Annotated in this window: 49 protein-coding genes and 4 tRNA genes (2 of these 53 running past the window's edge); 26 read left to right on the top strand and 27 right to left on the bottom strand. The window is 72.9% G+C overall.

Features of this window, described 5'->3' with window-relative positions:
• Both ACWCPN_RS06660 and ACWCPN_RS06655 read left to right on the top strand, forming a co-directional pair.
• A protein-coding gene (locus ACWCPN_RS06660) for an MFS transporter (protein WP_451202888.1) crosses the window boundary here: on the top strand, positions 1–2,039 show its 3' portion. It extends 481 nt beyond the left edge of the window; the window shows 2,039 of its 2,520 coding nt (coding positions 482–2,520); its start codon lies off the left edge, out of view; its stop codon occupies positions 2,037–2,039.
• Between the two features lie 103 nt (positions 2,040–2,142).
• Positions 2,143–2,964 (top strand): YceI family protein, encoded by an 822-nt coding sequence (locus tag ACWCPN_RS06655; RefSeq protein ID WP_365122108.1) that lies wholly within the window; start codon positions 2,143–2,145, stop codon positions 2,962–2,964.
• A gap of 79 nt (positions 2,965–3,043) precedes the next feature.
• On the opposite strand, the gene ACWCPN_RS06650 is transcribed toward ACWCPN_RS06655, so the two are convergent.
• Entirely contained in the window at positions 3,044–3,703 is a 660-nt protein-coding gene (locus tag ACWCPN_RS06650; RefSeq protein WP_451202885.1) for an ANTAR domain-containing protein, read from the bottom strand.
• A gap of 205 nt (positions 3,704–3,908) precedes the next feature.
• Between ACWCPN_RS06650 and ACWCPN_RS06645 the strand changes: the two genes are divergently transcribed.
• Positions 3,909–4,379 carry a PPOX class F420-dependent oxidoreductase gene (locus ACWCPN_RS06645; protein ID WP_451202883.1) on the top strand — a complete coding sequence of 157 codons (471 nt, stop codon included), beginning with the start codon at positions 3,909–3,911 and terminating at the stop codon, positions 4,377–4,379.
• 67 nt (positions 4,380–4,446) lie between these two features.
• On the opposite strand, the gene ACWCPN_RS06640 is transcribed toward ACWCPN_RS06645, so the two are convergent.
• The 7 genes from ACWCPN_RS06640 to ACWCPN_RS06610 all read right to left on the bottom strand — a co-directional run bounded on the left by ACWCPN_RS06640 (position 4,447) and on the right by ACWCPN_RS06610 (position 13,017).
• Entirely contained in the window at positions 4,447–5,205 is a 759-nt protein-coding gene (locus tag ACWCPN_RS06640) for a TetR/AcrR family transcriptional regulator (RefSeq protein WP_451202880.1), read from the bottom strand.
• Positions 5,206–5,456: 251 nt separating this feature from the next.
• Positions 5,457–7,661 (bottom strand): ArnT family glycosyltransferase, encoded by a 2,205-nt coding sequence (locus ACWCPN_RS06635; protein ID WP_451202878.1) that lies wholly within the window; start codon positions 7,659–7,661, stop codon positions 5,457–5,459.
• Entirely contained in the window at positions 7,658–9,196 is a 1,539-nt protein-coding gene (locus tag ACWCPN_RS06630; RefSeq protein WP_451202876.1) for a glycosyltransferase, read from the bottom strand. Before ACWCPN_RS06630 ends, ACWCPN_RS06635 begins: the two co-directional genes overlap by 4 nt.
• Before the next feature lie 14 nt (positions 9,197–9,210).
• The gene (locus ACWCPN_RS06625; protein WP_451202873.1) at positions 9,211–10,830 is read right to left on the bottom strand and encodes a sensor histidine kinase; all 1,620 of its coding nucleotides are present in this window, start codon (positions 10,828–10,830) and stop codon (positions 9,211–9,213) included.
• On the bottom strand, positions 10,827–11,567 hold the full coding sequence (locus ACWCPN_RS06620; protein ID WP_451202871.1) for a response regulator transcription factor: 741 nt from the start codon (positions 11,565–11,567) through the stop codon (positions 10,827–10,829). The genes ACWCPN_RS06625 and ACWCPN_RS06620 overlap by 4 nt, the downstream gene beginning before the upstream one ends.
• Before the next feature lie 118 nt (positions 11,568–11,685).
• Positions 11,686–12,567, bottom strand: a complete 882-nt coding sequence (locus ACWCPN_RS06615) for a DUF2797 domain-containing protein (RefSeq protein WP_451202868.1) — start codon at positions 12,565–12,567, stop codon at positions 11,686–11,688.
• A gap of 84 nt (positions 12,568–12,651) precedes the next feature.
• The gene (locus ACWCPN_RS06610; protein WP_451202865.1) at positions 12,652–13,017 is read right to left on the bottom strand and encodes an HGxxPAAW family protein; all 366 of its coding nucleotides are present in this window, start codon (positions 13,015–13,017) and stop codon (positions 12,652–12,654) included.
• A gap of 90 nt (positions 13,018–13,107) precedes the next feature.
• Between ACWCPN_RS06610 and ACWCPN_RS06605 the strand changes: the two genes are divergently transcribed.
• Complete coding sequence (locus ACWCPN_RS06605; protein WP_365122087.1) at positions 13,108–13,599, top strand: MarR family winged helix-turn-helix transcriptional regulator; 492 nt, start codon at positions 13,108–13,110, stop codon at positions 13,597–13,599.
• Between the two features lie 311 nt (positions 13,600–13,910).
• Here ACWCPN_RS06605 and ACWCPN_RS06600 read toward each other — a convergent pair whose 3' ends face one another.
• From ACWCPN_RS06600 to ACWCPN_RS06590, 3 genes are all read right to left on the bottom strand, one after another.
• A complete protein-coding gene (locus ACWCPN_RS06600) occupies positions 13,911–15,359 on the bottom strand; it encodes a serine/threonine-protein kinase (protein WP_451202863.1) in 1,449 nt (482 codons plus the stop codon).
• A 480-nt stretch (positions 15,360–15,839) separates the two neighbouring features.
• A tRNA-Arg gene (locus tag ACWCPN_RS06595) sits at positions 15,840–15,912 on the bottom strand.
• Positions 15,913–16,107: 195 nt separating this feature from the next.
• Positions 16,108–16,198, bottom strand: a tRNA-Ser gene (locus ACWCPN_RS06590).
• A 182-nt stretch (positions 16,199–16,380) separates the two neighbouring features.
• Between ACWCPN_RS06590 and ACWCPN_RS06585 the strand changes: the two genes are divergently transcribed.
• Positions 16,381–16,938 (top strand): SSI family serine proteinase inhibitor, encoded by a 558-nt coding sequence (locus ACWCPN_RS06585; RefSeq protein WP_451202860.1) that lies wholly within the window; start codon positions 16,381–16,383, stop codon positions 16,936–16,938.
• Positions 16,939–17,209: 271 nt separating this feature from the next.
• Complete coding sequence (locus ACWCPN_RS06580; RefSeq protein WP_451202858.1) at positions 17,210–21,721, top strand: PAS domain-containing protein; 4,512 nt, start codon at positions 17,210–17,212, stop codon at positions 21,719–21,721.
• Between the two features lie 83 nt (positions 21,722–21,804).
• Here the strand turns inward: ACWCPN_RS06580 and ACWCPN_RS06575 are convergent, their stop codons facing one another.
• The 3 genes from ACWCPN_RS06575 to ACWCPN_RS06565 all read right to left on the bottom strand — a co-directional run bounded on the left by ACWCPN_RS06575 (position 21,805) and on the right by ACWCPN_RS06565 (position 24,668).
• Positions 21,805–23,463: a long-chain fatty acid--CoA ligase gene (locus ACWCPN_RS06575; protein ID WP_451202856.1), complete on the bottom strand. Its 1,659-nt coding sequence runs from the start codon at positions 23,461–23,463 to the stop codon at positions 21,805–21,807.
• 123 nt (positions 23,464–23,586) lie between these two features.
• Complete coding sequence (locus tag ACWCPN_RS06570; RefSeq protein ID WP_199211158.1) at positions 23,587–24,144, bottom strand: SigE family RNA polymerase sigma factor; 558 nt, start codon at positions 24,142–24,144, stop codon at positions 23,587–23,589.
• Between the two features lie 266 nt (positions 24,145–24,410).
• Positions 24,411–24,668 (bottom strand): hypothetical protein, encoded by a 258-nt coding sequence (locus ACWCPN_RS06565; RefSeq protein ID WP_199211159.1) that lies wholly within the window; start codon positions 24,666–24,668, stop codon positions 24,411–24,413.
• A gap of 370 nt (positions 24,669–25,038) precedes the next feature.
• On the opposite strand from ACWCPN_RS06565, the gene ACWCPN_RS06560 reads away from it, so the two are divergent.
• Positions 25,039–25,905 (top strand): bifunctional DNA primase/polymerase, encoded by an 867-nt coding sequence (locus ACWCPN_RS06560; RefSeq protein ID WP_451202852.1) that lies wholly within the window; start codon positions 25,039–25,041, stop codon positions 25,903–25,905.
• Positions 25,906–25,944: 39 nt separating this feature from the next.
• Here the strand turns inward: ACWCPN_RS06560 and ACWCPN_RS06555 are convergent, their stop codons facing one another.
• Positions 25,945–27,162: an MFS transporter gene (locus tag ACWCPN_RS06555; RefSeq protein WP_451202850.1), complete on the bottom strand. Its 1,218-nt coding sequence runs from the start codon at positions 27,160–27,162 to the stop codon at positions 25,945–25,947.
• A gap of 68 nt (positions 27,163–27,230) precedes the next feature.
• Between ACWCPN_RS06555 and ACWCPN_RS06550 the strand changes: the two genes are divergently transcribed.
• The 3 genes from ACWCPN_RS06550 to ACWCPN_RS06540 all read left to right on the top strand — a co-directional run bounded on the left by ACWCPN_RS06550 (position 27,231) and on the right by ACWCPN_RS06540 (position 29,308).
• Positions 27,231–28,256, top strand: coding sequence for a helix-turn-helix domain-containing protein (locus ACWCPN_RS06550; protein WP_451202847.1), 1,026 nt, complete (start codon positions 27,231–27,233; stop codon positions 28,254–28,256).
• Between the two features lie 56 nt (positions 28,257–28,312).
• A complete protein-coding gene (locus ACWCPN_RS06545) occupies positions 28,313–28,813 on the top strand; it encodes an N-acetyltransferase family protein (protein WP_451202845.1) in 501 nt (166 codons plus the stop codon).
• A gap of 87 nt (positions 28,814–28,900) precedes the next feature.
• Positions 28,901–29,308: a VOC family protein gene (locus ACWCPN_RS06540; RefSeq protein WP_451202842.1), complete on the top strand. Its 408-nt coding sequence runs from the start codon at positions 28,901–28,903 to the stop codon at positions 29,306–29,308.
• Positions 29,309–29,389: 81 nt separating this feature from the next.
• Here ACWCPN_RS06540 and ACWCPN_RS06535 read toward each other — a convergent pair.
• A tRNA-Ser gene (locus ACWCPN_RS06535) sits at positions 29,390–29,476 on the bottom strand.
• Between the two features lie 108 nt (positions 29,477–29,584).
• Positions 29,585–31,081, bottom strand: a complete 1,497-nt coding sequence (locus tag ACWCPN_RS06530) for a S1C family serine protease (RefSeq protein ID WP_451202840.1) — start codon at positions 31,079–31,081, stop codon at positions 29,585–29,587.
• A gap of 329 nt (positions 31,082–31,410) precedes the next feature.
• Here ACWCPN_RS06530 and ACWCPN_RS06525 point away from each other — a divergent pair, with 329 nt between their 5' ends.
• The 3 genes from ACWCPN_RS06525 (at position 31,411) to ACWCPN_RS06515 (ending at position 34,185) form a co-directional block, all read left to right on the top strand.
• Positions 31,411–32,238 (top strand): glycerophosphodiester phosphodiesterase, encoded by an 828-nt coding sequence (locus tag ACWCPN_RS06525; protein ID WP_199211171.1) that lies wholly within the window; start codon positions 31,411–31,413, stop codon positions 32,236–32,238.
• Between the two features lie 201 nt (positions 32,239–32,439).
• Positions 32,440–33,078 (top strand): ATP-binding protein, encoded by a 639-nt coding sequence (locus ACWCPN_RS06520; protein ID WP_451202838.1) that lies wholly within the window; start codon positions 32,440–32,442, stop codon positions 33,076–33,078.
• 141 nt (positions 33,079–33,219) lie between these two features.
• Complete coding sequence (locus ACWCPN_RS06515; RefSeq protein ID WP_451202835.1) at positions 33,220–34,185, top strand: DUF5926 family protein; 966 nt, start codon at positions 33,220–33,222, stop codon at positions 34,183–34,185.
• A 244-nt stretch (positions 34,186–34,429) separates the two neighbouring features.
• Here the strand turns inward: ACWCPN_RS06515 and ACWCPN_RS06510 are convergent, their stop codons facing one another.
• A complete protein-coding gene (locus ACWCPN_RS06510; RefSeq protein ID WP_451202833.1) occupies positions 34,430–35,032 on the bottom strand; it encodes a hypothetical protein in 603 nt (200 codons plus the stop codon).
• 55 nt (positions 35,033–35,087) lie between these two features.
• Positions 35,088–35,753: a bifunctional DNA primase/polymerase gene (locus ACWCPN_RS06505; RefSeq protein WP_451202830.1), complete on the bottom strand. Its 666-nt coding sequence runs from the start codon at positions 35,751–35,753 to the stop codon at positions 35,088–35,090.
• 604 nt (positions 35,754–36,357) lie between these two features.
• Between ACWCPN_RS06505 and ACWCPN_RS06500 the strand changes: the two genes are divergently transcribed.
• Together ACWCPN_RS06500 and ACWCPN_RS06495 are read left to right on the top strand one after the other, a co-directional pair.
• The gene (locus ACWCPN_RS06500; protein ID WP_451202828.1) at positions 36,358–37,791 is read left to right on the top strand and encodes a PP2C family protein-serine/threonine phosphatase; all 1,434 of its coding nucleotides are present in this window, start codon (positions 36,358–36,360) and stop codon (positions 37,789–37,791) included.
• A gap of 193 nt (positions 37,792–37,984) precedes the next feature.
• The gene (locus ACWCPN_RS06495) at positions 37,985–39,472 is read left to right on the top strand and encodes an aminopeptidase P family protein (RefSeq protein WP_451202825.1); all 1,488 of its coding nucleotides are present in this window, start codon (positions 37,985–37,987) and stop codon (positions 39,470–39,472) included.
• An 81-nt stretch (positions 39,473–39,553) separates the two neighbouring features.
• On the opposite strand, the gene ACWCPN_RS06490 is transcribed toward ACWCPN_RS06495, so the two are convergent.
• Complete coding sequence (locus ACWCPN_RS06490; RefSeq protein ID WP_451202822.1) at positions 39,554–40,126, bottom strand: GNAT family N-acetyltransferase; 573 nt, start codon at positions 40,124–40,126, stop codon at positions 39,554–39,556.
• Between the two features lie 52 nt (positions 40,127–40,178).
• A complete protein-coding gene (locus ACWCPN_RS06485) occupies positions 40,179–40,625 on the bottom strand; it encodes an ATP-binding protein (protein WP_451202819.1) in 447 nt (148 codons plus the stop codon).
• A gap of 241 nt (positions 40,626–40,866) precedes the next feature.
• Here ACWCPN_RS06485 and ACWCPN_RS06480 point away from each other — a divergent pair, with 241 nt between their 5' ends.
• The 9 genes from ACWCPN_RS06480 to ACWCPN_RS06440 all read left to right on the top strand — a co-directional run bounded on the left by ACWCPN_RS06480 (position 40,867) and on the right by ACWCPN_RS06440 (position 50,713).
• The gene (locus ACWCPN_RS06480) at positions 40,867–41,697 is read left to right on the top strand and encodes a hypothetical protein (protein ID WP_451202817.1); all 831 of its coding nucleotides are present in this window, start codon (positions 40,867–40,869) and stop codon (positions 41,695–41,697) included.
• Between the two features lie 177 nt (positions 41,698–41,874).
• Complete coding sequence (locus ACWCPN_RS06475) at positions 41,875–42,612, top strand: YcnI family copper-binding membrane protein (protein WP_451202814.1); 738 nt, start codon at positions 41,875–41,877, stop codon at positions 42,610–42,612.
• 90 nt (positions 42,613–42,702) lie between these two features.
• Positions 42,703–43,356 (top strand): SCO family protein, encoded by a 654-nt coding sequence (locus ACWCPN_RS06470; protein ID WP_451202812.1) that lies wholly within the window; start codon positions 42,703–42,705, stop codon positions 43,354–43,356.
• Positions 43,353–43,826 (top strand): copper chaperone PCu(A)C, encoded by a 474-nt coding sequence (locus tag ACWCPN_RS06465; RefSeq protein ID WP_451202810.1) that lies wholly within the window; start codon positions 43,353–43,355, stop codon positions 43,824–43,826. Before ACWCPN_RS06470 ends, ACWCPN_RS06465 begins: the two co-directional genes overlap by 4 nt.
• A gap of 13 nt (positions 43,827–43,839) precedes the next feature.
• Positions 43,840–45,741 carry a copper resistance CopC/CopD family protein gene (locus ACWCPN_RS06460; RefSeq protein ID WP_451202807.1) on the top strand — a complete coding sequence of 634 codons (1,902 nt, stop codon included), beginning with the start codon at positions 43,840–43,842 and terminating at the stop codon, positions 45,739–45,741.
• 8 nt (positions 45,742–45,749) lie between these two features.
• Positions 45,750–47,048 carry an iron uptake transporter deferrochelatase/peroxidase subunit gene (gene efeB / locus ACWCPN_RS06455; RefSeq protein WP_451202804.1) on the top strand — a complete coding sequence of 433 codons (1,299 nt, stop codon included), beginning with the start codon at positions 45,750–45,752 and terminating at the stop codon, positions 47,046–47,048.
• Positions 47,049–47,150: 102 nt separating this feature from the next.
• Positions 47,151–48,083, top strand: coding sequence for a prephenate dehydratase (pheA, locus tag ACWCPN_RS06450; RefSeq protein ID WP_365121951.1), 933 nt, complete (start codon positions 47,151–47,153; stop codon positions 48,081–48,083).
• Between the two features lie 552 nt (positions 48,084–48,635).
• Positions 48,636–49,913: a serine--tRNA ligase gene (gene serS, locus ACWCPN_RS06445; RefSeq protein ID WP_392293062.1), complete on the top strand. Its 1,278-nt coding sequence runs from the start codon at positions 48,636–48,638 to the stop codon at positions 49,911–49,913.
• The gene (locus ACWCPN_RS06440) at positions 49,910–50,713 is read left to right on the top strand and encodes an HAD family hydrolase (protein ID WP_199211182.1); all 804 of its coding nucleotides are present in this window, start codon (positions 49,910–49,912) and stop codon (positions 50,711–50,713) included. Before serS ends, ACWCPN_RS06440 begins: the two co-directional genes overlap by 4 nt.
• Positions 50,714–50,983: 270 nt before the next feature.
• On the opposite strand, the gene ACWCPN_RS06435 is transcribed toward ACWCPN_RS06440, so the two are convergent.
• The 6 genes from ACWCPN_RS06435 to ACWCPN_RS06410 all read right to left on the bottom strand — a co-directional run bounded on the left by ACWCPN_RS06435 (position 50,984) and on the right by ACWCPN_RS06410 (position 55,173).
• Positions 50,984–51,070: transfer RNA gene (locus ACWCPN_RS06435), tRNA-Ser, on the bottom strand.
• A 262-nt stretch (positions 51,071–51,332) separates the two neighbouring features.
• On the bottom strand, positions 51,333–51,575 hold the full coding sequence (locus tag ACWCPN_RS06430) for an SGM_3592 family protein (RefSeq protein ID WP_199211183.1): 243 nt from the start codon (positions 51,573–51,575) through the stop codon (positions 51,333–51,335).
• 88 nt (positions 51,576–51,663) lie between these two features.
• Positions 51,664–52,383 (bottom strand): ABC transporter permease subunit, encoded by a 720-nt coding sequence (locus ACWCPN_RS06425; RefSeq protein ID WP_199211184.1) that lies wholly within the window; start codon positions 52,381–52,383, stop codon positions 51,664–51,666.
• 9 nt (positions 52,384–52,392) lie between these two features.
• Positions 52,393–53,304, bottom strand: a complete 912-nt coding sequence (locus ACWCPN_RS06420; protein ID WP_365121943.1) for an ABC transporter ATP-binding protein — start codon at positions 53,302–53,304, stop codon at positions 52,393–52,395.
• Positions 53,301–54,218: an ABC transporter permease gene (locus ACWCPN_RS06415; RefSeq protein ID WP_451202800.1), complete on the bottom strand. Its 918-nt coding sequence runs from the start codon at positions 54,216–54,218 to the stop codon at positions 53,301–53,303. Before ACWCPN_RS06415 ends, ACWCPN_RS06420 begins: the two co-directional genes overlap by 4 nt.
• Entirely contained in the window at positions 54,208–55,173 is a 966-nt protein-coding gene (locus ACWCPN_RS06410; RefSeq protein WP_451203048.1) for an ABC transporter ATP-binding protein, read from the bottom strand. Before ACWCPN_RS06410 ends, ACWCPN_RS06415 begins: the two co-directional genes overlap by 11 nt.
• Positions 55,174–55,412: 239 nt before the next feature.
• On the opposite strand from ACWCPN_RS06410, the gene ACWCPN_RS06405 reads away from it, so the two are divergent.
• Positions 55,413–56,255 carry a M24 family metallopeptidase gene (locus ACWCPN_RS06405; protein ID WP_451202797.1) on the top strand — a complete coding sequence of 281 codons (843 nt, stop codon included), beginning with the start codon at positions 55,413–55,415 and terminating at the stop codon, positions 56,253–56,255.
• Positions 56,252–56,724: the 5' portion of an SDR family oxidoreductase gene (locus ACWCPN_RS06400; RefSeq protein ID WP_451202795.1), read on the top strand. 1,282 nt of this gene lie beyond the right edge of the window; 473 of the gene's 1,755 nt are visible here — the first part of the coding sequence; its start codon is at positions 56,252–56,254; the stop codon falls past the right edge of the window. Before ACWCPN_RS06405 ends, ACWCPN_RS06400 begins: the two co-directional genes overlap by 4 nt.

Genomic DNA, 56,724 nt, shown 5'->3' with positions numbered 1-56,724 from the left:
GCGCCACCTTCGCCGTCGCCACCGTCGGCGGCCCGCTGCTCGGCGGTGTCATCACCGACACCTCCTGGCTGGGCTGGCGCTGGTGCTTCTACGTCGGTGTCCCGTTCGCCGTCATCGCGCTGATCGTGCTGCAGAAGACCCTGCACCTCCCCGTGGTCAAGCGCGAGGTCAAGGTCGACTGGGGCGGCGCGTTCTTCATCTCCGCGGCCGTCTCCCTGCTGCTGATCTGGGTCACCTTCGGCGGTGACAAGTACGACTGGGTGTCCTGGCAGACCTACGCCATGGTCGGCGGTTCGGTCGTGCTCGGCGCGCTCTTCGTCCTCGTCGAGGCGAAGGCGAGCGAGCCGATCATCCCGCTGCGCCTGTTCCGCAACCGCACCATCACGCTGGCGTCGCTCGCCTCGCTGTTCGTCGGTGTCGCGATGTTCACCGGCACCGTGTTCTTCAGCCAGTACTTCCAGCTGGCCCGCGACAAGTCCCCGACGATGTCGGGCGTGCTGACCATCCCGATGATCGGCGGCCTGTTCATCTCCTCGACCGTGTCGGGTCAGTTCATCACCCGCACCGGCCGCTGGAAGGGCTGGCTGGTCAGCGGTGGCCTCCTGGTGACGGCCGGCCTGGCCCTGCTGGGCGGCATCCGGTACGACACCGACTACTGGAAGATGGCCATCTTCATGGCCCTGCTGGGTCTCGGCATCGGCATGATGATGCAGAACCTGGTCCTCGCCACGCAGAACCAGGTGGCGCCCACGGACCTCGGTTCGGCCAGCTCCACGGTCACCTTCTTCCGCTCCCTCGGCGGTGCGGTCGGCGTCTCCGCCCTCGGCGCGGTGATGGCCCACCGGATCACCCACTACGTCATGGACGGCATCGGGTCCCTGAGCCCCAAGTACCAGGCCGCCATGGCCGGCTCGGGTTCCACCGACACCATCCCGGACATGGACAAGCTGCCGCTGCCCATCCGGACGCTGCTGGAGAGCGCCTACGGCCACGGCATCGCCGACGTCTTCTACATCGCGGCCGCCCTCGCCGCCGTCGCCTTCCTGATCACGCTGTTCATCAAGGAGGTCCCGCTGAAGACCAAGGGTGCGCTGGCGCAGGCCGCGGACGCCGAGGCTCCGGCCGTGGACCCGGCCGCCGCCCCGGTCGTCGCCGAGGCGCAGGCCGTCCCGGCCGCGGTCGCCGCGACCACCGGGACCGCGGCCGAGGGCACCGCCCCGGCGGCCGCCGCGCAGCAGGTGACCGCGGTCGCCACGGTCGCGGAGCCGGCCACCGGCGGCGGCACCCCGGTGCACGGATTCGTCCGCGGCGCCGAGAGCGCCCCGGTCCCGCAGGCGGCGGTCACGCTGATCTCGCTGTCCGGCCGCCAGCTCGGCCGCTCGGTCGCCCAGGCCGACGGTTCCTACGCGGTGGACGCGCCGGGCACCGGCTCGTACGTCCTGATCGCCTCCGCCGACGGCTTCCAGCCGCAGGCCTCCACGATCGTGGTGGGCGAGGAGCCGCTGTCCTACGACATCCTGCTCAGCGGCACCAGCGGGCTGACCGGTGTGGTCCGCTCGGCCGGGAGCGCGCTGCCGGTCAAGGACGCGATGGTGATCGTCACCGATGTGCGCGGGGACCTGCTGGCCACCGCCGCCACCGGTGAGCAGGGCGACTTCGCCTTCACCGACCTGGTGCCGGGCGCGGTGACCGTCGCGGTCAACGCGAGCGGTTTCCGGCCGCGCGCGCTGCCGGTCGAGGTCGCCACGGCCGGGGTCACCCGGATCGAGGTCGACCTGGACGCCGGCGCCCGGCTGCAGGGTGTCGTGCGGGCCCCGCACGGTCCGCTGGCCGACGCCCGCGTGACCCTGGTCGACCAGGCGGGCAACGTGGTCGGCACGGCCACCACCGGGACGGACGGGGCGTACGCCTTCACCGACTTGGACGGCGGCGACTACACCGTCATCGCGACGGGCTACCCGCCGGTGGCGACGGCCCTGCCGGTGCACGGCACCGGAGTCGACGGCCACGACATCGAACTCGCCCACCCCGGCGAGTAGTTCGATCCCCGGCCCGTGACGGCGCGCGACTTGAGCGGAGACGCGCCCGTCACGGGCCGGTTTCATACGACCGATTTATCTGGCTTTTCAGGGAGAAGACGGGATGGGACTGACCGCGAGGATCCGTACCCGGGACGGATGGGCCGTGTCGCACGCGGTCGTCACGATGACCGACACGACCGGAACACAGGTGCTGCGTGCCGAGGCGGACACCGAGGGCGCCGTACGGGACGTCACCGAGCTGGCGCCGGGGGCGTACACGGTGATCGTGACCGCCGTCGGCTACGCGCCCGCCGCCGCCAGCGCCATCGTCACCGCGAGCGGACGGGCCGAGGTCGGCACCGTCACACTGGCCCGGCAGGGCGGCACCGAGCTGCCGCCGCCCGGACCGTGGACCATCGACCCGGCGCACTCCTCCGTCGCCGCCGTCGCCCAGCACCTGGGGATCTCCAGTGTGCACGGCAGGTTCACCGAGTTCGGCGGGACCATCGAGATCGCTCCGGACGACGTCACCAAGTCCCGCGTCGAGGCGGTGATCCGGGCCGCGTCCGTCGACACGGGCAACGGCATGCGGGACACGCACCTGCGGTCCGCGGACTTCCTCGACGTCGAGCGGCACCCGGAGATCACCTACCGCTCCACGGGCGTGACGGTGGCCGGTCCGGACCGCTGGACCGTGCACGGCGAGCTGTCGATGCACGGCGTGGTGCGGCCGGTCGACCTGGACCTGGCCTACCTCGGCACCGGCGCCGACCCGTGGGGCGGCACCAGGGCGGCCTTCCGGGCGACCGCCGAACTGCACCGTGAGGACTTCGCGATGAACTACAACCAGGTCCTCCAGGCGGGCATCGCCGCCATCGGCACGACCCTCAGGGTCGAGCTGGACATCCAGGCGGTCCAGGGCGGGGCACTGCCCGCCGCCTGACCGCAACGGCCGACGGCCCGCCGCCACTTCGCGAGTGGCGGCGGGCCGTCGTCGTGGCCGGGCTCGGCCGCCGGCGGGCTCAGTTGTCGGTGGCGCCGACGATGCGCCGGGCCAGGTCACGCAGTTTGACGTTCTCCCGCTGGGAGGCGCGGACCAGGCTCTCGAAGGCCGCCGTCGCGTCGATGTCGAGGCGCTCCATCAGGACCCCGGTGGCCTGGCCGATCAGGTCCCGGGTGTGCATGGCCTCGGTGAGCTGCTCCTGGACGGTCACCGAGTTCAGGGCGAGGCTGACGTGCGCGGTGAACAGACGGCCGAGGCGGGCGGTGGTGTCGTCGAAGGCGCGCGGCTTGCCCGAGTAGGCGGTGAGCACGGTGAGCCGGCGCCGGTCGGCGCGCAGCCGCAGCGACAGCACCGAGCGCAGCCCGAGGTCGGGCAGCGGTCCCCCCTCGGTCCCGGCGTCGTCGGGCAGCCGAACCACCGGCGAGGTCCACAGCTCTTCCCAGTGCGGCAGCTCCGGGACCTCGGCGTCCCGCACGATGTCGTCGGTCCAGGCGACCGTACGGCGGCCCTCGCCCCGGTCGATCTCCAGGACGCCGGCGTGCTCGGCGCCGGGCAGCAGCTCCACGGCCAGCCGGACGGCGGTGTGCAGCGTGGCCTGCGGAGTGGTGGTCTCGTGCAGCTGACGAGCCGCCAGCGTGAGCGCCTCCGCCAGCTCCAGGCCGGCCGGAGAACGGGTCACGTCGAAAAAGTCAGGGGAAGCCACCACGAACCTCTCGGGTGTCACGGCCTTACGGCCATGCTCAGGAGAGCTCCGCAGCACATTCCTGACTGCGAGCACACGACATCTGCACTTTAGCTGCTCCGTTGCGGTGAAGTGACGCCTGGATGATCCTGTGCCCGACAGGGTCAGGCTGACCGGGCCCCGCTCGCCCTAGGCTGCGTCCATGGCACCGAACATCGCGACGAACACCCGTGTATCGCAGGCCGAACTGCTGGACTTCGTACGCCCCAGGCACCGCGCCGTCCTGCTCACCCGCCGGACCGACGGCAGCCCCCAGGGTTCCCCGCTCACCTGCGGGGTGGACGACTCGGGCCGGATCGTGGCCTCCACCTATCCGGAGCGCGCCAAGACCCGCAACGCCAGGCGGGACGCCCGGGTCAGCCTGATCGTCCTCAGCGACGACTGGAACGGGCCCTGGGTCCAGATCGACGGCACGGCCGAGGTCGTCGACGCTCCCGACTCGGTGGAGCCCCTGGTCGAGTACTACCGCAACATCGCCGGTGAGCACCCGGACTGGGACGAGTACCGCGAGGCGATGCGCAAGCAGGGCAAGTCGATCATCCGGGTGACGCCGGAGCGCTGGGGCCCGGTGGCGACCGGCGGATTCCCGGCGCGGCTGGCGGAGGACGACTAGCCGGGGCCCGCGGTCCGTCGGCGGCGGGCCGGCCCGGTCTCCCGGCACGGCGGCCGGCCGGTCGCGGTCAGCCCCTGGCGACCATCGCCTCGATGCCGGCGATCAGCAGGTCCAGGGCGAACCGGAAGTCCCGGTCCATCATCTCGCCGACCGTGTCGCCGCCCCGGGCCGCCATCAGTTCCCGGGACTCCCGGAACATCTCGGCGGTCCCGGGGTCCTCGGCGACCAGGCTCAGGGCCTGGCGGTAGTACTCGTCCGCGGTCAGCCCGGTGTCCGCCGTCCGGGCGAGGAAGTGGGCCTCGACCGTGCCGTAGCCGTAGACGAACTGGAAGACGGCCGAGATGGCGCCGGTGACGCCGTGCGCGGGCAGTCCGGCGCGGCGGACGACACGCTGGACGACGCGGGAGAACGCCAGCGCGTTGGGGCCGATGTTGAGGTAGCGCCCGGCCAGGGGCGAAAGCCAGGCGTGGCGCACCAGCAGCGCCCGGTACTCGCCGGCCAGCGCCCGCAGTTGCTCCCGCCAGTCGGCGCCGCCGTCCTCCGGGTCCGGCAGTCCGAGTTCGCCGTAGGCGGCGTCGAGGGCGAGTTCGAGGAGGTCGTCCTTGGTGTCCACGTACCAGTACAGGGACATCGCGGTGACGTTCAGCTCGGCGGCCAGCCGCCGCATGGAGAACTTCGCCAGGCCCTCGGCGTCCAGCAGCCGCACGCTGACGGCGGTGATCCGCTCCCGGTCCAGGCCCGAAGGCTGGCCGCCGCGTCCACCGCGCCGTGCCCCCGCCGCCAGCCAGACACTGCCCCGCGCCGACCCGTCACCGGTCCTGGCCACCGACGCACCTCTCTCGAACTCCGGTCACCGCCCCGGACACGGGGCGCGCGGCCGTGTCGGTACGGGGCTCCGCCGCCTGGGCGCGGCCGACCGCACACCGCCCGCAGCGGCACGCATACCCAGGGCCGACGGCTCTTAGGCGGTCCGTGCGGGAGCCGACCCGACCGGGGGAGAAGGACGTGCCGTGCACCGCGCGGCCGGGGCCCCGCGGTGCACGGCGTCGCCGGCCGTTCTTCGTCAGGCGCTCTTCGTCAGGCGCTCTTCGTCAGGTCGTAGAAGGTGGCCGAACCGACCGTCACCTTCTTGAAGTTGCTCTGCACCCACGAGCTGATCGCGGACGCCGAACCACTGCCGTCGCCGCCCATGCCACCGCCCATGCCGCCGCCGGCGATGAAGTAGTGGATCTTCCCTTCGGCCACGTACTTCTTGAACCCGGCCAGGGTCGGGGACGGGTCGGTGCCGTTGAAGCCGCCGATCGCCATCACCGGCTCGCCGGTGGCGAGCTGGTAGCTCGCGGCGTTCTGGGAGCCGATGGAGGCGGCGACCCAGGTGTACCGGCCCGCGTCCGTCTCCAGCAGCCTCCTGGCCGCCGAGCCGACCTGCGCCCCGTCCAGCAGCCCGCCGGCGCCACCGCCGCCCGCGCGGCCGCCCTCGCCCGTGGCACCGCCGCCCGGGAAGCCGTTCCCGTTCGGCCGGCCCTGGCCCTGGGTGCCGCCGTTCCGGCCCGGCATGCCCCCGCCGGGGAAGCCCTGGCCCTGGCCCGGCCGGCTCCCGTTCCCGTTCGGGCCGCCCTGCTGGTTCTGCGGGTTCTGCTGGTTCTGGCCCGGCATCCCGCCGCCGAAGCCGCCCGGCATCCCGCCGTCGCCGCCGCCCGGGCGGCCGCCGCCGAAGCCCATCATGCTCGCGCCCGCCGGGCCGGCCGTCGGGATGGAGCCGGTGTGCGCCGAGTTCACCGTGCTGAGGGTGTACGCGGCCGGGCCGGCCAGCGCGGCCACCAGGCCGAGCGCCGCCGCGGCGAGCGCCGGACGACGGGGGATCCGCCCGGCGAAGACGAGTCCGAACGCGGCCGCGAGGCCACCGACCAGCACCAGCCACCGCAGCCAGGGCAGGTAGTCGGAGGTGCGGTCGAGCAGGACGTAGCCCCAGGCGGCCGCGGCCACCACGGCGGCGGCCAGCGTGATCGACGCCCAGGTCTCCCGGCGCCGGTCCCACAGCAGCCCGGCGCCCATGCCGGTGACGGCGGCGACGTAGGGGGCGAGGGCCACCGTGTAGTACTGGTGGAAGATGCCCGCCATGAAGCTGAAGACCGCCATGGTCATGAGCAGCGAGCCGCCCCACACCAGGAACGAGGCGCGCGTGGCCGACGTCCGGCGGGCGCCGCGGGTGGCCCACAGGCCGGCGACGAGCAGGAGCAGGGCGGCCGGGATCAGCCAGGAGATCTGGCCGCCGATCTCGGAGCCGAACATCCGGTCCCAGCCGGTCTCCCCCCACTGGCCGGAGCCGCCCGCGCCGCCACCGCCGCCGACGCTGCCGGTCTCGTCGCCGCTGATCCGGCCGAGGCCGTTGTAGCCGAAGGTCAGCTCGAGGAAGCTGTTGTTCTGCGAACCGCCGATGTAGGGGCGGGAGGAGGCCGGCCACAGCTCGACGATCGCGACCCACCAGCCGCCCGCCACCACGAGCGCTACGGTCGCCAGGGCCAGTTGCCCCAGCCGCCTGCGCAGCCGGACCGGACCGCAGACGGCGTAGACGAGCGCCAGCGGCGGCAGGACCAGGAACGCCTGCAGGGTCTTGGCGAGGAACGCGAAGCCGATCGCGACGCCCGCCCACACCAGCCACCGGGTCCGCCCGTCCTCCACCGCTCGGACGACGAACCAGCAGGCCAGCGACATCAGCAGGGCCAGCAGCGCGTCCGGGTTGTTGAACCGGAACATCAGCGCGGCGACCGGGGTGAGCGCGAGCACCGCGCCCGCGACCAGACCGGCGGCGGGGCCGAACCGGCGCCGTACCGCGGCGTGCACGACCGCCACCGTGCCGACGCCCATGAGCACCTGGGGGGTGAGGATCGCCCACGAGTTCAGGCCGAAGATCCGCACCGACAGCTCCATCGGCCACATGAAGGCCGAGGGCTTGTCCACGGTGATGGCGTTGCCCGCGTCCAGCGAGCCGAAGAAGAAGGCCTTCCAGGACCTGCTGCCCGCCTGCACGGCCGCCGAGTAGAAGGAGTTGGCGTAGCCGGAGGCGCTCAGGCCCCACAGGTAGGTGACGAGGGTGAGGGCCAGCAGGCCGAGGAGGGCCGGCCGCGCCCAGCGCGGGTCCTCGGGGCGGCCGCGCCACACCCGGGACCCGAAGGGCGGACGGGGCTCGGCCGCCTCCGGGGCCGACGGGGGAGCCGCGGGGGGCGGACCCCAGGCGGCGGGGGCGCCCTGCTGGGCGGGCTGGTCGAAGTGCGTGGTCATCGGGGGTCCCCCGGGTCGGTGTGGTGAGGGCGCACCGGCTGCAGCGGCAGGGTGCCGTCCCTCCAGGAGCCGTCCGCGGCTTCACCGGCGCGGACCTGGGCGGTGGTCTGGTACGGGCCGTACGGCAGCGGGCGGCGCGGGAGCGGCCCCTCCGCCCGGTACGGCGCGGGCGTGGTGCGGGCCGGCGCGGACGTGGTGGCGTACGTCGGCGAGGACGCCGTGGCCTGGGCCGGCACGGGCGGGGTGTACGCGGGCGGGGTGTGCGAGGCGGCCACGGTGGAGACCGGCTCCTCTCCGGGGCGGTCCGGGAAGACCCAGGCCCGGAAGAGCAGGAAGCGCAGCACGGTCGCCGCGAGGTTGGCGGCGATGAGCACCGCCAGCTCGGTGGAGTGCGCGGGGCTGCCGCCGGCCGCGTCCAGGGCGGCCAGGGAGCCGCTGGTCAGGGCGAGTCCGATGCCGAAGACGACCAGCCCCTGCGCCTGGTGGCGGACCGCACCGCCCCGGCCGCGCACCCCGAACGTCAGACGGCGGTTGGCGGCCGTGTTGGCGACCGCCGAGACCAGCAGCGCGAGCGCGTTGGCGACCTGCGAGCCGGAGAACTGCCGGAAGACGCTGTACAGCAGCAGGTAGAACAGCGTCGACAGGCCGCCGACCACGCAGAACCCGACGAGCTGGCGGGCGAGACCGCGGGGCACGTCCTGGATCTCACGGTCGCGCGGGTCGTCCCCGAAAGGCCGGGTGAGCCGGTCCAGCGGCAGCGAACCGGTGGCCAGCGCCCGCCCGACGCGCCACACGCCCTTGAGGTCGTCGGTGGCGGTGCGCACGATGTGCACGGTCGAGTCGGTGTCGTCGACCCAGTCGACCGGCACCTCGTGGATCCGCAGCCCGGCCCGCTCGGCGAGCACCAGCATCTCGGTGTCGAAGAACCAGCCGGTGTCCTCCACCAGCGGCAGCAGCACCTGTGCCACGTCCCGCCGGATGGCCTTGAACCCGCACTGCGCGTCCGAGAACCGGGCCTGCAGCGAGCCGCGCAGGATCAGGTTGTAGGCCCTGCTGATGAACTCCCGCTTGGGGCCCCGCACGACCCGTGAGGCAGGGGCGAGCCGGGAGCCGATCGCGAGGTCGGAGTGGCCCGAGATCAGCGGTGCCACCAGCGGCAGCAGGGCGTTGAGGTCCGTGGACAGATCGACGTCCATGTACGCGAGGACCGGTGCCTCGGACGCGGACCACACCGTCCGCAGGGCCCGGCCGCGGCCCTTCTGCTCCAGCCGGAACGCGGTGACCCCGGGAAGCCGCGCCGCCAGCCGCTCCGCCACCCGCGGGGTGCCGTCCGTGGAGGCGTTGTCCGCGACGGTGATGCGGAAGGCGTAGGGGAAGGTGCGCGCGAGGTGCTCGTGCAGTCTGCGCACGCACGGCTCGAGGTCCTTCTCCTCGTTGTAGACGGGGATCACTACGTCCAGGACAGGTGTACCGGCGTTTCCGGCCGGGAGGTGCTCCCGCGCCGGCAGGGTGCCGGGAGAAGGGTCGGTTCGCATGGCACCGACTCTGCTCAGGCGCCCTGTTCCACCCATGTGGTGGCACTGTGCTGTGCCTGTGAGTGCGATTCCCGGTCCGGCCCCGGGTCCGGGCGCACGCCGGTGGGGCCGAGCGCGGGCAGGTGCACGGTGAAGACGGTCCGTCCCGGCACGCTGTCCACGGTCACGGCGCCGCCGTGCGCGGCCGCGACGGCCTGCACGATGGCGAGCCCCAGACCGGTGGACCCGGTGGCCCGTGAGCGGGCGGAGTCCCCGCGGGCGAACCGCTCGAAGACGTGCGGCAGCAGCTCGGGCGGGATGCCCGGCCCGTCGTCCTCGACGTCGACGCACATCCACGCCCCGCGCCGCTGCACGCGCGCGGTGACGGTCGTCCCCGGCGGGGTGTGGTTGCGGGCGTTGCCCAGCAGGTTGACCAGCACCTGCTGCAGGCGGGCCGCGTCCGCGGACACCGGGGCCGGCGCGTCGGGCAGGTCGAGCCGCCAGTTGTGGTCCAGGCCGGCCGCGCGGGCGTCGCTGACGGTGTCGACGACGAGCGGCACGAGATCGGTCTGACCGAACCGCAGCGGACGTCCCGCGTCGAGCCGGGCGAGCAGGAGGAGGTCCTCGACGAGGAAGGTCATCCGCCCGGCCTCGGACTCGATACGGCCGAGGGCGTGCCGGGTGTCGGGGCCGACCTCTTCACGGCCGCGCCGCGTGAGCTCGGCGTAGCCGCGGATGGAGGCGAGCGGGGTGCGCAGTTCGTGGCTGGCGTCGGCGACGAACTGCCGTACCCGGGTCTCGCTCTGCTGCCGGGCGTGCAGCGCGCCGTGCACATGGTCGAGCAGGCGGTTGAGCGCGGCGCCCACCTGGCCGACCTCGCTGTGCGGGTCGCACTCCGAGTCGGGCACCCGCTCGCTCAGGTTCACCTCGCCGGTGTGCAGGCGCAGTTCGGACACCCGGGTGGCGGTGGCGGCGACCTTGCGCAGCGGCCGGGTGGCGACGCCGACGAGCGCGTAGCCGGCGATGACGGCCGCGACGAGGCCGGCCGCGGTGACACTGATCTCGACGAGGACCAGGGTGTCGATCGTGTTGTCGACCGTTGCCGTCGGCACGGCGACGTAGTAGGCGCCGTTGCCACCGGTCCGGTACTCGACCCGGTACTCGCCGAGGCCGGGCAGGTCGACGGTGTGCTGTCCCCCGTCCTCCCGCGGAACGGCCTGAAGGGCGGCGGTCTGCGCCCCGGTCAGCGGCTTCGCCTTCATCTCGTAGTCGCTGGCGGACTGCTCGCCGCGCCTGGCGTCGGTGATCACACCGTTCTCGACCGCGGCCGCGACGGTGCCCTGCGGTTGCGGGCCCCGGGTGACGAAGTCGGTGAGGACCGGGGGATGCGTCCTGGGCTTCTGCCCGCCCGGTGCCATGCCGCCCCCGGGTGCCTCGCCCGGCGGGCCGAAGGAGCCGGACGCGCGTGCGGCGACCTCGTCGAGCTGGCCGTTGAGCTGGTCGTACAGATGCGAGCGCAGCGCCAGCGTGGTGACGGTGCCGATCACCGAGCAGACCACGGCGATCAGCACCACCGACGCGACGACGAGCCGGGTCCGCAGGGTGCGCGGCTGTCCCGCCCGTCTCCGCGGACGCGGCCGTCGTCGTCCGCTCATGACACGGCGGGTTTGATCAGGTAACCGGCTCCGCGGCGGGTGTGGATCATCGGTTCCCGGCCGGCGTCGATCTTCCGGCGCAGGTAGGAGATGTACAGCTCGACGACGTTGGCCTGCCCGCCGAAGTCGTACGACCACACGCGGTCCAGGATCTGCGCCTTGCTGAGCACGCGCCGCGGGTTGCGCATCAGGAAGCGCAGCAGCTCGAACTCGGTGGCGGTCAGGTGGATGTCGTCCCCGCCCCGCGACACCTCGTGGCTGTCCTCGTCCAGGGTCAGGTCACCGACGACGAGCACGGAGTCGGACCTCCGGTCGGTCGCGCCGGAGCGCCGGATCAGTCCGCGCAGCCGGGCCACGACCTCCTCCAGGCTGAACGGCTTGGTGACGTAGTCGTCGCCGCCCGCGGTGAGCCCGGCGATCCGGTCCTCCACCGCGTCCTTGGCCGTCAGGAAGAGCACGGGCACGTCGGGGTGCTCGCGGCGCAGCCGCTGCAGAACGGCCAGCCCGTCCATGTCGGGCAGCATCATGTCCAGGACGACGGCGTCGGGCCGGAACTCGCGGGCCGTCTGGACGGCGCCCTGCCCGTCGCCCGCGCTCCTGATCTGCCAGCCCTCGTAGCGAAGAGCCATGCTCAGCAGTTCGGTGATCGACAGTTCGTCGTCCACCACAAGCACGCGGACGGGGCTCCCGTCCGGCCTCAGCAGTTCGGTGCGCCCCTGGGGCGAGGTCGTGGTCATGGTGGACACCCTGTCGGGGCCCTCTGAGAAGACACTTTCCCCAGTCTGTGATTTTCCTGAGAAACACACAGGTGGTTCTCAGGAGACACCTGGGAACCGCCCGCCGCCGCCCGCGCCGTCAGAACAACCCGTCCGGCTCCCTGGCGAAGTCGCGCACCGGCAGGCTTAGTTCACCGGACTCCGACGACCGGGGAACCACCTCCCACCCGCTCATCAGCCGCGTGTCGAGGACGACGACCCCGCGCCGCCCGCCGACCGCCAGATGCAGATCGGGCCCGGCGGCCGCGACCAGCTCCCCGCTCACGGCCCCGCCCGGCACCAGCTCCACGACATCCGCGGCGGCAGCGGCTGCCGCCGGGTCGAGGAGCCCGAACCGCTCCATGTGGTCCACCACCCGGCACGGCTCCCGGCCGAGCGACTCCGGCCACCCGCCGAGCGCGACGGCCCGCGCGTGCAACTCCTCCACCTCGGCAGCTCGTTCGGCCGCCGTCCCGGGCAACGCCGCGCGCACGGCCCGCTTGTCGGCGTACGGAATGCGGTCCGGCACCCGGAGCGCGGCCCGCAGCAGTTCCTCGGTCCGCCGGGCGGCCATCAGCGGACCGGCACCCAGCCAGGTGAAACAGACGGCACCCTGCTCGAGCAGCCGCGCCGGACCGCGCTCGACGGCGGTGATCCCGACCTTGACCATGCCGGGCCCGAACCAGGCCAGGTACACCCGGTACGGCCGCGGATCGCCGGCGAGGGTGTCGGCGGCCACCGAGTGCGCCCGGTCCAGCCGCGCGCACTCCTCGCACCGGGCCCCCCTGCCGCGCCCCGGCACCGCGGCCGTCACCGGACACGCGTTCCCCCGGGCGCCGACGCACCGCCGCACGGCCCCCTCCGGCACGGCGAAGGCGACTCTCTTCCCCCAGGACAGCCCGCTGCGCCGCCCCCCGTCCCAGACCAGCACGGGACCGTCCGCCGCCCACCGCAGCCCCGAACACCTCCACACGCTTCCCATCACCCGTGAGGGTAAGGGAGGCCACCGACAGTGCCCCGGGGGCCGCACGCCGGGCGCCAACGGCTCCCCCCACCGAAAGGGTGTTCAGTCGACGGAGGACAGAGGTACCGGTCCGGCGCCCGCCCCGCCGGGCACCGCCACGGCGTTCGAGCGCCGCCGCCCACGGCCCGCCAGACGGCAGCCGACGCAGCCCGGGTGGCCCTCACGGGCCTGGGTGTCCCGGAGCCGCATGCCCCACTGCGCCCGCGGCCGCACGCCCGGGGGCTTGCCCCAGCCGGACAGGTGCAGTGCCCAGGTGACCAGGACGCTCGCGGCGACGACGGCCAGGCCGCCGGCCACCCATGCCGCCGAGGCCGCGCACACGCCCCACCCCAGCACGCCGCTTCCGACGGTCGCGACGCCGGCGCCGGTCCAGCCGGCGATCGTGTGACCCTCGTCGTACAGACTCATAAGGCCGCCTCCAGGGACAGCGACAGAAGTTCTCTCACGGGCTAAGACATTTACCCAACGAATATCTCACGAGCTAAGGGATTAAGGAAGATGGACGGCACGAACCGACCGCCCGCCGATCCGGCGCGGGCGCTGTCGGCGATGGACCACCTCATCGCCGCCCACCTGATCGGCCAGCAGGAACTGGCCCGGCGATTGGGCCTGAACGTCACCGACCTCACCTGCTTCGGCTTCGTCCTGGAAGCGGGCGAGGAACTGCTCACGGCCGGCGACCTCGCGGCCCGGGCCCATGTGACCACCGGCGCGGTCACCGGAATCCTCAACCGCCTCGAACGCGCGGGCTACGTCACCCGCCGCCCCGACCCGGCCGACCGCCGCCGCGTCCGGGTGGCGCCCGTCCCGGCGGCGGTGGCCCGCGTCGAGGCGGTGTACGCCGGCCACTACCAGCGCGTCACGGCCCTGTTCGCCGACTACTCCCCCGAGGAGCTGTCGGTGATCACCGACTGGTTCACCCGGGCGACGGCCCTGGCCCACGAGTACCTGGAAAAGCTGAACCGCGACGACCCGCGGGAGGAGTGCTGAGCAACCGCCCCCACCGCGAGCCCGTTCCGGCGCCGGAGGCCGCGGCGGGTGCGGCGCTTTTCCGGAAACGCAGAAGGCCCCGGATCTCTCCGGGGCCTTCAACCTGTCTGCACTCGGCAGGATTCGAACCTGCACCTGCGGTTGCCGTACTCCGCTGCCGTACTCCGACCCCACTGCGCATCAGTGGGTCGTTCAAGATCGCACCTGACGTCCGCACCGGCTCGGCAGCAAGTCGAGCAGCCTGGGTGTTGGAGCACCGCCGCCCATGACCTCCCCACTCGGCACAGCGAGACGGCCCCTCCCGCCCGTCACTACCGGCGCGGTTTGCCTCGGCTTCTGCCCTTGTCCGGCTTGTCCTTCTCCGCTTTCGGCCCACGCTTGGCCACATGCTCGCCGCTGGGTCCGGAATCCTCGTCCCTGTCCCCGGTCCTCATTTCGGCGTGATGGTGGCCCTTGTCTTCGGCGTGATGGTGACCCTTGTTGCCGGCTGGCCGCGAGAGCCGAGCCGAGGGGGGCGACGCCGAGGTTCGAAGCACGTCCTCGGCCGCTACGGCAACTGATGGCACCGACTTCCCCGTTCGGGCGGAAGTGGCAGTCCCACGAGCGGCGGACGCGGCTACGGCAACGGTGGGCACCGGCTCCCCTGTCCTGACCGGGTTGGTAGCGCTGTTCGCATCTTTGTGTTCGCTGCTGCCGGCGGACGCCGAGGTCTTCTGAGGGGTGGACGGGACCGCGGACGACTCATGCTCGGTAGGGGCATCGGAGCCCCAGGTCGGCGCCGTTATCCCGAGCACTGTCGCGGTGACCAGCGCTCCGGCCGCGGCGAGCGTCCTCCTGCGACGTCGGTAAGGCGATCGGCTCCCTGCGCGACGGGGGCCGCGGCCGGAGCCGGGCTGTAGGTCATCCGGTAGGCCGCCTGCTGTCATCGCAGCGCTGGCAGCTTCTCCGCTGCGCTGCAGTCTCGACAGGGCTGCCGCGCAAGTCTGCGCATCAGGCCGGTCCGCTGCCTCGGTCGCGGTCATGGCGGCCAGGAGCCTGCGCAGTTCCGCCGGCAGTCGCCTGGGTATCCGCGGCGGCCGATGCAGGCGGGCGACCGCGGACTCCAGCGGGGCGCCCTCGTATTCCAGACGTCCCGTCAGGCACTCCAGCAGTACGAGACCGAGAGCGTAGACGTCGGCCTTCTGTTCGACGCGCCGGCCGGTGACCTGCTCGGGGGCCATGTATGCGGCGGTTCCCACGAGGGCGCCGTCCTGCGTGGACGCGGTGGCGTCGAGCGCCCGGGAGATGCCGAAGTCGGTGAGGTAGGGACGGTTCTGCGCGTCCAGCAGGATGTTGGACGGCTTGACGTCTCGGTGCAGGACTCCCGCCCGGTGTACGTGTGCGAGGGCCTCGGCCAGCCGGATCCCGAGCTCGACCAGAGCGGGAACGGTCATGGTTGTTTCGGTGATGTGCCTGCGCAGGGTGCTGCCTTCGACGAGTTGCATGACGAGAAAGGCCTGCCCGTCGTGGCGGCCGACGTCGAAGACGGTGACCAGTCCCGGATGGTGCAGGCGGGCCAGTACGAGGGCTTCGTCCTCGAACCGGTCCTTCAGGCCCGTGCCGGTCCCCAACCGGAAGACCTTGACCGCCACCGGACGGCTGAGCCGTAGGTCCGTGGCACGGTAGACGTCCGCGGCACCGCCGGCCCCCAGATGTTCACCCAGCTCGTACCGACCCGCAAGCCTGGATGCCTGCGAGGGCTCAGGGATCGGGGTGTCCACGGGGGCTGTCATTTTTCTCCCAGGGCCGCGCAGCATGAGTTGCCGTATGGCAAAAGTTGTTGTTACCGCAGGTACCCGAGAACCGCGCCTCCTACCTGGCGAAAATAGTCGACTCAGCCTCTCCTCCGCATCGCGGATGTCGTCCTCGACCGTTCCGGCCGGGCGCCGCGCAGGCGTCGATCTCCCCCCGCTCCCCGAGTTCTGCCTCCGGGCGCCCCGAATGCGACGTGCCCAGCAGACCGGGGACCGGAAGGCGGCCGGGGAGCTGCGGCAGGACGCCCGCGGGCTGATCTTCACGACGAAGTACGGGACGCCCGTCGAGCCGGGGAACCTGACCCGCCAGCGAGGAAGAGGTGCGGGCCGCGCTCGGCAAGCTCTCCGATGCCATGGGCGGCGCCGACTGACGCCGTTGCTGTACTTAGCTGCTGTACGACCCGAAACGCAGAAGGCCCCGGATCTCTCCGGGGCCTTCAACCTATGTGCACTCGGCAGGATTCGAACCTGCAACCTTCTGATCCGTAGTCAGATGCTCTATCCGTTAAGCTACGAGTGCTTGTTCTTTCGTTTTCGTCTTCCGCTCCCGGCCCTTCCGGCCCGCTCGCGGCGACAGGAAGAACATTACATGACTGCCGCCGTCATGTGAAATCCGATTCGCACACCCCTTGTGACCTGCGAAAACGCGGATCAGAGCGGGTGGAGCCGACAACGCCGAAGCCCCGGTCCTGGGACCGGGGCTTCGGGATGGGCGCGGAGGCGGAGGGATTTGAACCCTCGATGGGCTTTAAGGCCCAAACCGCATTAGCAGTGCGGCGCCATAGACCGGACTAGGCGACGCCTCCAGCACAACCACTCACGCGAGCGCGCGACTGGTGCGTGCAGATGATGACACAGTCGAGCGTGCTGTCACCAATCGACCCCCACGGTACTAGGCACCGGGGTCACAGGGCAAAGGGCTTCGCCCGGCGGTGCGGCGCCGCAACGTCCGGGGGCCGCGGGCGTTGATCAGGGCATGGTCTCTGTCATGTCGTTCGTCCCGCGGGGCGTCCTGGTGTCGGCCCTCGCCGCCCTCTCGGTCCCGTCCCTGTCCGCCCTCGCCGCCCCAGCGGCCACGGCCGCCCCGGTGGCACCGGTGGCACCGGTGGCACCGGTGGCCACAGCCGCACACCTCGCACACCTCGCGCACCTCGCGCCCAACCCGCCCGGCGCGGGTCTCATGCCCCCGCCGGCGCGCCCCGAGGACGAGACCGGTGATCACCTCACCGTCGTCGTCCGGCACGCGGGCCGCGGGCTGGACGGGACGTACGAGGTGTCCTGCCACCCCACGGCCGGGAACCACCCGGACGCGGCGGGAGCCTGCCGGACGCTCGACGCGAACACGCAGTGGGGCCGGGACACCTTCGCCCCGGTCGCCCCCGACAGCGTCTGCACCCTGGTCTACGGCGGGCCGGCCACCGCCCGGGTCACCGGCACCTGGGCCGGGCGCCCGGTCGACGCCGCGTACGACCGGGCCAATGGATGCGAGATCGGGCGCTGGGACCGGATGGTGCCGCTGCTGCCGGACCTCGCCCCGCCCGCGTAGGCGGTCCCCGTGCGCGGCCGTCGCTCACGTAAAGGTCCCGCGAAGGTCTCGCGGAGCCGGGAGGGGCGCGGAACGGGACCGGGAGGCGGCCCGCCGCACGGCAGACGCGTACGGTCACATGTTCGCCGTCACTTCGTCGTGCGACCTCCCTCTCATCCGGCGTCGCGGGCGCAACCCGTGCCCTTAGACTCCCTCGCGTGACACCCCGCGGGCCCGTTGGCAAGATGGCCCGAGCGGCAGGCAAGGTGCGGTGACAAGGAGGAAGCGTCTCGTGAGCAGCAGGCCATCCCGAGGCGCTGCTCGCCTCGCAGCCATACTCGACGCGCTGCCCGACGCGTTGGTCCTGGTCAACGCCAACGGAACCGTCGTCAACGCCAACACCATCGCCCTGGAGGCCTTCGAGGCGCCGGGGACCGCGCTCGTCGGACGCGGGCTGCTCGATCTGCTGCCGCAGTTCGACTCCCGTCTCATCCCCGGCTCCATGCGGCGGCCCGATCACATGGACCCGCGCGGGCGGACCAAGCCGACCCGCATGATCGCGCGGCGGACCGACGGGACCGAGTTCCCGGTCGAGGTCACGAGCGCGAATCTGGAGAACGGGCAGCAGGCGTACGACGGTTACGGCTACACCGGTGACGAGCTGCTGATGCTCGTGGTGCGCGACCTGTCGGGAACCGTGGACACCGAGGCCGAGCTGGCCCGTTCGCAGCGGCAGACCGAGATGATCCTGCGGGCGGCGTCGGAGGGTGTCGTCGGCACCGACACCGACGGGCGGATCGTGCTGGTCAACCCGGCCGCCGCCCAGATACTGGGGTACCGGGCCGGTGAGCTGGGCGGCAAGGAGCTGCACACCCTCGTGCTGCACTCGCGCGCCGACGGCTCGCCCTTCCCGTACGAGGAGTCCCCGCTCGCCGACACCCTGCGCTCCGGGCGCAAGCACCGGGTGCGCGGGCAGGTGCTGTGGTCCAAGGGCGGGGACCAGGTCGCGGTCGACCTGACCACCGCGCCGGTGCGCGACGGCGACCAGCTCGTCGGCGCCGTGATGACCTTCACCGACCGCCGGCCGTACGACGATCTCGCCGACGAGAAGTCCGCCCTGGAGAAGGCGCACGCCGACGAGTTGGAGCGGCTCTCCGAGGAGCATGCCTCCGATCTGACCGCGCTGCGCCAGGCGCACGTCACCGAGCTCGAGGAACTGCGCGAGCAGCACCAGGAGGAGCTGGCGGCCGGCGAGGAGCGGTACGCCGCCCTCGGCGAGCGGGAGAAGGACCGCTTCGAGGCGCTCGCCGGGCGGCACGAGCAACTGCTCACGCTGCTGGGCCGGTCGCTGCGCGGACCGCTGGACGAACTGCGCCGCGAACTGTCCGCCCTGGCCGCCGACGACGCCGGGCAGCTGTGGCCCGAGGCCAACCAGGTGCTGCACCACCTGTCCGCCGGGTACTCGCGCATCACCACGCTGATCGACAACGTGCTCGGCTACCAGCACCTCGACGCGGGCAGCGAGGACATCGCCCGTACGAAGGTGATGCTCGACGCCGTCGTCGCGGCCGGTGTGGAGGGGGCCGTCGAGCTGATCGGGCCCGGCCGGGTGCAGTTCGCCGTGCACGCGCCGCCCATCGAGGCCGAGGTCGACGCGCAGCGGCTCGCCACCGCGCTCGCGCATCTCGTCGCCGACGTGGCCGGTGTCGACGCCACCGGCAACGCGCCCGTCTCGGCGGGCGGATACATGGACAACACGGTCGTGGTCGCGGCCGCCCAGCGCGGCGAGGTCGCGCGGATCGAGGTGCGCGGGCCGTACGGCGGGGGAGACCCGGTGCACGAGCCGATCGTGCGCGGGATCGTCCGGGCGCACGGCGGAGTGCTGCAGACGCACGAGGTGCCGGGCATGAGCGGCAGCGCGTACGTGCTCGAAGTGCCGCTCGGCGGCGGGGCCGGAGCGGTCGCCGCCCAGGTCCCGGACGCCCTGGAGGCCCCGGCGGAGGGTGCCGGGCCGGCCGGCGGACGGCGCCGGGCCCGCCGGGCCTCCACCGACGCCTTCCTGGAGAGCGACCTCCCCGGTGAGTCCGAGGAGCCCGCCGACGGGGCGGAGGCGCCCTCGCCGACCGGGCGGCGGCGCCGGCGTGCGGCGGCCGCCGTCGAGGCGGCGGCCCCGGTGGTGGCCGAGGCCCAGGAGGCCGCGACCGGACGGCGACGCGGCCGGGCCGCCGAGCCCGGCACCGGTGGCGAGGGCGTGAGCGAGGGTGCCGTGATGACGGCGGCCGAGCATGCCGCGGGTACCGCCGCCGCGGGCAACGGACTCGGGGCCGCCGTGCCGCCGCAGGGCGTGCCCGTGCCCACGGGCCGCCGTGCCCGGCGGGACCCGGACGCGCCGCAGGCCGCCCTGCCGCCCGCGCTGCCCGCGGCCGGTGCGGAGCAGGCCCGAACCGGTGCGGCCGCCGACGACGCGCAGCCGACCGGCCGGCGCCGGCGGGCGCTGGCCGCGGCGCAGGAGCGGGCGGCGGCGCAGGAGTCCGTCGCCCGTACGGTCTTCGCCCTGCCGCCCGCCGAGGCCGACCGTTCGCCCGGCTCCGCCGGAACGGCGACGGGCACCGGTCAGATGCTGGTGGCCGGTCAGACCCCGGTGACCGCTCAGGCACCGGTGACCGGCCCGGCACCGGTGGCCGCTCGGACCCAGGTGGCCAGTCAGGTGCCGGGTGCCGGTCAGACCCCCGTGGCCGTCGCAGGCGGCACGGACGACGACGGCCGGCACGACGCCATGACGCCCGCCCAGACCGAGGACCACACCCCGCCGCAGCCGCACCCCACCAGCGCACCGACCGGCCGTCGGCGGCGGGCCGTGGCCCAGCCGGGCGAGGCGGCGCAGGCGGCGGAGCCGGTTCAGGGCCCCGCCCCGGCCGCCCACGCTCCGGCCCAGGCCCCGGCCGGAACCGTTCCCGCGCAGGCGGCTCACGCGCAGCCCGCTCCCGGGCAGGCCGTCACCGGACCGGCCGGACAGCCGGCTCCGGGGCCCGGTATTCCGGCGCAGGGTGCGGCCGCACCGGCGGGCCCCGCGGGGCAGCCGGGCGGCGCGGTCCATGCCGGTGTGCCGGCTCAGGCCGCCCCCGGTCAGCCGGTGGCGGTGCCGCACGCCGCGGTGCCCGCGCAGGGCGCCGCCGGCCAGGCCGCGCCCGTACCCCCCGCCCGGCCGGTTCCCGCACAGGGCACCCACGGCCGGGGCGTGCCCGCACACGGCACCCACGGCCAGGGCGTGCCCGCCCAGGGAACCCCGGCTCAGGGAGTGCCCGTGCCCGCGCCGGCCGACGCCGCGGCGCACCAGCCCGTCCAGGGACAGCAGCCCGCCACCGCGCAGGCCACTCCCCCGGCCGCCCAGCCACTGCCCGCCGAGGCGGCCGCGGGCCAGGCACCGGCGCCCCAGGGCGGCCTGGTCACCCCGGCCGCCGGCACCCCCGCGGCCGCCGTACCGCAGCAGTGGCCCGGTGCCGACGCCACCTCCGGCGCGGGCGTGACCGTGCCCCCGGCGCGGCAGCCGGGCCCGGCCGCCACCCCCGCGTCCGGAACGCCGCTGCCCCCGGAGCACGCCGTCGCGCAGCCGCTGCCCCCCGCGCAGCCCCTGCCCGCCGAGGCACCGGGGAACGCCGCCGGTGACCCCGACTCCACCCAGGGCCGGGCGATCAGTGTCCGTACGCTCGGGCAGGGCGTGCCGTTCGCGCGGCAGGCCCTTCAGGTCCAGCAGACGACGCCCACCCCGCCCCCGCACGCGCCCGGCGGTTCCGGCCGCCGGCGGAAGCTGGGCACGCCGCCCGACCCCTCCGCGCGCCAGGAGGCGCAGCCGGAGCAGGGTGCCCGGCCGCATCCGCCGGCCGAACAGCCGCCCGCGCAGCCGTCGCTCGCGGGGCAGTCCCGGCTCGCCCCCACCGCCGAGGGCGGCGGACGGTCGTACGCCATAGGCGCCCCGGACGCGAACGCGGCCGAGGGGCCGGAGCCGCTGGACGGTCCCGGTGGTGCGGTGGAGGTCGCCGACACCCCGCGCCCGCAGCCGCTGGACGACGAGCTGCCGCCGGAGCCGCTGGACAACCCGCGCCGGCTGCTGGTGTGGCCCGCGCCGGACGTGACGACCCAGCAGGCGCTGAGCGACCGCGGCTACCGACCGGTCGTCGTGCACTCCCGTGAGGAGGTCGACGCGCAGATCGCGGCCTTCCCCGCCGCGCTGTTCGTGGACCCGCTCACCGGGCCGATCACCCGTACCGCGCTGCAGTCGCTGCGCCAGGCGGCGGTCGCCGCCGAGGTGCCGGTGCTGGTCACGGCCGGACTCGGGCAGGCGACGCGCGAGGCGGCGTACGGCGCCGACCCCGCCGTCCTGCTGAAGGCGCTGGCGCCGCGGGACAGCGAACAGCATCCGCCGCGGGTGCTGCTGATCGAGGAGCACGCGGAGATCGCGCTGGCGCTGACCTCGACGCTGGAGCGGCGCGGGATGCAGGTGGCGCGGGCCGCGAGCGACGCGGACGCGGTGACGCTGGCGGGGCAGTTCCGGCCGAACCTCGTGGTGATGGACCTGATGCAGGTGCACCGCCGGCAGGCCGGGTTCAGCGGGATCATCGACTGGCTGCGTGCGAACGGGCAGCTCAACCGCACCCCGCTGGTCGTCTACACCGCGGCCGTCGATCCGGCCGACCTGCCCCGGCTGGCCTCCGGTGAGACCGTGCTGTTCCTCGCCGAGCGGTCCACCAGCCCCGAGGTGCAGAGCCGGATCGTCGACCTGCTGGCCGGCATCGGGACGAACTAGCGGGGACGGCCCGGCGCCGCCCCCGCCCCGAACGGCGAACAGCCCCCGGCGCCTGCCGGGGGCTGTCGTTCACGCGCCGGGCGTCAGCCGAGCCTGGTCACGTCCAGGCCGCCCTCCGCGTACTGCCTGCGGAGCACCTTCTTGTCGAACTTCCCGACGCTGGTCTTCGGGACCGTCGCGATGACCGTCCAGCGCTCGGGGAGCTGCCACCTGGCGATCTTGCCCTCCTCGGCGAGGAACGCGCGCAGCGTCTCGAAGTCGGCGCTCGCGCCCTCCCGGAGGACCACCGTGGCCAGCGGGCGCTCGCCCCACTTGTCGTCCGGTACGGCGACCACGGCGGCCTCCGCGACGTCCGGGTGGGACATCAGCGCGTTCTCCAGCTCGACCGAGGAGATCCACTCGCCGCCGGACTTGATGACGTCCTTGGCGCGGTCGGTGAGGGTGAGGAAGCCGTCGGGGGAGATGGTGCCGACGTCACCGGTCTTCAGCCAGCCGTCCTCGCTGAACTTGTCGGCGGGACGCAGCGGTTCGGCCTCGGGGCCGTTGTAGTAGGCGCCCGCGATCCAGGGGCCGCGCACCTCCAGCTCACCCGCCGACTCCCCGTCCCACGCGATGCGCTCGCCGCCGGGGCCGGTGAGCCGGGCCTCCACTCCGGCCGCGAAGCGGCCCTGGGTCAGGCGGTACCCGAACTCCTCGTCGGTGCCGACCGAGTGGGCCGGCGGGCGGGCCACCGTGCCCAGCGGGGAGGTCTCCGTCATGCCCCACGCGTGACAGACCCGCATGCCGAGTCCGTCAAAGGCCTCCATGAGGGAGGGCGGACAGGCCGAACCGCCGATGGTGACCTGGGTGAGGGCGGAGACGTCCCGGGGGCGGGCGGTCAGCTCGGCGAGCAGTCCCTGCCAGATGGTGGGGACGGCCGCCGCGTGCGTCGGCCGCTCCCGCTCGATCATCTCGGCGAGCGGGGCGGGCTGCAGGAAGCGGTCCGGCATCAGCATGTTGACGCCGGTCATGAACGTGGCGTGCGGCAGACCCCAGGCGTTGACGTGGAACTGGGGGACCACGACCAGCGAGGTGTCCTGGTCGGTCAGGCCCATCGACTCGGTCATGTTGACCTGCATGGAGTGCAGGTAGATCGAACGGTGGCTGTACACCACGCCCTTGGGGTCGCCGGTGGTGCCGGAGGTGTAGCACATGGCGGCGGCCTGACGCTCGTCCAGCTCCGGCCAGTCGTAGGCGGTGGGCCGGCCGGCGATCAGCTCCTCGTACTCGTGCACACGCGCGGTGGCGCCCTGGAGCGGGGCGCGGTCGCCGGGGCCGGAGACGACGATGTGCTCCACCGTCGGGAGCTTGGGCAGCAGCGGCGCGAGCAGCGGGATCAGCGAGCCGTTGACGACGATCACCCGGTCCGCGGCGTGGTTGACGATCCACACCAACTGCTCGGCGGGCAGCCGGAGGTTCAGCGTGTGCAGCACCGCGCCCATGGAGGGGATGGCGTAGTACGCCTCGACGTGCTCGGCGTTGTTCCACATCAGCGTCGCGACACGGTCGTCGTCGCGCACCCCGAGTCCGTCCCGCAGCGCGTGGGCGAGCTGTGCCGAGCGGGCCCCGATCTCGGCGAAGGTACGGCGGTGCGGCTCGGCCTCGCCGGTCCAGGTGGTCACCCGCGACGACCCGTGGACCGTCGACCCGTGGGTCAGGATCCTCGAGATCAGCAGCGGTACGTCCTGCATGGTGCTCAGCACGGCGGTCCTCCCGGGGCGACTTTGCCTGCGCGGTGGTCGGGGTTGCGCTGATTCTGCTCACATACCGCGCGGTATGTCACTAGGAGAAGAGAAACAGTTTGACGACGGGTCCCGGGACGCCCGCTAGCGGACCGGACCCAGCTCGGGATCCTCGCGCAGTTTGCCCAGGGCCCGGGAGACCGCCGACTTCACCGTGCCCACCGAGACGCCGAGCACCTCGGCCGTCTGGGCCTCGCTCAGGTCCTCGTAGTACCTGAGGACGACCATCGCCCGCTGCCGTGCGGGCAGCCTGGTGATCGCCCGCCACATGGCGTCGCGCAGCGCCTGCCGTTCGGCCGGGTCCGCCGCGCCGGGGGCGGGCTCGGGTTCGGGCAGTTCGTCGCAGACGAACTCGTCGACCCGGCGCTTGCGCCACTGCGAGGTACGGGTGTTCAGCAGCGCCCGGCGCACATAGCCGTCCAGTGCCCGGTGGTCCTCGATCCGCTCCCAGGCCACGTAGGTCTTGGTCAGCGCGGTCTGCAGCAGGTCCTCGGCGTCGCTCGGGTTGGCGGTCAGCGACCGCGCGGTGCGCAGCAGCACCGGCTGGCGGGCCCGCACGTACGACGCGAACGACGGGAACGAGTGGGTCTGCCGCGCCGGTGCGGCGGCGGCCGAGGCGCTGGTGCAGACGGGTGTGGTCATGGCTCCACGCTAGGAGCGGACCGGCCCTCCCCGGATCGGCCCCAGGTCCCGATGCCGTGTCCCCCTCAGGTTGTAGGGGTGGGGCCCGCCACACCTCCTGAAGGTGGACCGCGCGATGACGTCCTCTGCGGGTTCTCCCCTGCGGGCCGACCCGCCGGGCCGCGGGAAACGGCTGCGCGGCGGTACCGAAGCACCGCCGCGCAGCCGTCATGCGACCCCGAAGCACACCGCGCGGGGACCCTCACCCCAAGGGCCCCCGCCCCGGCTCACCACAGCGGGCTGAAGTGGAAGGCCACGTTCTCGGTGCCCTGCTGGAGGGCCGCGAGTTCGGAGCCGTTGATCTGCGCGACGTTCCCGCCGTTGTCACGGCCGACGCCGCTGCCGGCGAGGCTCGCCACACCGGCGGTCGATCCGTCGCCCGCGAGGGCGCCGTTGTCCGCACCCGCGACGCCGGTGAAGAGCGCGGCCGCGAGCGGTAGTGCGGAGACGGCGGCGAGAACGCGGGCGGTACGGATACTTGCCATGTTGTCCCTCCAGAACCGGGCACCTTCCGGCCGGGAGGGCCGGAAGGTCCGTGAAGTACGGCTTGAGTCAGGGCGGTTGGCCGACCGCCACGGCTGTCATGAACGACGTCGCACGTCCAGACTTGCCCACCGATTCCCGGCCAACCACCCCTAACAGCATCATTAGCACGCAAGCGTGATGACATGTCGATAAACCCCTTTCACCACCTTTATCCGGCCGACGTCGCACGCGCCCGTGACACGGACCTTCCGCCCCTGCGGCCACGCAAGGGATGAATCGTTCCGCCGCATTTCCGGACGAAACCCCCGCTCCCGGCGCGCCGCCGGGGCACCCCTTTCCTTTTTCGAACGTACGTACGAACATGGAGTCATGGCCACCACCGACCGGCAGGCCACGACGCTGGCCCTCGCACACGCCCTGTCAGCCGCCGAACGCGGACTGGCCGTCATCCCCCTGTCCCGGAACAAGCTCCCGGCCCTGCGCTCCCCCCACCACGACGACCCCGGCCCCACCTCCTGCCACGGCGAGTGCGGCCGTTTCGGGCACGGCGTGTACGACGCCTCCTCCGACCCCGCCCGCATCCGTGAGCTGTTCGCCGCCGCGCCCCGGGCCGGCGGCTACGGCATCGCCTGCGGGCTGCCCCCGCACCACCTCATCGGCGTCGACCTCGACACCAAGACGGGCACCGACGCCTCGGCCGCGCTGCGCGAACTGGCCCTGCGGCACCTGTTCACGATTCCCCCGACGGTCGTGGTGATCACCCCGAGCGGCGGCCGCCACCTGTGGCTGACCGGCCCGCCGGACGTGGTCGTCCCCAACTCCGCCGGCCGGCTCGCCCCCGGCATCGACATCCGCGGCGCCGGCGGTTACCTCGTCGGCCCGGGTTCCCGCACCGACCACGGCGTGTACGCGACCGCACCGGGCACCGCCCACCTGGGCCCGGCCGCGTGCCCGCCGGCCCTGCTGCGCCTGCTGCTGCCCCCGCCGCGCGCCGCGCACCCGGCACCGCAGCCGGCGGGCGACCACGGGCGGGGCCTGATCCACTTCGTGCTGACCGCACACGAGGGCCAGCGCAACACCCGCCTGTTCTGGGCGGCATGCCGCGCCTACGAGAACGGCGTCGGCCCCGCCCTGCTGGCCCCCCTGGTCGAAGCGGCCGTCGACACCGGCCTGACCGAACGCGAGGCCCGCGCGACGATCGCCTCCGCGGCCCGCATGACCGGCCACCGGCCCTGACGGCCGCCCGGTCCGCCGGACACCGCGCGCGGGTCCTCCCTAGGGGGCGGCCGGTTCCGACCTGACCTCGGGAGGAGCGGCGGAGACGGCCGGCCGCCGCTCCTCCCGCCCGCCCAGCACCGCGAGGACCACGGTCACGGTGACCGATCCGGCCGCCATCAGCGTCATCGCCGTGGCCGGGGAGGCCAGCTGGGCCAGCGTGCCCGCGAGGGCGGCGCCGACGCCCTGCAGGGCGGCCATGCCGGTGGCGTGCAGGCCGAGGGCCTGGCCGGTCAGGTCGTCGGGGGTGAGCGACATCAGGCGTTCCTGCAGGACCAGGCTCGCGGCGAAGCCGACGGAGGCGACGGCGGCGGCCACCGCCGACAGCACCACCCCGGGCCGCAGCACGAAGAACAGGTAGGGCACCGCGAGCAGCAGCCGCAGCGGGGTCGCGAGCCGGGTCCGCGCCGCGGGCGGCACCAGGCGGCCCACCGCCATGTCGCCCAGGAACATGCCCAGCGCCCCGCACGCGTACAGCGTGCCGGCGGCGCCGGGGGCGTAGGAGACGTAGAGCGAATCGCTGCCGACCACCAGGCCGTTGGGGACCCACAGGCCCAGGTAGGTGAGGCGGCGGGAACGGGAGGACCACAGCAGGGCGTTGGTGCGCCAGGTCGCCGAGAAGGACGGGCGGCCGGCGGAGCGCGGCGGACGGGCGGTGAGGCCCAGCCGGCTGACGAGGGCCGACACCAGGTACAGCGCGGCCGCGAGGAGCAGGCAGGCCCGCGGGGACAGGAGCGCCAGCAGCGCGCCGCCCGTCGCGAAACCGGCGACCTGGGTCAGGCCCCAGAGCATGTTGTAGACCGAACGCCCCAGGACGTAGCCGTCCTTGGACAGGATGTCGTTCAGCAGTCCCCCGCGCACCCCTCCGCCGAGCGACGCGACCAGGCCCTGCAGCAGGACGACCGCGAGGACCGCCCGGACCGGCAGACCGGGCAGCGCCAGCACCGCCGTGCCGGCCGCGAACGCGAGGGAGAGGCCGGTCAGGATCGCGCGCGGGGGCAGCCGGTCGGCGCCGGAGAGCAGGAACGTGGCCCCCGCCAGCTGCGCGAGCTGTGGACCGAACATGCTCAGCGCCGACAGGAGCGGGGAGCCCGTGGCCCGGAAGACCAGCGTGCCGAGGGCCAGCGCACCGATCGTCTGGGCCGCGGCGGAGCCGGCGAAGGAGAGCAGGAAGGGGGTGAACTCCGGGGTGCGGAACAGGGTCCGGTAGCTGCGCATGCGGCAGAGTCTCGGGGCGGCCGGGCGGCCGTGTTCACTGTTTCGCCGACACGCGAAAGGTCGTACGGATGGGCTTGTGGCAGATCGACACCGACACCCTCGCCCGCAGCCGGTTCGTGCTCTCGCCGTTCGCCGAGACCTTCGCGAGCCTGAGACTGCTGCACGCGGGGACCGGTGCCCATCCGGGCGAGGAGGCCTGGCTGCGCGCGCACCTGCCCGGCTACCGCGCACGCCTGGCGGCCGACCCGGTGGCCGGGCCGCTCGTGCGGGCCGCCCTCGGCACGTCCTGGATCGCCGACTTCTTCTGCCCCACCTCGTGCGTGGGGGAGAGCTTCGAGCGGACCGTGTCCCGGGTGCGGTCGGCCCGGGCCGGGGACGCGCGCGCCGACCTCCGCGTGTCCCTGCGGGGCCCGCTGCCCGCCGCCCTGGAACGCGACGACCTGCCCGAGCGGGCGGCCGCGCTGCTGACGTACGTGTGGGAGGAGACCGTACGACCGCACTGGCAGCGCAGGCGGCGGGTGCTGGAGGCCGACGTGGCCGCGCGGACGGCGCGGGTCGGCCAGGGCGGCTGGGCGGCGGTGCTGGACTCGCTCCGCCCGGGGACGCGGTGGCTCGGGGAGAGCCGCTTCCAGGTCAACCTGAACGCGTATCCGCCGCGGGAGATCGCGGCCGGCGCCGAGCTGCTGTTCATGCCGGTGACGCCGCGGACCGGCTGGGTGTCGTGGGAGGGACGGGAGCGGTACGCCGTCGTCTACCCGTGTCTCGGGGTGCTCGCCGAGGACCACGCCCACCGGCCCGTCCCGGCCGGCCTCGTCGCGCTCGTCGGCACCGCGCGCGCCGGGCTCCTGGCCCTGCTCGGCACCCCCATGAGCACGACCCAGCTGGTCGCCGTGACCGGCCAGGGCCTGGGTTCGGTCGGCCGGCACCTGCGGGTGCTGCGGGACGCGGGCCTGGTGGAACGGCGCCGGGCCGGGCGCTCGGTGCTGTACGTGCGCACGGCGGCCGGCGAGGTGCTCCTGGAGGCCTCGGGCACCGGCACCGAAGCGGCCGGGCCCTCCGTCACACGCGTCGGAGCGGACCCCGCCCGGCGATGACCGGCCCCGGAGATATCCGATGCAACGGGCACCCGCCGACGGCTAGCCTCGCGCGAATGGAGATCCGGACGTTCGAGGAAAGCGACTGGCCGTCGGCCTGGCCGTTCATGGAACAGATCATCCGCGAAGGGGACACCTTCTGCTACGACCCGCTCCAGACCGAGGCCGAGGCGCGCGAGATGTGGGTGGTACCGCCGCCGGGGCACACCGTGGTGGCGGTGGAGGACCGGCGCGTGATCGGCACCTCCAACATGTATCCCAACCGGCCGGGCCCCGGTTCGCACATCGCCGGCGGGAACTTCATGGTCGCGCCGGAGGCACGCGGCCGGGGCGTCGGCCGGGCGCTGGGCGGATACCTGCTGGACTGGGCCCGCGGCCACGGATTCACCGGCGTGCAGTTCAACGCCGTGGCGGCCTCCAACGCACCGGCGCTCAAGCTGTACGGACATCTCGGGTTCGCCGTCATCGGCACCGTTCCCGGCGCGTTCCGGCATCCGGTGCTGGGCCCGGTCGGCCTGCACGTCATGTACCACGACCTGGCACCGGCCCGCGGATGACCCGTGGCGGACCGCCGCCCCGCACCGGTCCCGGCGCTAGCGTGGCCCACGCGTCGACCACCCGACAGCGCCGAAGGAGCAAGCGCCATGGAGATCGTGACGTCCCAGAAGATCACCACGTTTCTGATGTTCGAGGGGAACGCGGAGGAGGCGATGACCTTCTACACCTCGCTCTTCGACGACGCCCGGATCGTCGCCGTCACCCGCTACGGCGCCGACGGCCCCGGCAAGGAGGGAACGGTGCGGCACGCGACGTTCTCGCTGGCCGGCGGGCAGTTCATGTGCATCGACAGTCCCGTGGCGCACGGCTTCACCTTCACCCCCGCGGTCTCCCTCTTCGTGCAGTGCGAGGACGAGGCCGAGATCGACCGTCTCTACGCGGCCCTCGTCGAGCGGGGCACCGCGCTCATGCCCCTGGGCGACCACGGCTTCAGCAGCAGGTTCGGCTGGGTCAACGACCGCTTCGGCGTCTCCTGGCAGCTGAACCTGCCCTGAGCCCGCCCCGCCCCGCCCCGCCCAGCACGACGGCCCCTGACCGTTGACTCCGGTCAGGGGCCGTTCGCACTGCTCCTCGTGCGGAGGCGGTGGGATTTGAACCCACGGTGACATCGCTGCCACGACGGTTTTCAAGACCGTTCCCTTAGGCCGCTCGGGCACACCTCCCCGCGCCCGCCCGTGATCGGCGGCGCGCGTACACAGTACCGGGCCGCCGCGGGGGCGGGGGCACACCGGGGTGCCGCCGGTTCCCTCGCGGCACCCCCCGCGGAAGCGTCAGCTGTCGCCCGCCCGGGAGCCCAGGGTGAGGTCCACCGTGCGCTCCTGGCCACCGCGCTTGTAGGTGATCGTGACCTTGTCGCCGGGCTTGTGGGTCCAGATCTCGCCGATCAGGGTGGGCCCGCTGTCGATCACGTGGTCGTCGAGCTTGGTGATGACGTCGCCGGGCTTCAGACCGGCCTTGTCGGCCGGACCGCCGGTCTCGACCGCGGCGGAGCCGGACGCGCCCTGGTCGGTGATCTTCGCGCCGGCCGTGGAGTCCTCCAGGGACACGGACGCGCCGATCTTCGCGTAGACCGGCTTGCCGGACTTGATCAGCTGCTGGGCGACGTACTTGGCCTGGTTGATCGGGATCGCGAAGCCGAGGCCGATCGAGCCGGACTGGCCGGAGCCGAAGCCGCCGCTGCTGCTGGACTGGATCGCCGAGTTGATGCCGATCACCGCGCCGGAGGCGTTCAGCAGCGGGCCGCCCGAGTTGCCGGGGTTGATCGACGCGTCGGTCTGCAGGGCGCTCATGTACGACGCCTTGCTGGAGGAGCTGCCGTCGCTGGAGGCCACCGGGCGGTTCTTGGCGCTGATGATGCCCGTGGTGACGGTGTTGGACAGCCCGAAGGGGGCGCCGATGGCGATCGTCTCGTCGCCGACGGCCACCCGGTCGGAGTTGCCGAGGGCGAGCGGCTTGAGGTCGGAGGGGGCGTTCTTCAGCTTGATGACGGCGACGTCGTACCCCTGGGCGTGCCCGACGACCTCGGCGTCGTACTTCCTGCCGTCCGGGAAGGTGGCGGAGAGCTTGCCGCCGTTCACCGCGTCGGCCACCACGTGGTTGTTGGTGACGATGTGGCCCTGGGTGTCGAAGACGAACCCGGTGCCCGTGCCGCCCTCGCCGCTGGTGCTCTCCGCCTCGATGGTGACCGTGCTGGGCAGTGCCTTGGAGGCCACGTTGGCGATGGTGCCGGGGGCCCGCTTGATCTGGGAGGCGCCGTCGGAGGCGGAGACGGTGGTGGAGCCGGAACCGTCGTTGTCCTTGGCCAGGGTGTAGCCGATCCCGCCGCCCAGGCCGCCCGCGACCAGCGCGGCCACCAGGACCGCGGCGACCAGCCCGCCGCGCCCGTTGCGGGGCTTGGGGGCGGGCTGCTGGTAGGACGAGCCCCAGGCCGCGGCCGCCCCGCCGGAGCCCCCGTCGCCGTAGGCGGGCGCGGTGGCGGGCGGCGGCCAGGAGCCGTCGGCTGCGGGGGCGCCGGGGGCGCCGTAGGGCTGGTGGGCGTCAGGGGCGGGGCCGGGGGCCCCGTGCGGCGGGCCCGCGGGGGTCTGCGCCGCGGGTGCCGGGTACTGCTCCGGGACACCCGGGGTGCCCTGGGGCACCGGCGGCAGCGGAGTCGTCGGCGCGCCCCCGTCGGGCGCGGAGCCCTGCGGGGAAGCAGCGGGAGATGCCACCGGCACGGGAGGTGCGGACGGGGCCGGGGGTACCGCGTTGCCCTCGTTCTCGGTGCTCACAGCTCTTCTCCTCGATCCACGGCTGTTGTTCCAGGTCGCACTCGGACACATACGCTCAGGCACGCTCGTCGCGGCGTGCACGCCGGTCGCCCGTGCGGCAGGGGCCCGGTGCGACAGCTGTGCATGTTTCGGTGGTCCTCTTGTATGCAGTCAGCTTTTCCCATGGGCCGTCAGAGCACCATAAGCGGTGGCTGTGGGTCCAGGGCCACTCTTTACATAGGATATTTCTCGCAAAAGTTTGACCGAGGTCCAGAACGGACGCCACCGTTCACCGCCCGGACCGGCCGGTGCCGCCCCCGGGTACCCCGCGTCGGTGGCACCATGACGCGGTGACCCACGCACCACACCACACCGTCCAGGTCGTCGCCCACCGGGGGGCCTCCGAGGACGCGCCCGAGCACACCCTGGCCGCGTACAAGAAGGCGATCGAGGACGGAGCGGACGCCCTCGAGTGCGACGTACGGCTCACCGCCGACGGTCATCTGGTCTGTGTCCACGACCGCCGGGTGAACCGGACCTCCAACGGCCGCGGGGCCGTGTCCGCGCTGGAGCTGGCCGATCTCGCCGCCCTGGACTTCGGCTCCTGGAAGACCCGCGAGGACTGGCGCGGGCGGGACGAGGAGCCGGACTGGGAGCACCGGCCGGAGGACCCGGCGGACACGTCCGTGCTCACCCTGGAGCGGCTGCTCGAGCTGGTCGCGGACTCCGGGCGGCGGGTGGAGCTGGCCATCGAGACCAAGCACCCCACGCGCTGGGCGGGACAGGTGGAGGAGCGGCTGCTGCATCTGCTGAAACGGTTCGGGCTCGACGCGCCGGCCTCGGCCGCCGAGTCCCCGGTCCGCGTCATGAGCTTCTCGGCGCGCTCGCTGCACCGGGTGCACGCGGTCGCGCCGACGCTGCCGGCGGTCTACCTGATGCAGTTCGTCTCGCCCCGGCTGCGGGACGGGCGGCTCCCGGCGGGCGTGCGCATCGCGGGCCCCTCGATCCGCATCCTGCGCAGCCACCCGGCGTATGTGGAACGGCTGAAACGAGCCGGCCACCAGGTCCATGTCTGGACGGTGAACGAGCAGGCGGACGTCGATCTGTGCGTGGAACTGGGCGTCGACGCCATCATCACCAACCGCCCGCGCGCGGTGCTGTCCCGGCTGGGCCGCTGAGCGGAAGGCCCCCCCGGCCTCCGGGCGCGGCCGCGTCGCCGGACACGAAAGGCGGGTAAGGACCGGTGCGCGACTCTTGACCCCGGCCGCACGGCTGCAGCATCCTCCGTTCTCGGCCACACCCACGAAATCCAGCCACAGAGTGACCGTCCCGTCACGGGGAGTGCTCCGGCGTATTCGTCATGTGTGCAGACGTTGCGAATGCGTCAGCGGAAGAGGACTGGCCGGTTTCCGGTACAGGCCGTTGGGGCATCCACACCGTGGCGTGGGGCGAAGGAGGTCTCGGGGGTGGCGTTGGTGGTGGCACAGGAGGTGCCCACGTCGTCGAGCATGGCCGTTCCCCATGGCCCTGCGGGCGTGGGGAAGGCGAGACACCGGATGCGGGCGCAACTGCGCAGCGGCGGGGTGTCGGAGTCGGTCGTCGACGACGCCGTACTGATCCTTTCCGAACTCTTGAGCAACGCCTGCAAACACGGGCGGCCGCTCGGGGACGCCCAGGCCGGCGACGGCGCGGTGCGCGCCGCGTGGAAGGTGGACGTGCGCGGACGGCTCATCGTCGAGGTGACGGACGGCGGCGGTCCGACCCGCCCCGCCCCGGCGACTCCGTCGGTCACCGCGCACGGCGGCCGCGGGCTGAACATCATCACGGCACTCGCCGACGACTGGGGCGTCCGGGACGACATCCAGGGCGAGGTGACGGTCTGGGTCGTGGTCCACGAGGACGTTCATGATCCGGACGCCGGGTGCCGGCACGGGGGTTTCGCTACGCGCGTCACCGCGTCCCCGGTACCGGCCATGGCCGAACTGGACTTCGCCGACGCGTTCGACGAACTGGGCTGAGGGCGGGGCCCGTCGGGCGGGCCGCGGCCGTACGCCGACGGCGTCGCCCGCGTGTCCGTTGTCCACAGGTTCCCGTGGGTCAAGGCGCGAACGGCTAGGCTCCCGCCCGTACCAGACGAGCCGTAACCGGGAGACCCCACGATGGCCAAGAAGCGACCCCAGACGAAGGCCAAGCGCCCCCAGCAGGCAGACGCGGACATCCCGGTGGTCGGCGCCCGCGAGCCCTGCCCCTGCGGCAGCGGCCGACGCTACAAGGCGTGTCACGGCCGGGCCGCCGCGCACGCCGTGACCGAGCTGGTGCGCCGCCCGTTCGAGGGGCTGCCGGGCGAGTGCGACTGGGTGGCGCTGCGCGAGCTGGTGCCGGCCGCCACCGTCGAACTGACCCTCGCCGGCGGCCTGCCGGAGGGCGTCCCCTCGGTCACGCTGGCCACGGTGCTGCCGATGGCCTGGCCCGCGCTGCGCCGCGACGACGGCTCGGTCCTGATCGGCCTGCAGAACGACACGCCCTCCGGTGACATCAGCCGCGACCTCGCCGACACCCTCCGGCGCGCGCTCGAGGCGGCGCCGGGCTCCCCGGTGGAGGGCCGCCGCGCGCCCGCCGAGGGCCCCAGGCTGCAGGAGCTGCTCGACCCGGAAGGCCCGTTCGAGCCGGTCGTGCACAGCGGCTTCGAATTCTGGGTGCCGGACGCGGAGAACGCCACGCCGGAGGTGACCGCCTCCCTCGAGCGGGCCAACGCCGCCGCCATCCCGACCGTGAAGCTGTCCGGCGTGGACGCCGCGTACTGGTGCGAGACCCCGGAGAAGAACCACCTGCGCTGGGTCATGCCGCACCCGGAGGAGCAGCTTCTGGACGCTCTCGCCCGGCTGCACGCGGCGGGCCGCTCCAGCCTCGGCGAGGGCACCCGGCTGGTGGGCTCCTTCCGTGCTCACGGGCTCACGGTGCCGGTGTGGGACCTGCCGAGCGGGGTCACGGCCGAGGACGTGGAGAAGCCGGCCGCCGAGTTCGCCGAACGGCTCGCCGCCGCCCTCGCGTCCGGGGAGCCGCTCACCCCCGAGGAGCGCCGGGCCCGCGGTGGACTCACCAACCGGCAGGTCACGCTCAGCTGACGTGCCGCGACGCCCGCCCCACGGCTGACCGACCGGTCAGCCGTGACGGCCGAACGGGCATCGGGTGACTCCTGTCACAACTGCCCGGCACGACAGTGGAATCGGTGTCCGAATAGCCGAGATCGAATTTGCGAACCGCCGATCTCTTGTTACCGTTCCAGTAGCCCGGTTGCTGGTGCATCCCCCGTCGCCAGCAACCGGGCCTTTCCATGTCCGCGTCCGGTGGACAGACCGCGGGGATGCGTCAACTGGCGTCTGTCAGTTCGGAGTTGCTCCCCGAGCGCAGCAGCAGCGGCTCGTCGGAGCCGCGCACGGCGAACTCGGTGACGGCCGTGTAGGCGTCCGGCGCGCCCCGGGTGTGCTCGCGGGGCGTCTCACAGGTGGCGGGCTCGTCGTCGGAACCGGCGGCGCAGTGGATCTGCACGGTCCGGCCGCCCGGTCCCATCATGCTCAGCACGGGGTCCATGGCCTCGCCGGTGGCGTTGCGGTAGTAGGTGCGCGCCCAGGTGTCCTCCCCCTGGGTCAGCACACAGGTCTGCGCCTCGACGCCGTCCGAGGAGGAGAGCTCCGGTCCGCAGCGGGCCGCGGTGGCCAGCCCCAGGCCGAGCCGCCGGGGCGAGCGGGAGGGGGCCGCGGAGGGCATCTTCGCGTCACCGCCCGCGGCCTCCCGGCCGCCCGCACGCCGGGGCGCCGCGGCGTCGCCCACCTGTCCCGTGGACGCCACCGCCAGCGGCAGGGCGACCACGGCCACCACGATGCCCGCCAGGGCGAGCAGACGGAGCCTTCGGGAGTCCGGCCCGCCGCGGTGCGGCGACCGTGTGCGGTCACCCCCAGAAATGCGCAGCATGTAGCGGAAGATAACGACCGCGGACGGGCGGAAGCCGTGTCCGCGCCGGACATCCCTACAACTCGGGCGCGCTCACACCCGTACGAGTGAGGGCGTCGACCACGGCGTCCACCACCGCCTCCACGTCGGGCACCCAGGGCGACGCCGAGCCGGGCAGCGGGGCACGCTCCCAGCGGACGGCGCCCTGACCGGTCTCGGACGGCGGCAGGGCGATGTAGCCGCCCTCCCCGTGGAAACGCAGGGATCCGGGCACGAAGTCCTTGGCGTAGAGCAGTTCGCCGAGCTGTTCCATGGAGTACGGCTTGACGAGCACCGCCCAGCGGGTGGGCGAGGCGACCACCGGACCGAGGCGCATGCCCCGCCGGTCGAGCAGGTCGAGGGCGCGGGCCGCCGCGGCCGCCGGCAGGCTGACCGCGCAGGGCGCCGTACCGCCGGTGGCGAGGACGATGGGCGCGCCCGGCCGGTTGGTCCACCACCAGCGCACCATGCGCGCGTCGGTGGTGGCCGCGAGCAGACCGGGGTCGAAGGGGTGGGCGCCGGGCACCGTGCACTCCGGGTCCGGGCAGGCGCAGCGGGCCCGGCCCTGCGGGTCCGGGGCCACACCCGGGAGTACCGGCCACTGCCATTCCGTCGCGAAGGTCAGGGCCGCGCTGATCGGCTCAGGCCTCCCGTCGTCGCGCCTGGACAGGAGCCTGCGTCGCCTTCCGAGGATCTCGCGCATGAGCGCTCGTTCCTTTCCGTTGCACCGCTGGCAACACCGTGGACCACATCACACCATGTGTCGATCTCTGCACTGTGCGTACCTGTTGGCGCATCACACCCCTGCGCACGGCAGGGGGACCCCTGGGGTCGGTCGTCGGCCGCGTCCTCAGTGCGTCCATCGGAAGCACGGGCGCGGCGCGGGGGTGGCGAAGTATGGCGTTTTGCCGTCGCGCGTGTTTCTCTCCGCCTCCGCCACGGGAGGATGGGGCTCGGCCGTCGATGGTTATGACGTCCGGGTCCGGCGCCAGGTTCCGGGTGGCACCCAACCACCCCTGGCCTTCATCGAGTACGTACCCATCACGACCGTTGTGACGCTCCGTGGAACGACGCCAGTCGACCGCAAAGAGCCGTTACCCGAGGCAGTTTTAGGCCAACTTGGCAGTAAGGCAAGGGTTTCGAGAGAAAGCCACTTCAAACCCATGGACACCAGGAATCCCCGCAGGACAATGCTGGACATCCCCTCACGAGTGCGTGTACATGTGGAGACACTGCTAGCGGCGCAGAATGACATGGGGGTTTGCGATGCTTCTGAGCACTACGCACCGGTCTGAAGGCCGGACGCCATGAACGCCCCCCACCCTCCGAAAGTGGCTGGAATCGATCCAACGGTTCCCACTCCCGCACACACTGTCGCGCCCGCACCCCCCGCCCCGGACGCCGCCCATGCCCCGGACGCCGCGCTTCCGCCCAGAAGCACCCCCGCCCCCGCCGGCCCCGCCCCCGGGACGCTGCTGCAGGACCGGCTGGCCGGCTGGGTCTCCGACCTCACGACCCTCCACGAGCTGACCGAGCGCCTGTCCGCGACGAACGCGCTCGAACCCGCCCTCCAGGAGCTGCTGAGCGCCGGCTCCGCCCTGGTCGGCGCCCGCCGCGGCCTGGTCGCCCTGGAACCCGCCGACGGACTCGGCCCCCGCACCACCGCCGGGCTCGGTCTCGGCCGCGCCGATCTCGGCCATCTGGAGACCGTGCCGCGCGACGCCCTGCCGCACGGGACCCTCCTCGACGCCGGCGGCACGGGCGCGCGCGACGGGGTCGCCCACCCCGACCTCTTCGCCGAGGACGGTCTGGACCCCCGTCACCGGGAGGTCGCCGCCCGCCTCGGCTACGCCGCCAGCTACGCCCTGCCGCTGTCCACCGGGTCCGCCGGGCACCTCGGTGCCGCCGTGTGGCTCTACGACGAGCCCGCCGAGCCGGACGAGCGCCGCCGTCATCTGGCCGGCCTCTACGTCCGGCACGCCTCGGAGCACCTGGCCCGGCTGCTGGAAGTGGAGCGCACGCGCGCGCGTATGGCCACCATCACCGAGGAGCTGCTCCCGTCCCGGCTGCCCCGGGTCGCCGGCGTCCAGCTCGCCGCCCGGCACCGCACCTCCCCGCTCGGCGGGGGCGACTGGTACGACGCGCTGCCGCTGCCCGACGCCGCCCTCGGCCTCTCCGTCGGCTCGGTCACCGGCTCCGGGCCCAGCGCGGTGGCCGCCATGGGCCGGCTGCGCGCCTCCCTGCGGGCCTACGCCGTGATGGAGGGCGAGGACCCGGTCGCCGTGCTGTCCGACCTGGAGCTGCTGCTGCGGCTGACCGAGCCGGCGCGTTCGGCCACCGCGCTGTTCGCCTACTGTGAACCGGCCCTGCGCCGGGTCACCCTGGCCGGTGCCGGCCACAGCCCGCCGCTGCTGATCGGTGAACGGCGCACCGAGTTCGCCGAGACCTCCGTCTCCGCGCCGCTCGGCATGCTCGCCTGCTGGGAGGCGCCCAGCGTGGAGGTCCAGGCCGAGGCGGGGGACACCGTCCTGCTCTACACGGACGGGCTGCTGCACCGGACCGGAGACCCGATGGACCGCGCCTTCGCCCGGCTGCACGCGGCGGCCGCGAGCATCCCGCGGGGGCTGCGCCACGACCCCGAGGCGGTCACCGACCACGTGCTGCGCACCGTGCTGCCGGACGGCCTGGACACGGCGGACAGCCCGGAGGACGTGGTCCTGCTCGCCGCCCGCTTCGACTGAGCACCGCCACCCGAGCACCGCCCGCCACCCGGCGTGACCGGCCTTGGACCGTCTGGCATGACCGGCCATAACAGCCGTTCCGGCCACGGTCCGCCTCCGGTGCGACCGTACGATGATGGAGGTCCCCGCTCGGCCACAAGCAGGAGCGTCGCGGGCCCCGGGGGAGATCACATGGCGTATCGAGGAGGATCACGTGGCCGACGAGCTCAACCCGGCTGTCACCGACGAGGCTGCTACCGCAGCGGGTCCGGAAGCCGAGGCCGAGGAGCCCATCAAGCAGCGGAAGAACGGCCTGTACCCGGGCGTCTCCGACGAGCTGGCCGAGAACATGCAGTCCGGGTGGGCCGACACGGAGATGCGTGATCTGCGGCCCGTTCCGCAGGCCGCCGAGACCGCGCGCCGCCGCGCCGCGCTCTCCGCGCGCTTCCCCGGGGAGCGCCTGGTCGTCCCCGCGGGCAACCTGAAGACCCGCTCGAACGACACGGAGTACGCCTTCCGCGCCTCCGTCGAGTACGCCTACCTCACCGGCAACCAGACCGAGGACGGTGTCCTCGTCCTGGAGCCCACCGCCGGCGGGCACAAGGAGACGATCTACCTCCTGCCCCGCTCCGACCGCGAGAACGGCGAGTTCTGGCTGTCCGGCCAGGGCGAGCTGTGGGTGGGCCGCCGCCACTCGCTCACCGAGTCCGAGGCGCTCTACGGCATCCCGGCCGCCGACGTGCGCGAGCTGGCCGACCGGCTGCGCGAGGCCACCGGCCCGGTGCGCGTCGTGCGCGGCCACGACGCCGGCATCGAGGCCGCCCTGACCGACAAGGTCACCGCCGAGCGCGACGAGGAGCTGCGCGTCTTCCTCTCCGAGGCCCGGCTGGTCAAGGACGAGTTCGAGGTCGGCGAGCTGCAGAAGGCCGTCGACTCCACGGTCCGCGGCTTCGAGGACGTGGTGAAGGTCCTCGACAAGGCCGAGGCGACGAGCGAGCGCTACATCGAGGGCACCTTCTTCCTCCGCGCGCGCGTGGAGGGCAACGACATCGGCTACGGCTCCATCTGCGCGTCCGGCCCGCACGCCTGCACGCTGCACTGGGTGCGCAACGACGGCCCGGTGCGCTCCGGCGACCTGCTCCTGCTGGACGCCGGTGTGGAGACGCACACGCTGTACACCGCCGACGTCACGCGCACGCTGCCCGTCAACGGCGCCTACAGCGAGATCCAGAAGAAGATCTACGACGCCGTGTACGAGGCCCAGGAGGCCGGCATCGCGGCGGTGAAGCCGGGCGCCAAGTTCCGCGACTTCCACGACGCCGCCCAGCGCGTGCTCACCGAGCGGCTCGTCGAGTGGGGCCTGGTCGAGGGCCCGGTCGAGCGTGTGCTGGAGCTGGGCCTGCAGCGCCGCTGGACGCTGCACGGCACGGGTCACATGCTCGGCATGGACGTCCACGACTGCGCGGCCGCGCGCACCGAGACCTACGTGGACGGCACGCTGGAGCCGGGCATGGTCCTCACCGTCGAGCCGGGCCTGTACTTCCAGGCCGACGACCTGACGGTCCCGGAGGAGTACCGGGGCATCGGCGTCCGCATCGAGGACGACATCCTCGTCACCGAGGACGGCAACCGGAACCTCTCGGCGGGCCTGCCGCGCCGCTCCGACGAGGTCGAGGCGTGGATGGCGTCCCTCAAGGGCTGACCGCACCCACAGAACCGACGACGGCCGGGCACCCGCGGGGGTGTCCGGCCGTCGTCGGTCGCGGCGGGTCCGGGGAGTCCCTCACGCGGAGGGAGCGTGGTCGTGGAGCACGCGCTGGAAGAGCCGGCAGTCCCGCCATGCGCCGTTGATGTGCAGATAGCGGGGAGCGAGGCCGATCGGCGTGAAGCCGCACTTCGCCAGCACCCGCTGCGAGCCGGTGTTGCCGGTCAGCGTGGACGCCTCGATCCGGTGCAGCCCGACCGTGTCCCGGGCGGTCCGGCAGACCTGTTCCACCGCGGCGCTGGCCAGCCCCTTGTTCTGCTGGTCGGCGGCGACCCAGTACCCGAGGTAGGAGCTGCAGAAGGGGCCGCGGGAGATGCCCGTCAGGGTGATCGCCCCGACGATCCGGCCGTCCGGGGCCTCGAACACCCACGGCACCACCGCACCGGCGGCGAACTGCCGCAGCAGCCCGTCGATGCGCTCCGCCTGGCCCTCGGGGGTGAAGAAGGACTCCGGCCTGACCGGCTCCCAGGGCTCCAGATGCGCACGGTTTCGCGTGTATGCGGCGGCGAGCGCGGGAGCGTCGTCCGAGGCCAGCGGGCGCAGGAGCGTTCCGCCGGCGATCTTCGCGGTGCCCATGTCATCGGCATGCATGCGCGCACCCTAGCCGCGCGGGCCCGGTCCGGCTCCGGTCACGCCGTGAGGATCACGCCGTGAGCAGGGACGGATCCTTCTTCCACTTGAGGATCTTGTCGAAGCTGACCACGGTGCCGCCCCGTCCCGGCTTGCCGCCGATGTGCACGTGGTCGGCGAGTTCACTGATCAGGCACAGCCCGCGGCCGTGCTCCGCGTCCGAACGCGCGGGCCGCGGGTCCTGGGCCAGGGCGAAGCCCGGCCCCGAATCGGCCACCTCGATACGGCACTTCTCGCCGTCGAGGTAGGCGGTCACCCGGTACGCCTCGGAGCAGCCCGCGGACGCGCCGTACCCGCCGTGCTCGACGGCGTTCGCACAGGCCTCGCTGAGGGCGACGGACAGGTCGTAGGAGACGTCCGGGTCGACGCCCGCGGTCTCCATCGTGCCGACGAGCAGCCGACGGGCGAGCGGGACGCTGGCGGCGTCGCGACGCAGTTGGAGTGACCACCAGATGCTCATGCTCCAGCCTCCTGGCCGCGGCTCGACATACCGTTACCTATTGCCGCGCGTGCCCGGCCGTAAGCACACGGTTCGCGTGACGCCGCCCATAAGGACGCCGCGCCCCGGACGGAAACGGCGCATGGAAGATCCGATTCCGGCGGAAGAGGATCTTCCGGTCATGTCGGCGGCGTCGCGCCGTGACCGAATCCGGCGACCTGCCGTGGGGCACGGGCGGGTCCAGTGCGATGATGACCCCGCCATGACTGCCCCCCACCCCCGCACGGCACACCCCGGAGCCGGGCTCCGGATGCCACGGGCCGCGGTGTTCGCCGCGGTCTGCGTCGTGCTGGCCGCGGCCGGGCACACACTGGCCTCCTGCGCGAGCGTGCCGTTGTGGACGCTCGGCGCCGGGTTCCTGGGCTCCCTGCTGCTCGTGGCACCGCTCGCCGGGCGGGCGCGCTCCCTGCCGGGCATCGCCGCACTACTCGCGCTCGGCCAGACCGTGCTGCACACGCTGTTCGGCCTGGGCCAGCACGGGACACCGGCCGCGATGTCCATGGGCCCGATGAGCACGCCGTCCCACGACAGCGTGCTCGTCGAGCGGGCCGCCCGGCTGCTGTGCGGGTCCAGCGCGTCGGCGCTCACCCCCGGGCACGCCTACCGGCTCCTGCTCGACGCGCACCTCATCGACTCCTCGGGCGAGCCCGCGGACGCCATGCCGGCCATGCACCACATGGCCGCCGGTTCCGGCGGCTCGCCGGCGTCGCTGCTGCCCTCCGTGCCGATGGTCCTCGGTCACGTCCTCGCGGCCGTCGTGACCGGATGGCTGCTGCGCCGGGGCGACCTGGCCGTGCTGCGGCTGATCGAGCTGTCGGCGCACGGAGTCACGGAGGGGGCGCTCGTGCGTTCCCTGCGCGCTGCGCTGGCGCTGACCCGCGCCCTGTGCGCCGGGCTGCTGCCCGCGGCCGAACCGCGCCCGGGCGCCCGCCGCGCCTCCCGCGACGAACCGCCCGCCCCGCGCGCCACCGCACTCCAGCACACGGTGATCCGGCGCGGCCCGCCCGCCGCCGCGTTCCTCCTCGCCGCCTGACACGACGCGAGCACCACCGCACCGGAGCCGGAAACGGACGAGCCGGACGGGAGGGGCCGCCGTCGTGCGGCACGCGCGCGTGCGCACCTCATCCAGTGGCACAGCGAACGGCACCGCCACGCGCACGCGTACTCCCGATCACCACCGGAACCCACCCGAAGTGGAGTGCTCCCTGCCATGAAGGCTTCTCGTATCGCCGCCGCCACCGCCGTCGCGGGCTCGGCCGTCCTCGCCCTGTCCGGCCCCGCCTTCGCGCACGTCAGCGTGCAGCCCGAAGGAACCGCGGCCAAGGGCGGCTACGCGGTCGTCGACTTCAAGGTCCCCAACGAGCGTGACGACGCCTCGACGACCAAGCTCGAGGTGAACTTCCCCGCCGACCACCCGCTGGCCTCGGTCATGCCCCAGCCACTGCCCGGCTGGAGCGTGAAGGTCACCAAGTCCAAGCTGGACAAGCCGCTGACCATGCACGGGGAGAAGATCGACGAGGCCGTCACCAAGGTCACCTGGACCGCCGACGGCAAGGGCGTCGAGCCCGGCTACTTCCAGAAGTTCCCGCTCTCCGTCGGCGCCCTGCCAGAGGACACCGACCAGCTGGTGTTCAAGGCGGTCCAGACGTACTCCGACAAGGAGGTCGTGCGCTGGATCGAGGTGCCGCAGGAGGGCCAGGCCGAGCCCGAGAACCCGGCCCCGGTGCTGGAGCTGTCCGCCGCCACCGACGACCACCACGGCACCTCGGCCGCCGCCGACGAGACCGACGACAAGACCGACGGCAAGACCGGGCAGACCGCCGCCGCCGACGAGGACTCGAAGAGCGGCAGCGACACCACCGCGCGCGTGCTCGGCGTGGTCGGCATCGTCATCGGTGCCGCGGGTGTGGCCTACGGCGTCCTCGCGGGCCGCCGCCGGACCGCCTGATCACCTTTCCGCACGCGCACCGGGGGTCGTGCGACCCTTTCGTACGACCCCCGGTGCGCGCCGGAGTTCTCACATCTGGGACATTTCTCTATGCGCAAGAAGACGTTCGCCGCGGCCGCGCTGCTCGCCGCCGCCTCCCTGACCCTCTCCGCCTGCGGCAGCGGTGACGACAACGCGTCACCGGTCTCCGTGGTCTCCGAGGAGTCCGGCTCGGGCAAGGCCGCGACCATCCTCGACCGGCCCTTCGAGAAGCCGGACCTGGTCCTGACCGACACGCACGGCAAGAAGTACGACCTGCGCGCCGAGACCAAGGGCCACCCGACCCTGGTCTACTTCGGCTACACGCACTGCCCCGACATCTGCCCCACGACGATGAGCAACATCGCCGTCGCCAAGAAGGCACTGCCCAAGGCCGAGCAGAACGACCTCAGGGTCGTCTTCGTCACCACCGACCCCGACCGCGACACCCCCGCAGAGCTGGGCAAGTGGCTCAAGGGCATCGACCCCCGGTTCACCGGCCTGACCGGCGACTTCGCCACCATCCAGGCCGGCGCCCGCTCGCTGGGCATCTCCATCGAGCCGACGACGAAGGACAAGAACGGCAAGGCCGTCTCGGTGCACGGCACCCAGGTCATCGCCTTCTCCCCGAAGACCGACGGCGGCTACGTCCTCTACGGCGAGGACACCACCGTCGACGACTACACCAAGGACCTGCCCAAGCTCGTCGAGGGAGCCAAGCCGTGAGGCGTGCCGTCCTGCCCGCGGCCGCCCTCGCCGGCGCCCTGGCCCTCACGGGCTGCGGCTCCGGATCCGGACCGGATGACGGCCCGGGCGCCTCGAAGGCCGAGCTGTCCGTGAGTTCGCCGTACATGCCCCAGCCGGTCTCCCCCGACATGGCCGCCGGGTTCCTGACGATCACCAACCAGGGCGGCGCGAAGGACGCGCTGACCTCGGTCAGCAGCGAGGTCGCCGGCCGGGTCACCATGCACAGCACCGTCGGCGGAGCCATGCGGGAGAAGACCTCCTTCGCGATACCCGCCCACGGCCGGCTGGTCTTCAGAAGCGGCGGCAACCATCTGATGTTCGAGGAGCTGAAGCGCGCGCCGAAGCAGGGCCAGCACGTGACCCTGAAGCTCACGTTCGCCGAGTCCGGGCCCCTCACCGTCGAGATGCCGGTGAAGTCCGCCACGTACAACCCGTCGACCGGACACTGAGGGAGGGACCACCTTGACGCGGACCATCACCCCCCGCCTGCGCACCCTGGTGCTGCTGCTCATCGCCGTCACGGGCGCGCTGCTCGCGGGCGCCGGTCCGGCCGCCGCGCACGCCGCGCTGACCGGCAGCGACCCCGCGCAGGGGGTGGTGGTCGACAAGGCGCCCACCCAGGTGTCGCTCACCTTCTCCGAGAAGGTGGCCATGAACGACGACTCGCTGCAGGTCCTCGACCCCAAGGGCGCGAAGGTCCAGGTCGGCTCGCCGGTCAACGTGAGCGGGACCACCTACGCCGTGAGACTCAAGGGCGGCCTGGCCAAGGGCACGTACACGGTCGGCTACCAGGTCGTCTCGGCGGACAGCCACCCGGTCGCCGGTGCCTACACCTTCTCCATCGGAGCGCCCTCGCAGACCGTCGTCTCCGGCGTCGGCACCACGGCGGGCGACACCGCCGTCGGCCGGCTCTACTCCGTGGGACGGTACGTCTCCTACGCCGGCTTCATCGTGCTGGCGGGCGGCGCCGCCTTCGTGCTGGCCTGCTGGCAGCGCGGCTCGGGCGTACGGGCCCTGCAGCGGCTGGTGGTCGGCGGCTGGCTCACGCTCACCGCGGCCACGCTCTGGCTGCTGCTCCTGCGCGGCTCCTACACGTCCTCGGGCAGGTTCGGCGACGTGTTCGACCTGGACCTGCTCGGCCAGGTGCTGCAGACCAAGACCGGCGCGGCACTGGTCTCGCGGCTGCTGCTGCTCGCCGCCGCCGCGCTGTTCATCGCCGTTCTCTTCGGCGCCTACAACCGGCGGGAGGAGGCCGAGGAGAAGCGTGACCTGACCTTCGGGCTGACCGTCGGCGGAGTGGTCGTGGCCGCCGGGCTCGCAGCGAGCTGGGCCATGGCCGAGCACGCCTCCACCGGACTCCAGCCGGGTGTCGCCATGCCCGTCGACGTGCTGCACCTGCTGGCCGTCGCCGCCTGGCTGGGCGGTCTCACCGCCCTGCTCGTCGCCCTGTACCGGGCGCCCGCCGACACCCCGGTCGAGGCCGCCGCCGTCCACCGCTTCTCCCGCCTCGCCTTCGCCTCCGTCCTCACCCTGGTCGCCACCGGCACCTACCAGTCCTGGCGGCAGCTCGGCTCCTGGTCGGCGTTCACCGAGACCCGGTACGGGCAGTTGCTGCTGGTCAAGATCGCGCTGGTGGCCCTGCTGGTCGGGGTCGCCTGGATCTCCCGGCGGTGGACGGGCCGGCTCGCGGACCCGGCCACCGAAGCCGTACGGACCGAGCGGCCCGAGAAGGAAGCCGTCTCCGCGCCCGCCTCCGCCGGCCAGAAGGCCGCCGCCGGTGACGGCGAGCGCGCCGCCCAGCTCGCCCGGCAGCGGGCCGCGGTGGACGCCGCCCGGCAGAAGCGGCAGCGGGACGCCGACCCGAACCGCCTCGGACTGCGCCGCTCGGTACTCGCCGAGGCCGGTGTCGCGGTCGTGCTGCTCGCCGTCACCACCTGGCTCACCCAGACCGAGCCGGGCCGCACCGAACTGGACGCCAGGGCGGCCTCCTCGTCCTCCTCCGACTCCTCGTCGTCCTCGTCCGGCGCGCTCACCCTGGACATGCCCTTCGACACCGGCGGCACCGACGGCAAGGGCCTGGTCCGGATCGACTTCGACCCCGCGCGCGTGGGCGGCAACGAGATGCACGTCTACGTCCAGCGGCCCAACGGACGCGCCTTCGACGTCCCCGAGGTGAAGGTCGCCCTCACCCTCGCGGCCAGGAAGATCGGTCCGCTCCCCGTCACCCCGGACCACATCACCACCGGACACTGGGCGGCGAGCGGAGTGCAGATCCCCATGGCGGGCGACTGGAAGGTCGCCGTGACCGTGCGGACCTCCGACATCGACCAGGTGACCGTCTCCAAGAACGCGCAGATCGGCTGAACCCCACCATGCCCGACCAGTCCCCCACCAAGACCCGCACGCCCGGCTCCCCGGCGCCCGAGCCGAGCGGCCACGGCGGCACCGCCGAGAACCGCGGTGGCGTCTCCCGGCGCGCCCTGCTCGGCACCGCCGGCGCCACCGGACTGGCGCTCGGCGCGGCCGGCGCGGCCGTGGGACACGCCTCCGCCCCCGCCCAGGCCACGCCGTTGACCTCGGTGGGCGCCGGCCGGGCGATGTTTCACGGGAAACATCAGCCCGGCATCACCGAGGGACTCCAGGCCCGCGGCCACCTCGTCGCCTTCGACCTCGCGGCGGGGGCCGGCCGCAAGGAGGCGGCGGCCCTGCTGCGCCGCTGGTCGGCGACGGCCGCACGGCTGATGGCGGGTGAGACGGCCCCCCACGGCGACACCGGCGTGGCCCGGGACGCGGGGCCGTCCTCGCTGACGATCACCTTCGGCTTCGGCCACGGCTTCTTCGGGCGGACCGGCCTGGAGAAGCAGCGGCCGGCGGCCCTGGACCCGCTGCCCGACTTCTCCTCCGACCGGCTCGACAAGGCGCGCAGCGACGGCGACCTGTGGGTGCAGATCGGCGCGGACGACGCCCTCGTCGCCTTCCACGCCCTGCGCGCCGTCCAGAAGGACGCCGGTCACGCGGCCCGCGTCCGCTGGCAGATGAACGGCTTCAACCGCAGCCCCGGTGCCACCGCCCACCCCATGACGGCTCGCAACCTCATGGGCCAGATCGACGGCACCCGGAATCCCAAGCCCGCCGACGCCGACTTCGACCGGCGGATCTTCGTGCCCGCCTCGGCGGAACCCGCCTGGATGGCGAACGGCTCCTACGCCGTCGTCCGCCGGATCCGCATGCTCCTCGACGACTGGGAGACGCTGTCGCTCGCGGCCCAGGAAGCGGTCATCGGGCGCCGCAAGGACACCGGGGCGCCGCTGTCCGGGGGCGACGAGACGACGCCGATGGACCTGGACAAGACCGACGCCAAGGGCGAGCCGGCCGTGCCCGTCAACGCCCACGCCCGGATCACCCGGCCCGACCGCAACGGCGGCGCCGCCATGCTGCGGCGCCCGTTCTCGTACCACGACGGCATCGACCAGGACGGCACGCCGGACGCCGGGCTGCTCTTCGTCTGCTGGCAGGCGGACCCGCTGCGCGGCTTCGTACCGGTGCAGCGCAAGCTCGACCGCGGTGACGCCCTGTCGAGGTTCATCCGGCACGAGGCAAGCGGCCTGTTCGCGGTGCCCGGCGGCGCGGCCGAGGGAGAGTACGTGGGACAGCGGCTCCTGGAGGGGTGATTCCGGCCGGAGGACCACCCCCTGGGGGTTTCAAACCACCCGGTCGAGTGGCGTCGACGAGACACGGAAGCCGTGCGCCCCGGCGCCCATTAGGGTGAGGACATGCCAGCGAGCTATGCGTATCTCGGTCCCGAGGGCACCTTCACCGAAGTCGCCCTGCGCACGCTTCCGGAGGCGGCGACGCGGGAGCTGATGCCCTACGTGTCCGTGCAGTCCGCACTGGACGCGGTGCGGGCCGGCGAGGCCGAGGCCGCGTTCGTGCCGATCGAGAACTCCGTCGAGGGCGGCATCACCACCACCCTGGACGAGCTGGTCGCGGGCGAACCGCTGACGATCTACCGCGAGGTGCTGCTCTCGATCACCTTCGCGCTGCTGGTCCGGCCCGGCACCCGGCTGGCGGACATCAAGACGGTCTCCGCGCACCCGGCGGCCCAGCCGCAGGTCCGCAACTGGCTCAAGGCGAACCTGCCGGACGTCCACTGGGAGTCGGCCGCCTCGAACGCGGACGCGGCGCGGCTGGTCCAGGAGGGCCAGTACGACGCCGCGTTCGCGGGCGAGTTCGCCGCCGCCCGGTACGGCCTGGAGGCCCTGGAGACCGGCATCCACGACGCGGAGAACGCGCAGACCCGCTTCGTGCTCGTCGGCCGCCCGGCCCGGCCCGCGGCACCGACCGGCGCCGACAAGACCTCGGTGGTGCTGTGGCAGCGGGACGACCACCCCGGCGCCCTGCGCGACCTGCTGGGGGAGTTCGCCAGCCGGGGCATCAACCTCATGCTGCTGCAGTCCCGGCCGACCGGCGCCGGCATCGGCAACTACTGCTTCTGCATCGACGCCGAGGGGCACATCTCCGACCGGCGGATGGCCGAGACGCTGATGGGGCTGAAGCGGATCTGCCTCCAGGTGCGGTTCCTCGGTTCCTATCCGCGCGCCGACATCCTTCCCGGCGAGGCCCGGGACACCCCGCCGGGCACTTCGGACAAGGAGTTCGTGGCGGCCGCCGACTGGGTGGCGCGTTGCCAGGACGGCCGGTTCTGAGGCGGCCGTAGACTGCCACCGGTCAGTCCTACCTGCATATCTTCGTTATCCACAGAAGTTATCCACAGGTTCGCTTCTCGACCTGGGGACAAGTCGACAAGGGCGAGCGATCCCGTCGACAAATCGCCCTGGAAGTGCCCCTTGCGGCCACCGTCCCGCACGTCACCCTTCGTCCACCCGTTTCCTTTGGTTCATCTTTTGGGGCGACCCCTTTCCACTCGAAAGTAGGTGTCACCCCTGCTTGAGGCGAGAATTCCTTCGTCCGGCCGAAACTTCCGGAGTGATCAATTCCGGGATCCACAGACTTTCCGCACAGCCTGTGGATAACTATCCCGAGGGCGTGGATCGCTGTGGACAACGGCCCCTCCAAGTGCCGCCCTCCACAAGGAAATCCGGTCAACCGGGAATCCGCCGACCGCCACGTTCCAGGGATTGAGACACCTTTTCTTGACAGCCTCCACCACTCTGCGCAATTGCCCTGAAACGGCACGTAAGGCGCGAGTCGCAATAGTGAGTCGTGACCTGCGAGCTCGCACCGGTAGCCTTGCCCGCGTGATTGACCTTCGCCTGCTCCGTGAGGACCCCGACCGTGTGCGCGCGTCCCAGCGCGCCCGTGGAGAGGACGTCGCGCTCGTCGACTCCCTCCTGTCTGCCGACGAACGGCGCAGGTCCTCCGGCGTCCGCTTCGACGAGCTGCGCGCCGAGCAGAAGTCGCTCGGCAAGCTGATCCCCAAGGCCACTCCGGAGGAGAAGGCCGAGCTGCTGGCGCGCGCCGAGCAGCTCAAGGCCGATGTCAAGGCCGCCGACGCCGAGCGCGACGCGGCCGACACCGAGACCCAGCAGCTGCTGCAGCGACTCGGCAACCTCGTCCACCCCGACGTGCCCGTCGGCGGCGAGGAGGACTTCGTCACGCTGGAGACGCACGGCACCATCCGCGACTTCGGCGCCGAGGGCTTCGAGCCCAAGGACCACCTGGAGCTCGGCCAGGTGCTCGGCGCGATCGACGTCGAGCGCGGCGCCAAGGTCTCCGGCTCCCGCTTCTACTTCCTCACCGGTGTCGGCGCCCTGCTGGAGCTGGCCCTGGTGAACGCGGCGATCGCGCAGGCCACCGCGGCCGGCTTCACCCCGATGCTGACCCCGGCGCTGGTGCGCCCGCAGTCCATGGCGGGCACCGGCTTCCTCGGCCAGGCGGCCCAGGACGTCTACCACCTCGACAAGGACGACCTGTACCTGGTCGGCACCTCCGAGGTCCCGCTGGCGGCCTACCACATGGACGAGATCATCGACGCCGACCGGCTGCCGCTGCGGTACGCGGGCTTCTCGCCCTGCTTCCGCCGCGAGGCCGGCTCGCACGGCAAGGACACGCGGGGCATCTTCCGCGTGCACCAGTTCGACAAGGTCGAGATGTTCTCCTACGTGACTCCCGAGGACTCCCAGCAGGAGCACAAGCGCCTGCTGGAGTGGGAGAAGCAGTGGCTGACCTCGCTGGAGCTGCCCTTCCGCGTCATCGACGTCGCCTCCGCCGACCTGGGCGCCTCGGCCTCCCGTAAGTACGACTGCGAGGCGTGGATCCCGACCCAGGGCAAGTACCGCGAGCTGACCTCGACCTCGGACTGCACCGAGTTCCAGTCCCGCCGCCTGTCGATCCGCATGCGCGACGGCAAGCAGGTCCGCCCGCTGGCCACGCTCAACGGCACCCTGTGCGCCGTACCGCGCACGATCGTGGCGATCCTCGAGAACCACCAGCAGGCCGACGGTTCCGTCCGGGTCCCCGAGGTGCTGCGCCCGTACCTGGGCGGCCGGGAGGTCCTGGAGCCGGTCGCCAAGTGAGCGCCGGATTCCCGTTCCGACTGATCGCGACCGACCTCGACGGAACACTCCTGCGCTCCGACGAGTCGATCTCACGGCGCACCCGTGACGCGCTCGCCGCGGCCACCGCGGCGGGCGCGGCCCACATCGTCGTCACCGGCCGCGCGGTCCCCTGGACCCGCCACATCCTGGACGACCTCGGCTACGACGGCCTCGCCGTCTGCGGCCAGGGCGCCCAGGTGTACGACGCCGGCGCGCACCGCCTGCTGACCTCGGTCACCCTGGACCGGCAGCTCGCGGGCGTGGCGCTGGCGAAGCTCGAGGCGGAGGTGGGCCCGCTGTACCTGGCGGCGAGCCGGGACGGCCTGGAGGGCGAGGTGCTGGTGGGCCCGGGCTACGCGGTCACGGGCAACCTGCCCGCCACCCCGTTCACGGACGCGGCCGACCTGTGGTCCGCGCCGCTGAACAAGGTCTACATACAGCATCCGACGCTCGGCGACGACGAGCTGGCGGACGTGGCCCGGCGCGTGGCCGGCGGTTTCGTCACGGTGGCCATGGCGGGCGCGGGCATCGTGGAGCTGCTGCCGCTCGGTCTGTCCAAGGCCACCGGCCTCTCCCTGGCCGCCCGCCGGCTGGGCCTGAAGGCCGCCGACACGATCGCCTTCGGCGACATGCCCAACGACATCCCGATGTTCGCCTGGGCCGCCCACTCCGTGGCCATGGCCAACGCCCACGAGGAGCTCAGGGCAGTGGCCGACGAGGTCACCACCTCCAACGAGGAGGACGGCATCGCAGCGGTCCTGGAGCGCCTGCTCCCGTAGCCCACCGCTCCCCGCGCCCCGCTCAGGGGCGCGGGGAACCGCGCGCCCAGCCACAACCCCGCGGCACCTCGACCCCGGCCTCCAAGGCACAGCCCTCAGAAAACTCCGGCCAACCACCCCAGGGGCGCGGGGAACCGCGCGACCAGCCACCACACCGCCGCACCCAGCCACGGCCCCAGACCCCACGGCGCAACCCTCAGCAGAACCGCGCCCACCCAATCCAGTCACCGCAAACCGACAACCCACCCAAGTCCCAGTGACAACGTCTCGCGGAGGATGCACGAATCGAACGTGCGCGGGCTCTCACACCCGACCACGGCTTAGCAAGCCGGTGCCTTGCCACTCGGCCAATCCTCCGGGTGGGCGGCCCACGCGAGAGCGACATCGCGTGCTCGAAGCGGCCGCCCCGGGCAGCCCCCATGAGCTCTACGGAGCTGTGGCGATCACTCCGGAGCCCGCCTCGGGCTGCCCTGACGGGAGCTGGGCGTACTGTCGTGCATGGACATCGCCCGGCTCCTCTCCCGGTCCGCGACGCCGGGACCGTCCCGGCGGTTGGGGCACAACCACTCTGCCCCGCACGGGACTTGGGCGCCACCGAATAACCGGGACCGCGTCCGTCCTAACGGCGCCGCCACCTGCGTCTGCGCGCCTTGCCGAAGAACCACCCCGCGGGCGGCTCGTCCGACCGCCAGGGCTGCGGCTCGGGCGACTCGGCGCGCCAGCGGGCGGCGAGCATCCGGGCCCGCGCGGACGGTTCGGAGGTCTCCGCGGCCCGAACGAACGCCTCGTCCAGGACGGTCTCGTCCCAGTCGTCGCCCCCGGCCCGCCCGGCTCCGCCGTGCTCCGGTGTCCGCTCAGCCATCCGCGGCCTCCCAGCCGTACATCCGCTCCGTCCAGTGTGCCCGCGCGGAGGTGAAGGCCCCGTCAAGGACGACCGGGGCCCCACGGGCCTACTCCTCGCCCGCCAGCTTCAGTGCCCGCAGCTTCTGGCCGGCGTACCAGGTGGCCAGGACGGTGACCACGACGAGCAGCACCGTGGCCGTCGTCAGGCCGACGTCGGAGGTGACCAGGTCGCCGCCGGCGAGCTTCTGGGCGACGGCGAGCGACCACTGCTGGACGCTCAGCGTGCGCGCGCCCGGCACCAGGGAGCCGAACAGGGCCTCCCAGACGAGCGCGTAGACGAGCCCGAGGACCACGGCGTGCCGGGACACCGTGCCCAGCAGCAGGAACAGCGCCGAGTAGGCGATGGAGGAGACCAGCGCCGCCACCGTGTAGGCGACGGCGATCTGCTGTCCGTTGCCGTTCAGGATCAGGCCCGCGAGCATGGTGGGCACGGCGGAGAACACCATGGTCACCGCGATGGCGACGATCAGCTTGGTCATGATGATCGTCGGCCGCTTCAGCGGCTTGGACAGCAGGTACACCACGGAGCCGTCGTCGATCTCCGGGCCGATCGCGCCCGTGCCGGCGATGACTCCGATGATCGGCACCATGGTGGCGAGCGCGAAGCCGCCGAGGACGTCGGCGGCCGTCTGGTCGTCGGCGCCGGTCAGGGCACGGACCGCCACGGAGATCACGAGCAGCAGCAGCGGCAGCGCGCCGAGGATGAGGGCCCGGCGGCGGCCGAGCAGGGCCCGGTAGGTGAGCCGGGCGACGGTGGGGTCGTACATCAGGGCCTCCTACGCCGCGACCAGGTACGAGAAGACGGACTCGAGGGACTCGTCGGACGGCGAGACCGTGAGCAGCCGGATGCCGTGGTCCCGGGCGACCTTCGGCAGCAGTGCGGTGAAGCGGCCGAAGTCGACGGCCTGGATGCGCAGCGCGCCCTCGGCGACGTCGACCTCGATGCCGGACGTCGACGGGTCGGCGATCAGCGCGGCCGCGAGGGCGCGGTCGTCACTGGAGCGGACCAGGTAGCGGTGCGGCCGGTCGGTCATCAGGCGGCGGATCCTGCGGAAGTCGCCGCTGGCGGCGTGCCGTCCGGCGACGACGACCTCGATGTGCCGGGCGAGCTGCTCGACCTCCTCGAGGATGTGCGAGGAGAACAGCACCGTGCGGCCCTCGTCGCCCATCCGCCGCAGCAGGTCCATGAGCTGCATGCGCTGGCGCGGGTCCATGCCGTTGAACGGCTCGTCGAGCAGCAGCAGGGAGGGGTCGTGGACCAGCGCGGAGGCCATCTTCACCCGCTGGCGCATGCCCTTGGAGTACGTGGAGATCTTCCGGTCCTGCGCGTACTCCATCTCGACCGTGGCGAGCGCCCGCTGGGCGGCCTTCGCGCCGAGTCCGTGCAGTTCGGCGTTGGCGACGACGAACTCGCGGCCGGTGAGGAAGTCGTACATCGCCTCCCGCTCGGGGACGATGCCGATGTGCTTGTAGATGGCCTCGTTGCGCCACACCGGCTGCCCGTCGAGGGTGACCGAGCCGGTGGAGGGGGCGAGGAAGCCGCCCATCATGTTGATGAGGGTGGACTTCCCGGCGCCGTTCGGGCCGAGCAGGCCGGTGACGCCGGGGCCGATGGTCATGGTGATGTCGTTGACGGCGACCACGTTGCCGAACCAGCGGGAGACGTGGTCGATGCTGAGGGTCGTCACAGCCCCACCTTCTTGTAGCGGCGGATCAGGAGGGCGTAGCACGCGGCGATCAGGCCGAACACGACCAGGACGTACACCACGCCCTCGCCACTGGACGGGCCGGTGCCGCCGGGGAAGCCGGAGCTGCCGCCGAGGAACGCGGACTGGACGCCGTCGACCAGGGTGACCGGCGAGAACAGGCCGATCCACGGCACGGCACCGGTGCTGCCCTGCACGTCGGCGATGGCCTGGAGCGTGGAGACGGCTCCGTAGGAGATGGTCAGTACGGCGATCACGGCGGCGATGCCGAACCCGCGGCGCGGGGTGACGGCGGCGATGACCAGGCCGATCCCGGCGAAGAGCAGTGAGAGCAGGGCCACGGAGACCAGCCCCTGGGCGAACTCCTCGGTCTGGTGCGCGAAGCCCATCTTGGCCAGCAGCGCGCCCGCGTACATCACCAGCAGGGGAGCGCCGGTGAGGACGAACAGGGCCGAGGCGAGCGCGGCGAACTTCGCCCGCACGTAGTCGGCGGTCTCGATGGGCCGCGAGAAGTACAGCGGCACGGTCTTGAAGCGCAGGTCGCGGGAGACGGACTGCGGCGCCTGCGAGGCGACGTACAGGCTGATCACCGCCTGCATGACGATCGCCCAGCGGGTGTAGGCGTGGGCGAGCGGCAGTTCGTGCGCCTTGGTGGCCACCGCGACGGCCACCATGATGGCCGCGGGTACGCACATCACCACGAACAGCAGCATCGGCAGCACCTTGGACTTCACCGAGCGGCCGAGGCCGTAGGCGCCGCGCAGGGACTGCGAGTACAGCGAGCGGCGGGCGTAGCCGCGGCCCAGGCGGGGGCCGTCGTAGCCGCGGTAGCCGATGTCGTGGATACGGGACTGGTCGCCGCCGGCGGTCACCGGCGCGGGCTGCTCAACCGCCATGGCCGACGGCCTCCTTCCGCTGCTCGTCGCTGCTGGTGAACACCTCGGAGATGTGGTGCCGGCGCTGCTCCATGCGCACCAGCCCGAGACCGAGGTCGGCGACGACGTCGCGGACCAGGTCGTACGTCTCCTCGCCCGGGGCGGTCAGCAGCAGGATGTGTCCGGCGCCCGGCAGGCCGGCGCCCTCGTCGTGGGTGTCCACCCCGCGCGCGCGGAGCGCCTCGCGGACCGCGCGGGTGCCGTCCGGATGGCTGTCGCTGTCGGTGACCTCGATCGCGAGGGTGGTCGTGGTCTGGGTGAAGTCGGTGGTGGAGCTGGAGCGCAGCAGCTTGCCGCCGTCGATGACGACGACGTGGTCACAGGTGCGTTCCAGCTCGCCCAGGAGGTGCGAGGTGACGAGGACCGAGATGCCGAAGTCGGTGTGGATGCGGCGGATCAGGCCGAGCATCTCGTCCCGGCCGACCGGGTCGAGGCCGTTGGTCGGCTCGTCCAGGAACACCAGCCGGGGGTCGTGCACCAGGGCCTGGGCCAGCTTCACCCGCTGCTTCATGCCGGTGGAGTAGCCGCCGATGGGGCGGTAGCGCTCCTCGTACAGGCCGACGTGGCGCAGCGTGTCCGCGGTGCGCTCGCGCGCGGCGGTGGGCGGCAGACCGGACATGCGCGCCATGTGCACGACGAACTCGGTGGCCGAGACGTCGGGCGGCAGGCAGTCGTGCTCCGGCATGTAGCCCACCCGCTCGCGGATGGCGGCGCCCTCGGTCGCCACGTCCAGGCCGAGCACGGCGGCGCGGCCCTCCGTGGCGGGGGACAGACCCAGGAGGATCTTGATCAGGGTGGACTTGCCGGCGCCGTTGGCTCCGACGAGTCCGGTCACACCGGGTCCGATGTCCATGGACAGCCGGTCGAGCGCGGTCACCCGGGGGAACCGCTTGCTCAGGCTTTCGGTCGCGATCACAGTCACGCTTCGAAGGTAGTGACGCCGGACACCCCGGTCGTCAGACCTCAGAGCCGTCTTCACGTCAGACTCGAGTAGGACGGGACCCTGAGCGATCCCCTGCCCCGGACCTACCCGGCGGCGACTCGCCCGCCGTCGTCCACAGCTCCTGATCCACCCTATTGACGCCGCCTCTAACAACTGTCACATTCACCAGTGTCAAGTTACGGACGCGTACCGCAGTCGACGGACGGGGCGGCATGACAACGGTGGTGAGCAGCGAACTCTCCGCGGAGCTGCGGGGGTTCAGGCGGGTGCAGCGCCTCGCCTACGAGTGCGCGGAGGCGGTCGCGGCGCGTCTGGAGCCGGGCGTCACCGAGCGCGAGGCGGCCCGGATGCAGCGCGAATGGCTGCGTGAGCGCGGGGTGCGGGACTGGTTCCACCTGCCCTTCGCCTGGTTCGGCGACCGCACCGCGTTCGTGGACTTCCGCGTGCCGCTGCAGTTCTTCCCGACCGGCCGCCGGCTGGAACCCGGGATGCCGTTCATCCTGGACATGGCCCCGGTCTTCGAGGGATGCACCGCCGACATCGGATACTCGGGCTCGCTCGGCGTCAATCCGGTGCAGGACCGGCTGATGGCGGATCTGGAGGCGCACCGCGAGCTGATCCTGCGGGAGGTGCGCGAGCGGCGACCGCTGCGCGAGATCTACCAGGACGTGGACCGGCTCATGGTCCGGCAGGGCTACGCCAACCGGCACCGCGCGTATCCCTTCGGGGTGATCGCCCACAAGGTGGACCGGGTGAAGGCCCGCCGCTTCTCCCCGTACCTGTTCGGGTTCGGCACGCAGTCCCTCAAGGGGCTCGCCGCCGACGCCCTGCACGGCCACCGCGAGGGCTGGTCGCCCCTGTGGTCGCCGTACCGCTTCTCCGACCACCCGCCGCAGCCGGGCCTGTGGGCGGTCGAACCTCACCTCGGATTCCGGGGCACGGGCGCGAAGTTCGAGGAGATCCTGGTGGTCACCGACTCCCGGGACCCCGGGGAGAGCGCCTTCTGGCTGGACGACGATCTGCCGCACGTGCGGCGCTGGGCGGAGGCGAAATGACACTGAAGGGGGCGCGTGAGCGCCGGGTGCGGACCGGCGGGGTCGAGCTGTGCGTGGCCGAGCTGGGCGATCCGCGGGCGCCCACGGTGGTGCTGGTGCACGGCTATCCGGACAGCAAGGAGGTCTGGTCGGAGGTGGCCGCACGCCTGGCCGACCGCTTCCACGTGGTGCTGTACGACGTCCGGGGCCACGGCCGCTCCACGGCACCCCGGCCGCTGCGCGGTGGTTTCACCCTGCCCAAGCTCACCGACGACTTCCTGGCCGTGGTGGACGCGGTGAGCCCGGACCGGCCGGTGCACCTGGTGGGCCACGACTGGGGCTCGGTGCAGTCCTGGGAGTTCGTCACGGTGGGCCGCACGGAAGGCCGCATCGCCTCCTTCACCTCCATGTCCGGACCGTCCCTCGACCACTTCGGGCACTGGATCAACGCGCGCGTGAGGCGTCCGACGCCCCGCCGGGTGGGCCAGCT

It is taken from the genome of Streptomyces sp. NPDC002386 (genome assembly GCF_053593175.1).
The sequence above is the reverse complement of the archived record's forward strand: the minus strand, read 5'-3'. Positions and strand labels throughout refer to the sequence as shown.

Bases quoted from the DNA above. Each gene is read 5' to 3' on its own strand.
- ACWCPN_RS06655 (WP_365122108.1), top strand. From the start codon at position 2,143: ATGGGACTGACCGCGAGGATCCGTACCCGGGACGGATGGGCCGTGTCG.
- ACWCPN_RS06645 (WP_451202883.1), top strand. From the start codon at position 3,909: ATGGCACCGAACATCGCGACGAACACCCGTGTATCGCAGGCCGAACTG.
- ACWCPN_RS06635 (WP_451202878.1), bottom strand. From the start codon at position 7,661: ATGACCACGCACTTCGACCAGCCCGCCCAGCAGGGCGCCCCCGCCGCC.
- ACWCPN_RS06630 (WP_451202876.1), bottom strand. From the start codon at position 9,196: ATGCGAACCGACCCTTCTCCCGGCACCCTGCCGGCGCGGGAGCACCTC.
- ACWCPN_RS06625 (WP_451202873.1), bottom strand. From the start codon at position 10,830: ATGAGCGGACGACGACGGCCGCGTCCGCGGAGACGGGCGGGACAGCCG.
- ACWCPN_RS06620 (WP_451202871.1), bottom strand. From the start codon at position 11,567: ATGACCACGACCTCGCCCCAGGGGCGCACCGAACTGCTGAGGCCGGAC.
- ACWCPN_RS06615 (WP_451202868.1), bottom strand. From the start codon at position 12,567: ATGGGAAGCGTGTGGAGGTGTTCGGGGCTGCGGTGGGCGGCGGACGGT.
- ACWCPN_RS06610 (WP_451202865.1), bottom strand. From the start codon at position 13,017: ATGAGTCTGTACGACGAGGGTCACACGATCGCCGGCTGGACCGGCGCC.
- ACWCPN_RS06605 (WP_365122087.1), top strand. From the start codon at position 13,108: ATGGACGGCACGAACCGACCGCCCGCCGATCCGGCGCGGGCGCTGTCG.
- ACWCPN_RS06585 (WP_451202860.1), top strand. From the start codon at position 16,381: ATGTCGTTCGTCCCGCGGGGCGTCCTGGTGTCGGCCCTCGCCGCCCTC.
- ACWCPN_RS06570 (WP_199211158.1), bottom strand. From the start codon at position 24,144: ATGACCACACCCGTCTGCACCAGCGCCTCGGCCGCCGCCGCACCGGCG.
- ACWCPN_RS06565 (WP_199211159.1), bottom strand. From the start codon at position 24,668: ATGGCAAGTATCCGTACCGCCCGCGTTCTCGCCGCCGTCTCCGCACTA.
- ACWCPN_RS06560 (WP_451202852.1), top strand. From the start codon at position 25,039: ATGGCCACCACCGACCGGCAGGCCACGACGCTGGCCCTCGCACACGCC.
- ACWCPN_RS06555 (WP_451202850.1), bottom strand. From the start codon at position 27,162: ATGCGCAGCTACCGGACCCTGTTCCGCACCCCGGAGTTCACCCCCTTC.
- ACWCPN_RS06550 (WP_451202847.1), top strand. From the start codon at position 27,231: ATGGGCTTGTGGCAGATCGACACCGACACCCTCGCCCGCAGCCGGTTC.
- ACWCPN_RS06545 (WP_451202845.1), top strand. From the start codon at position 28,313: ATGGAGATCCGGACGTTCGAGGAAAGCGACTGGCCGTCGGCCTGGCCG.
- ACWCPN_RS06540 (WP_451202842.1), top strand. From the start codon at position 28,901: ATGGAGATCGTGACGTCCCAGAAGATCACCACGTTTCTGATGTTCGAG.
- ACWCPN_RS06520 (WP_451202838.1), top strand. From the start codon at position 32,440: ATGCGTCAGCGGAAGAGGACTGGCCGGTTTCCGGTACAGGCCGTTGGG.
- ACWCPN_RS06515 (WP_451202835.1), top strand. From the start codon at position 33,220: ATGGCCAAGAAGCGACCCCAGACGAAGGCCAAGCGCCCCCAGCAGGCA.
- ACWCPN_RS06510 (WP_451202833.1), bottom strand. From the start codon at position 35,032: ATGCTGCGCATTTCTGGGGGTGACCGCACACGGTCGCCGCACCGCGGC.
- ACWCPN_RS06505 (WP_451202830.1), bottom strand. From the start codon at position 35,753: ATGCGCGAGATCCTCGGAAGGCGACGCAGGCTCCTGTCCAGGCGCGAC.
- ACWCPN_RS06500 (WP_451202828.1), top strand. From the start codon at position 36,358: ATGAACGCCCCCCACCCTCCGAAAGTGGCTGGAATCGATCCAACGGTT.
- ACWCPN_RS06490 (WP_451202822.1), bottom strand. From the start codon at position 40,126: ATGCATGCCGATGACATGGGCACCGCGAAGATCGCCGGCGGAACGCTC.
- ACWCPN_RS06485 (WP_451202819.1), bottom strand. From the start codon at position 40,625: ATGAGCATCTGGTGGTCACTCCAACTGCGTCGCGACGCCGCCAGCGTC.
- ACWCPN_RS06480 (WP_451202817.1), top strand. From the start codon at position 40,867: ATGACTGCCCCCCACCCCCGCACGGCACACCCCGGAGCCGGGCTCCGG.
- ACWCPN_RS06475 (WP_451202814.1), top strand. From the start codon at position 41,875: ATGAAGGCTTCTCGTATCGCCGCCGCCACCGCCGTCGCGGGCTCGGCC.
- ACWCPN_RS06470 (WP_451202812.1), top strand. From the start codon at position 42,703: ATGCGCAAGAAGACGTTCGCCGCGGCCGCGCTGCTCGCCGCCGCCTCC.
- efeB (WP_451202804.1), top strand. From the start codon at position 45,750: ATGCCCGACCAGTCCCCCACCAAGACCCGCACGCCCGGCTCCCCGGCG.
- pheA (WP_365121951.1), top strand. From the start codon at position 47,151: ATGCCAGCGAGCTATGCGTATCTCGGTCCCGAGGGCACCTTCACCGAA.
- ACWCPN_RS06430 (WP_199211183.1), bottom strand. From the start codon at position 51,575: ATGGCTGAGCGGACACCGGAGCACGGCGGAGCCGGGCGGGCCGGGGGC.
- ACWCPN_RS06425 (WP_199211184.1), bottom strand. From the start codon at position 52,383: ATGTACGACCCCACCGTCGCCCGGCTCACCTACCGGGCCCTGCTCGGC.
- ACWCPN_RS06415 (WP_451202800.1), bottom strand. From the start codon at position 54,218: ATGGCGGTTGAGCAGCCCGCGCCGGTGACCGCCGGCGGCGACCAGTCC.
- ACWCPN_RS06405 (WP_451202797.1), top strand. From the start codon at position 55,413: ATGACAACGGTGGTGAGCAGCGAACTCTCCGCGGAGCTGCGGGGGTTC.